This window comes from Exiguobacterium sp. SH1S1, assembly GCF_004337245.1.
GTDB lineage: Bacteria > Bacillota > Bacilli > Exiguobacteriales > Exiguobacteriaceae > Exiguobacterium > Exiguobacterium aurantiacum_A.
In genome coordinates this window covers 115,344-171,701 of record NZ_SJUZ01000004.1, presented here as the reverse complement: position 1 = coordinate 171,701, position 56,358 = coordinate 115,344, and the positions used below count along the sequence as shown (strand labels likewise).

58 protein-coding genes, 1 tRNA gene and 2 riboswitches (1 of these 61 cut by a window edge) are annotated in these 56,358 nt (G+C 52.0%); of the genes, 37 read left to right on the top strand and 22 right to left on the bottom strand.

Annotated elements, in window-relative coordinates; genetic code table 11:
• Window positions 1–119: 119 nt before the first annotated feature.
• A complete protein-coding gene (locus EVJ23_RS09830) occupies window positions 120–1,223 on the top strand; it encodes an LCP family protein (RefSeq protein ID WP_070328825.1) in 1,104 nt (367 codons plus the stop codon).
• Between the two features lie 36 nt (window positions 1,224–1,259).
• On the opposite strand, the gene EVJ23_RS09825 is transcribed toward EVJ23_RS09830, so the two are convergent.
• The gene (locus EVJ23_RS09825) at window positions 1,260–1,988 is read right to left on the bottom strand and encodes a GntR family transcriptional regulator (RefSeq protein ID WP_131456711.1); all 729 of its coding nucleotides are present in this window, start codon (window positions 1,986–1,988) and stop codon (window positions 1,260–1,262) included.
• A 95-nt stretch (window positions 1,989–2,083) separates the two neighbouring features.
• On the opposite strand from EVJ23_RS09825, the gene EVJ23_RS09820 reads away from it, so the two are divergent.
• From EVJ23_RS09820 to lysA, 10 genes are all read left to right on the top strand, one after another.
• Window positions 2,084–3,244 (top strand): alanyl-tRNA editing protein, encoded by a 1,161-nt coding sequence (locus EVJ23_RS09820; protein WP_131465762.1) that lies wholly within the window; start codon window positions 2,084–2,086, stop codon window positions 3,242–3,244.
• Window positions 3,238–3,666 (top strand): GNAT family N-acetyltransferase, encoded by a 429-nt coding sequence (locus tag EVJ23_RS09815; protein ID WP_131465760.1) that lies wholly within the window; start codon window positions 3,238–3,240, stop codon window positions 3,664–3,666. Before EVJ23_RS09820 ends, EVJ23_RS09815 begins: the two co-directional genes overlap by 7 nt.
• 77 nt (window positions 3,667–3,743) lie before the next feature.
• Window positions 3,744–3,924, top strand: a riboswitch (Lysine riboswitch).
• A gap of 114 nt (window positions 3,925–4,038) precedes the next feature.
• Window positions 4,039–5,238, top strand: a complete 1,200-nt coding sequence (locus EVJ23_RS09810; RefSeq protein ID WP_070328972.1) for an aspartate kinase — start codon at window positions 4,039–4,041, stop codon at window positions 5,236–5,238.
• A 12-nt stretch (window positions 5,239–5,250) separates the two neighbouring features.
• A complete protein-coding gene (locus tag EVJ23_RS09805; protein ID WP_131465758.1) occupies window positions 5,251–6,246 on the top strand; it encodes an aspartate-semialdehyde dehydrogenase in 996 nt (331 codons plus the stop codon).
• 12 nt (window positions 6,247–6,258) lie between these two features.
• A complete protein-coding gene (gene dapA, locus EVJ23_RS09800) occupies window positions 6,259–7,140 on the top strand; it encodes a 4-hydroxy-tetrahydrodipicolinate synthase (RefSeq protein ID WP_070328830.1) in 882 nt (293 codons plus the stop codon).
• Window positions 7,137–7,886 carry a 4-hydroxy-tetrahydrodipicolinate reductase gene (gene dapB, locus EVJ23_RS09795; protein WP_070328831.1) on the top strand — a complete coding sequence of 250 codons (750 nt, stop codon included), beginning with the start codon at window positions 7,137–7,139 and terminating at the stop codon, window positions 7,884–7,886. The genes dapA and dapB overlap by 4 nt, the downstream gene beginning before the upstream one ends.
• Window positions 7,864–8,571, top strand: coding sequence for a 2,3,4,5-tetrahydropyridine-2,6-dicarboxylate N-acetyltransferase (dapD, locus tag EVJ23_RS09790; protein WP_070328832.1), 708 nt, complete (start codon window positions 7,864–7,866; stop codon window positions 8,569–8,571). The genes dapB and dapD overlap by 23 nt, the downstream gene beginning before the upstream one ends.
• A gap of 46 nt (window positions 8,572–8,617) precedes the next feature.
• Complete coding sequence (locus EVJ23_RS09785; protein WP_071399081.1) at window positions 8,618–9,544, top strand: branched-chain amino acid transaminase; 927 nt, start codon at window positions 8,618–8,620, stop codon at window positions 9,542–9,544.
• A 13-nt stretch (window positions 9,545–9,557) separates the two neighbouring features.
• Entirely contained in the window at window positions 9,558–10,646 is a 1,089-nt protein-coding gene (gene alr / locus EVJ23_RS09780) for an alanine racemase (protein ID WP_131465756.1), read from the top strand.
• The gene (gene lysA, locus EVJ23_RS09775; RefSeq protein ID WP_236633752.1) at window positions 10,616–11,908 is read left to right on the top strand and encodes a diaminopimelate decarboxylase; all 1,293 of its coding nucleotides are present in this window, start codon (window positions 10,616–10,618) and stop codon (window positions 11,906–11,908) included. The genes alr and lysA overlap by 31 nt, the downstream gene beginning before the upstream one ends.
• Before the next feature lie 99 nt (window positions 11,909–12,007).
• On the opposite strand, the gene EVJ23_RS09770 is transcribed toward lysA, so the two are convergent.
• Window positions 12,008–12,622, bottom strand: coding sequence for a hypothetical protein (locus EVJ23_RS09770; protein ID WP_131465754.1), 615 nt, complete (start codon window positions 12,620–12,622; stop codon window positions 12,008–12,010).
• A 186-nt stretch (window positions 12,623–12,808) separates the two neighbouring features.
• Between EVJ23_RS09770 and EVJ23_RS09765 the strand changes: the two genes are divergently transcribed.
• Window positions 12,809–13,357 (top strand): nitroreductase family protein, encoded by a 549-nt coding sequence (locus EVJ23_RS09765; protein WP_131465752.1) that lies wholly within the window; start codon window positions 12,809–12,811, stop codon window positions 13,355–13,357.
• Window positions 13,358–13,785: 428 nt separating this feature from the next.
• Here EVJ23_RS09765 and EVJ23_RS09755 read toward each other — a convergent pair whose 3' ends face one another.
• The gene (locus EVJ23_RS09755) at window positions 13,786–14,322 is read right to left on the bottom strand and encodes a gamma carbonic anhydrase family protein (RefSeq protein ID WP_070328839.1); all 537 of its coding nucleotides are present in this window, start codon (window positions 14,320–14,322) and stop codon (window positions 13,786–13,788) included.
• 119 nt (window positions 14,323–14,441) lie between these two features.
• Here EVJ23_RS09755 and ade point away from each other — a divergent pair, with 119 nt between their 5' ends.
• The 3 genes from ade to EVJ23_RS09740 all read left to right on the top strand — a co-directional run bounded on the left by ade (window position 14,442) and on the right by EVJ23_RS09740 (window position 18,492).
• Window positions 14,442–16,151: an adenine deaminase gene (gene ade, locus EVJ23_RS09750; protein WP_131465750.1), complete on the top strand. Its 1,710-nt coding sequence runs from the start codon at window positions 14,442–14,444 to the stop codon at window positions 16,149–16,151.
• 117 nt (window positions 16,152–16,268) lie between these two features.
• Entirely contained in the window at window positions 16,269–16,541 is a 273-nt protein-coding gene (locus tag EVJ23_RS09745) for a hypothetical protein (RefSeq protein ID WP_070328841.1), read from the top strand.
• 69 nt (window positions 16,542–16,610) lie between these two features.
• Window positions 16,611–16,786, top strand: a riboswitch (Lysine riboswitch).
• A 113-nt stretch (window positions 16,787–16,899) separates the two neighbouring features.
• A complete protein-coding gene (locus tag EVJ23_RS09740) occupies window positions 16,900–18,492 on the top strand; it encodes a Na+/H+ antiporter NhaC family protein (RefSeq protein WP_131465748.1) in 1,593 nt (530 codons plus the stop codon).
• A gap of 110 nt (window positions 18,493–18,602) precedes the next feature.
• Here EVJ23_RS09740 and EVJ23_RS09735 read toward each other — a convergent pair whose 3' ends face one another.
• The gene (locus tag EVJ23_RS09735; protein WP_131465746.1) at window positions 18,603–20,231 is read right to left on the bottom strand and encodes a peptide ABC transporter substrate-binding protein; all 1,629 of its coding nucleotides are present in this window, start codon (window positions 20,229–20,231) and stop codon (window positions 18,603–18,605) included.
• 224 nt (window positions 20,232–20,455) lie between these two features.
• Here EVJ23_RS09735 and EVJ23_RS09730 point away from each other — a divergent pair, with 224 nt between their 5' ends.
• Window positions 20,456–21,859: a basic amino acid/polyamine antiporter gene (locus tag EVJ23_RS09730; protein ID WP_070328844.1), complete on the top strand. Its 1,404-nt coding sequence runs from the start codon at window positions 20,456–20,458 to the stop codon at window positions 21,857–21,859.
• A 42-nt stretch (window positions 21,860–21,901) separates the two neighbouring features.
• Here the strand turns inward: EVJ23_RS09730 and EVJ23_RS09725 are convergent, their stop codons facing one another.
• Window positions 21,902–23,944: an EAL domain-containing protein gene (locus EVJ23_RS09725; RefSeq protein ID WP_131465744.1), complete on the bottom strand. Its 2,043-nt coding sequence runs from the start codon at window positions 23,942–23,944 to the stop codon at window positions 21,902–21,904.
• Window positions 23,945–24,101: 157 nt separating this feature from the next.
• On the opposite strand from EVJ23_RS09725, the gene EVJ23_RS09720 reads away from it, so the two are divergent.
• From EVJ23_RS09720 to EVJ23_RS09710, 3 genes are all read left to right on the top strand, one after another.
• The gene (locus tag EVJ23_RS09720) at window positions 24,102–25,304 is read left to right on the top strand and encodes an ornithine--oxo-acid transaminase (protein ID WP_131441167.1); all 1,203 of its coding nucleotides are present in this window, start codon (window positions 24,102–24,104) and stop codon (window positions 25,302–25,304) included.
• Window positions 25,305–25,396: 92 nt separating this feature from the next.
• Entirely contained in the window at window positions 25,397–25,801 is a 405-nt protein-coding gene (crcB, locus tag EVJ23_RS09715; RefSeq protein ID WP_131441166.1) for a fluoride efflux transporter CrcB, read from the top strand.
• Window positions 25,801–26,148 (top strand): fluoride efflux transporter FluC, encoded by a 348-nt coding sequence (locus EVJ23_RS09710; protein ID WP_236633519.1) that lies wholly within the window; start codon window positions 25,801–25,803, stop codon window positions 26,146–26,148. The genes crcB and EVJ23_RS09710 overlap by 1 nt, the downstream gene beginning before the upstream one ends.
• 29 nt (window positions 26,149–26,177) lie before the next feature.
• Here the strand turns inward: EVJ23_RS09710 and yhfH are convergent, their stop codons facing one another.
• Window positions 26,178–26,339, bottom strand: coding sequence for a protein YhfH (yhfH, locus tag EVJ23_RS09705; RefSeq protein WP_016509445.1), 162 nt, complete (start codon window positions 26,337–26,339; stop codon window positions 26,178–26,180).
• A gap of 145 nt (window positions 26,340–26,484) precedes the next feature.
• Here yhfH and EVJ23_RS09700 point away from each other — a divergent pair, with 145 nt between their 5' ends.
• Window positions 26,485–26,850 (top strand): ArsR/SmtB family transcription factor, encoded by a 366-nt coding sequence (locus EVJ23_RS09700; RefSeq protein WP_131465742.1) that lies wholly within the window; start codon window positions 26,485–26,487, stop codon window positions 26,848–26,850.
• A 109-nt stretch (window positions 26,851–26,959) separates the two neighbouring features.
• Complete coding sequence (locus EVJ23_RS09695) at window positions 26,960–28,996, top strand: heavy metal translocating P-type ATPase (RefSeq protein WP_131465740.1); 2,037 nt, start codon at window positions 26,960–26,962, stop codon at window positions 28,994–28,996.
• A gap of 45 nt (window positions 28,997–29,041) precedes the next feature.
• Here EVJ23_RS09695 and EVJ23_RS09690 read toward each other — a convergent pair whose 3' ends face one another.
• Complete coding sequence (locus tag EVJ23_RS09690) at window positions 29,042–29,665, bottom strand: hypothetical protein (protein WP_236633751.1); 624 nt, start codon at window positions 29,663–29,665, stop codon at window positions 29,042–29,044.
• 168 nt (window positions 29,666–29,833) lie between these two features.
• Between EVJ23_RS09690 and EVJ23_RS09685 the strand changes: the two genes are divergently transcribed.
• Entirely contained in the window at window positions 29,834–31,903 is a 2,070-nt protein-coding gene (locus EVJ23_RS09685; RefSeq protein ID WP_131465736.1) for an alpha-amylase family protein, read from the top strand.
• Between the two features lie 43 nt (window positions 31,904–31,946).
• On the opposite strand, the gene EVJ23_RS09680 is transcribed toward EVJ23_RS09685, so the two are convergent.
• The 3 genes from EVJ23_RS09680 to EVJ23_RS09670 all read right to left on the bottom strand — a co-directional run bounded on the left by EVJ23_RS09680 (window position 31,947) and on the right by EVJ23_RS09670 (window position 36,011).
• Window positions 31,947–34,550: a putative bifunctional diguanylate cyclase/phosphodiesterase gene (locus EVJ23_RS09680; protein ID WP_236633750.1), complete on the bottom strand. Its 2,604-nt coding sequence runs from the start codon at window positions 34,548–34,550 to the stop codon at window positions 31,947–31,949.
• 100 nt (window positions 34,551–34,650) lie between these two features.
• Window positions 34,651–35,517, bottom strand: a complete 867-nt coding sequence (locus tag EVJ23_RS09675; protein WP_131465734.1) for a YitT family protein — start codon at window positions 35,515–35,517, stop codon at window positions 34,651–34,653.
• Between the two features lie 86 nt (window positions 35,518–35,603).
• Window positions 35,604–36,011 (bottom strand): YkvA family protein, encoded by a 408-nt coding sequence (locus EVJ23_RS09670; protein ID WP_070328854.1) that lies wholly within the window; start codon window positions 36,009–36,011, stop codon window positions 35,604–35,606.
• 114 nt (window positions 36,012–36,125) lie between these two features.
• Between EVJ23_RS09670 and EVJ23_RS09665 the strand changes: the two genes are divergently transcribed.
• Window positions 36,126–37,364, top strand: coding sequence for an aminopeptidase (locus EVJ23_RS09665; RefSeq protein ID WP_070328855.1), 1,239 nt, complete (start codon window positions 36,126–36,128; stop codon window positions 37,362–37,364).
• A 54-nt stretch (window positions 37,365–37,418) separates the two neighbouring features.
• Here EVJ23_RS09665 and EVJ23_RS09660 read toward each other — a convergent pair whose 3' ends face one another.
• Complete coding sequence (locus EVJ23_RS09660; RefSeq protein WP_131465732.1) at window positions 37,419–38,201, bottom strand: alpha/beta hydrolase; 783 nt, start codon at window positions 38,199–38,201, stop codon at window positions 37,419–37,421.
• 127 nt (window positions 38,202–38,328) lie between these two features.
• Here EVJ23_RS09660 and EVJ23_RS09655 point away from each other — a divergent pair, with 127 nt between their 5' ends.
• The 6 genes from EVJ23_RS09655 (at window position 38,329) to EVJ23_RS09630 (ending at window position 41,206) form a co-directional block, all read left to right on the top strand.
• Complete coding sequence (locus EVJ23_RS09655) at window positions 38,329–38,907, top strand: TetR/AcrR family transcriptional regulator (protein ID WP_131465730.1); 579 nt, start codon at window positions 38,329–38,331, stop codon at window positions 38,905–38,907.
• Window positions 38,908–38,918: 11 nt separating this feature from the next.
• The gene (locus EVJ23_RS09650; protein ID WP_236633755.1) at window positions 38,919–39,248 is read left to right on the top strand and encodes a DMT family transporter; all 330 of its coding nucleotides are present in this window, start codon (window positions 38,919–38,921) and stop codon (window positions 39,246–39,248) included.
• Complete coding sequence (locus tag EVJ23_RS09645; protein WP_070328858.1) at window positions 39,245–39,559, top strand: DMT family transporter; 315 nt, start codon at window positions 39,245–39,247, stop codon at window positions 39,557–39,559. Before EVJ23_RS09650 ends, EVJ23_RS09645 begins: the two co-directional genes overlap by 4 nt.
• 67 nt (window positions 39,560–39,626) lie before the next feature.
• Entirely contained in the window at window positions 39,627–40,184 is a 558-nt protein-coding gene (locus EVJ23_RS09640; RefSeq protein ID WP_131465726.1) for a GNAT family N-acetyltransferase, read from the top strand.
• Between the two features lie 86 nt (window positions 40,185–40,270).
• Window positions 40,271–40,343 (top strand) — tRNA-Val (locus EVJ23_RS09635).
• A 158-nt stretch (window positions 40,344–40,501) separates the two neighbouring features.
• Window positions 40,502–41,206: a DUF554 domain-containing protein gene (locus tag EVJ23_RS09630; RefSeq protein ID WP_016509421.1), complete on the top strand. Its 705-nt coding sequence runs from the start codon at window positions 40,502–40,504 to the stop codon at window positions 41,204–41,206.
• Between the two features lie 25 nt (window positions 41,207–41,231).
• Here the strand turns inward: EVJ23_RS09630 and EVJ23_RS09625 are convergent, their stop codons facing one another.
• From EVJ23_RS09625 to EVJ23_RS09610, 4 genes are all read right to left on the bottom strand, one after another.
• Window positions 41,232–41,447 carry a FeoB-associated Cys-rich membrane protein gene (locus EVJ23_RS09625; RefSeq protein WP_131465724.1) on the bottom strand — a complete coding sequence of 72 codons (216 nt, stop codon included), beginning with the start codon at window positions 41,445–41,447 and terminating at the stop codon, window positions 41,232–41,234.
• Window positions 41,448–41,462: 15 nt separating this feature from the next.
• Window positions 41,463–43,439, bottom strand: coding sequence for a ferrous iron transport protein B (gene feoB, locus EVJ23_RS09620; RefSeq protein ID WP_131465722.1), 1,977 nt, complete (start codon window positions 43,437–43,439; stop codon window positions 41,463–41,465).
• Window positions 43,436–43,654 (bottom strand): FeoA family protein, encoded by a 219-nt coding sequence (locus tag EVJ23_RS09615; RefSeq protein ID WP_236641232.1) that lies wholly within the window; start codon window positions 43,652–43,654, stop codon window positions 43,436–43,438. Before EVJ23_RS09615 ends, feoB begins: the two co-directional genes overlap by 4 nt.
• Before the next feature lie 203 nt (window positions 43,655–43,857).
• Entirely contained in the window at window positions 43,858–44,655 is a 798-nt protein-coding gene (locus EVJ23_RS09610) for a pyrroline-5-carboxylate reductase family protein (protein ID WP_236633749.1), read from the bottom strand.
• A 209-nt stretch (window positions 44,656–44,864) separates the two neighbouring features.
• On the opposite strand from EVJ23_RS09610, the gene yidD reads away from it, so the two are divergent.
• Entirely contained in the window at window positions 44,865–45,134 is a 270-nt protein-coding gene (gene yidD / locus EVJ23_RS09605; RefSeq protein ID WP_083274114.1) for a membrane protein insertion efficiency factor YidD, read from the top strand.
• A gap of 132 nt (window positions 45,135–45,266) precedes the next feature.
• A complete protein-coding gene (locus EVJ23_RS09600; RefSeq protein ID WP_131465718.1) occupies window positions 45,267–46,625 on the top strand; it encodes an alanine/glycine:cation symporter family protein in 1,359 nt (452 codons plus the stop codon).
• A gap of 19 nt (window positions 46,626–46,644) precedes the next feature.
• Here the strand turns inward: EVJ23_RS09600 and EVJ23_RS09595 are convergent, their stop codons facing one another.
• The gene (locus EVJ23_RS09595; RefSeq protein WP_131465716.1) at window positions 46,645–47,007 is read right to left on the bottom strand and encodes a potassium channel family protein; all 363 of its coding nucleotides are present in this window, start codon (window positions 47,005–47,007) and stop codon (window positions 46,645–46,647) included.
• A gap of 89 nt (window positions 47,008–47,096) precedes the next feature.
• Window positions 47,097–47,846: a sugar nucleotide-binding protein gene (locus EVJ23_RS09590; RefSeq protein ID WP_070328866.1), complete on the bottom strand. Its 750-nt coding sequence runs from the start codon at window positions 47,844–47,846 to the stop codon at window positions 47,097–47,099.
• A 101-nt stretch (window positions 47,847–47,947) separates the two neighbouring features.
• On the opposite strand from EVJ23_RS09590, the gene EVJ23_RS09585 reads away from it, so the two are divergent.
• Window positions 47,948–48,502, top strand: coding sequence for a GNAT family N-acetyltransferase (locus tag EVJ23_RS09585; protein ID WP_236633748.1), 555 nt, complete (start codon window positions 47,948–47,950; stop codon window positions 48,500–48,502).
• A gap of 105 nt (window positions 48,503–48,607) precedes the next feature.
• On the top strand, window positions 48,608–49,417 hold the full coding sequence (locus EVJ23_RS09580) for a DUF368 domain-containing protein (RefSeq protein ID WP_070328868.1): 810 nt from the start codon (window positions 48,608–48,610) through the stop codon (window positions 49,415–49,417).
• 80 nt (window positions 49,418–49,497) lie between these two features.
• Here the strand turns inward: EVJ23_RS09580 and EVJ23_RS09575 are convergent, their stop codons facing one another.
• Window positions 49,498–50,052 (bottom strand): methyltransferase family protein, encoded by a 555-nt coding sequence (locus EVJ23_RS09575; protein ID WP_016509434.1) that lies wholly within the window; start codon window positions 50,050–50,052, stop codon window positions 49,498–49,500.
• A gap of 99 nt (window positions 50,053–50,151) precedes the next feature.
• Window positions 50,152–50,997, bottom strand: a complete 846-nt coding sequence (locus EVJ23_RS09570; RefSeq protein WP_070328869.1) for an ABC transporter ATP-binding protein — start codon at window positions 50,995–50,997, stop codon at window positions 50,152–50,154.
• 190 nt (window positions 50,998–51,187) lie between these two features.
• Here EVJ23_RS09570 and EVJ23_RS09565 point away from each other — a divergent pair, with 190 nt between their 5' ends.
• The gene (locus tag EVJ23_RS09565; protein ID WP_070328870.1) at window positions 51,188–52,237 is read left to right on the top strand and encodes an NAD(P)/FAD-dependent oxidoreductase; all 1,050 of its coding nucleotides are present in this window, start codon (window positions 51,188–51,190) and stop codon (window positions 52,235–52,237) included.
• A gap of 10 nt (window positions 52,238–52,247) precedes the next feature.
• Here the strand turns inward: EVJ23_RS09565 and EVJ23_RS09560 are convergent, their stop codons facing one another.
• Entirely contained in the window at window positions 52,248–52,661 is a 414-nt protein-coding gene (locus tag EVJ23_RS09560) for a VOC family protein (protein WP_131465711.1), read from the bottom strand.
• Between the two features lie 102 nt (window positions 52,662–52,763).
• On the opposite strand from EVJ23_RS09560, the gene EVJ23_RS09555 reads away from it, so the two are divergent.
• Window positions 52,764–53,135, top strand: a complete 372-nt coding sequence (locus EVJ23_RS09555) for a hypothetical protein (RefSeq protein WP_070328872.1) — start codon at window positions 52,764–52,766, stop codon at window positions 53,133–53,135.
• Window positions 53,136–53,197: 62 nt separating this feature from the next.
• On the opposite strand, the gene EVJ23_RS09550 is transcribed toward EVJ23_RS09555, so the two are convergent.
• Window positions 53,198–54,079 (bottom strand): hypothetical protein, encoded by an 882-nt coding sequence (locus tag EVJ23_RS09550; RefSeq protein WP_131465709.1) that lies wholly within the window; start codon window positions 54,077–54,079, stop codon window positions 53,198–53,200.
• 331 nt (window positions 54,080–54,410) lie between these two features.
• Here EVJ23_RS09550 and EVJ23_RS09545 point away from each other — a divergent pair, with 331 nt between their 5' ends.
• Window positions 54,411–54,632, top strand: coding sequence for a hypothetical protein (locus EVJ23_RS09545; RefSeq protein ID WP_035385937.1), 222 nt, complete (start codon window positions 54,411–54,413; stop codon window positions 54,630–54,632).
• Between the two features lie 176 nt (window positions 54,633–54,808).
• Here the strand turns inward: EVJ23_RS09545 and EVJ23_RS09540 are convergent, their stop codons facing one another.
• Window positions 54,809–55,723, bottom strand: coding sequence for a hypothetical protein (locus EVJ23_RS09540; protein WP_070328874.1), 915 nt, complete (start codon window positions 55,721–55,723; stop codon window positions 54,809–54,811).
• A gap of 201 nt (window positions 55,724–55,924) precedes the next feature.
• Here EVJ23_RS09540 and EVJ23_RS09535 point away from each other — a divergent pair, with 201 nt between their 5' ends.
• Window positions 55,925–56,358: the 5' portion of an LCP family protein gene (locus EVJ23_RS09535; protein WP_131465707.1), read on the top strand. Its footprint extends 781 nt past the window's final position; 434 of the gene's 1,215 nt are visible here — the first part of the coding sequence; the start codon lies at window positions 55,925–55,927; its stop codon lies beyond the right edge, outside the window.

Sequence of the window (56,358 nt, the reverse complement as noted above, 5' to 3'; positions counted from 1 at the left end):
GGTTGCGATTATGGGAAATTGTATGGAAATGAGTTTGTCATCAAAACGTTTTCGACAAAACTCGAGGATTCCTCTATAATAAGTGAAGCTCGTATCATTCGACCGTGAAGGAGAAAAACATGAACTCAAGAACCCAGGCGCGTAGACGGCGTAAAGGTCCGTCTACGTTTTATAAAGTGTTCAGCTCGCTGATCCTCATTGCCGTCATCGTCGGCTCTAGCATGTATGGGGCGGCTTTTTATAAAGCGCACAACATGTTGTCCGGCACACAAGTGACGCTCGAGGACGATCCGACGATCGAACCGACCCGGTTTGATAAAGAGGACACCGAAAGTTTCCTCGTGCTCGGGACCGACCTCTCCCCGCAAAAGAAAGCGCGAGGGGAGTTCGGTCGCTCTGACGTCATGATTGTCGTCATTTTGAACAAGAAAGACAAGCAGACGACGATGCTCAGCATTCCGCGAGACTCGTACGTCAATATCGATTACACAGGATTCGATATCCCTTACGGTAAGACCGGTCTCGATCAAGACAAAATCACGCACGCCTACTATTTCGGATCAATGGACGAGTCGGATCCGAACAACGGTATGCGCATGTCGACGAATACGGTTGAAGACCTAGTCGGTGTTGAAATCGACCACGTCGTGTCGCTCAACTTCCAAGGATTCGTCGACTTCATCGATGCTGTCGGAGGCGTCGAAATCGACGTTCCGTTCTCGTCTGAACAGAAGAGTTATGACGCATCCCGTGAAGCCGTCCAAGTCGAAGCCGGCCTTCAGCAGTTGTCGGGTGAAGAAGCACTCGCTTATGTCCGAAACCGCTATGACGACCCGCGCGGGGACATCGGGCGCGGCCAACGTCAAATGGAAGTCATCAACGCCGTGCTCGAGCAGTCGCTCGGCACGTCATTGATCAACAACTATGATAAAGTGCTCAAATCGGTCGGTGACAATATGCAGACGACGCTTGGACCGAACGACTATATGCGTTTAATCGAAGACGTCGGTGCCCTTAACAACACGGTTCAATATCAATTGACCGGAGAAGGTGCGCGTGGCAATGACGGCCACTTCTATTACTTCTTGAACGAGCCGTTGCTCGACGAGGTCCGGTACCGTGTGCAACAAGCGGATTCCGGCAACGAAGTCGAAGCGATGACGGAGACGGAGCTCGAGTCTTATATGCTCGATCCGTCTGGCATCACATACGAAGCCCAATAAAAAAATGGTTTGCCCTCAGCGGGGCAAACCATTTTTTTAGGTGCGTTCCATCGCGACAGTGAACGAATACGCATCGCCGCGGAACAAAGAACGACTGTATTCGAACATGTCGCCGTTCTCGAGATACGTCCGTTGGTCGATCAATAGGACGGGCGCGTTCGGGGAGATGGTCAACAGCTTCGCTTCAACAGGTCCGGCGCTTCGGGCTTCGAGCGTCTGTGTCGCGTTTTTCAAACGCAGGCCGGACTGTTCGGCGAACTCATAAATCGAGCCGACGGCATCTGCCTCGGTCAGTTCGGGCAATAAGGCGACCGGGATATAGGCGGTCTCTAAAGCGAGCACGTCCTCGTCGGCGAGTCGGAGACGCTTCATCTCATAGACCGGCGTACTGGCTGCGACATTCAATTTCTGCGCGATTTTATTCGAGGCCGGAATCGTGTCGAATGACAATAGACGGCTGAACGGGCGCATGCCCCGGTGTTTGATTTCTTCTGAGAAACTCGTCAAACCGGACAACGCCATCGTGATTTTTTTACTGGCGACGAACGTACCACGTCCTTTTTGACGGCTCAAATAACCAGCGTTGACGAGGTTCGTGATCGCCTGGCGCACCGTCATCCGGCTGACGTTATACCGCTCCGAATATTCCCGTTCGGACGGGATCGATTCGCCGGGTTGGAGCTCGCCAGCGTCTATTTGTTGCTTTAAATAGGCTTCGATTTGATAATAAATAGGTAGCGGGGACTTTTTATCAATCTGTAACATACATATCGCTCCTGACCTAAGGGTAAGTGTTACTTATTATAGACCAAATCAGACTAGTTGTCTGAACATATCATGCAGAAAAGGTGGCGACCAATATGAACTCATGGCAATTTGAAACGACGGTGACAGCGCAGCGGGAAGATGAGCGGGGCACGTGGATCGCGCTTGCAGCAACACATTTTTACGCGGAAGGTGGCGGACAACCGGCCGATACAGGGACGATTGGCGGACAAGCCGTTTTAGATGTGCAACGTGACGACTCGACCGTGTGGCACCTCGTCAACGAGCCAATCGACGAAGCAACGGTAGTGATCGGTCAAATCGACGCAGCGACACGTCACGACCACTCGATCCAACATACGGCGCAACACGTGCTGACGGCCTTGCTTGAAGACCGATACGGTATCGAGACGCTCAGTTTTGGAATCAGTGCTGACGATTCATCGATCGAGATCGCGGCCGAATCATTCGATTGGGAGTTAATCGAAACGTTAGAACGTGACGTTCAGCAGATCATCTTCGACAACCGACCGATTCACATTTTTGAATTACAGGATGGCGAAGTCGAGCATGACCGGTTACGTAAAGCGACGGATCGCACCGGCACGATTCGGATCGTCGAAATCGATGGACTCGATTATAACGCTTGCGGAGGGACGCATGTGTCGACGACCGGCCAGCTCGGGATCATTAAAGTGACCTCGATGAAAAAAGTGCGGGGGAACGTTCGTTTGACGTATGTCGCAGGGATGCGGGCACTAACGGTCATCCAATCTTCGCGCACCGCGCTACGGGCGATCCATCAAACGTTGTCGACGACGAACGAGACGGTCGCGGCCCGTGTCGCCGAAGAGCGGACGGCGCGACTCGAACGTGAAAAAGAAGTGAAGGTGCTCGAGGCCCGGGTCGCCAAGGCGAAAGTCGCAGCATTCTTACAAGAGGACAATTACGTCATCACGCACATCGGCAAGACCGAGGCGGAGACGCTCACGACGATGATCGTCGAACGGATCGCGGCGACCGGACGGATTGCCGTCGGTGCCAATCATACCGGACAAAAACTGTTGCTCATGCATGACGGGACGCATGACATCGCCATCGGCAAGTTTTTAAAACGGACGTTAGACGACCTTGGCATCGGTCGGGGCGGTGGCAGTCATAAACAAGCCCAAGCCCGCTTCGAATCGATCGTCGACCTAGAACGGGCCACGGCAGAAGTCGTCAAACGGTTACAGGAAGGAGTGGTGTCATGTTGACGATTGAACACGGCAACGACACGTCGCTCATCGAACGAGCCCGTTCCGTACGGGAGGTTGTCTTTATCGGCGAGCAAGGGATTGACCCGGCGCTCGAATATGACGACCTCGATCCAATCTGTATCCATTTTGTCGGGATGATAGACGGGGAGCCCGTGACGACGGCACGACTGCGACCAATCGGAGACGGTGTCGGCAAAGTCGAACGGGTCGCCACGCTCGCATCGGCGAGAGGGAACGGATATGCGAAAAAGCTGATGCTCGAAATCGAGGATGTGGCGCGCGAGAGCGGGCTGCATGAGTTGAAGCTCGGCGCTCAACTGACGGCGCTCCCGTTCTATGAACGGCTCGACTATACGACGTTCGGTGACGAGTTTTTAGACGCCGATATCCCGCATCGGATGATGAAGAAGTCGTGGTGATTATTTTTAGAAAGTTTCTTTTTTTCTAAAAAAAGGTTGGCAAGCCGGGAAGCATTTGTTATAACTAAAACTAACAACTGACAGATAGAGGTTGCGAATGACATGAGTAAGCTTGATTGAAACGGACGCATTCCGGATCGAGCCGAAAGGGGAAATTCGCCGAAGTCAACGTTCGCATGCGTACGAACGAAGGCTGGGGTAGTCGTGAACAACGCCTACACTGCCATGGATGAAATGCCATGGAGCGCTATCTACGGAACGATTTTTTAATCGTTTTTCAACTGCGCGTAAAAGCGGCAGACCGTAGGGAGAGTGCTTCCTACCGGTCTGCCGCTTTTTCTGTTGGTCGACATCATGAAAGTGGGGAACCTGATGACAACCGTACTAAAATTTGGAGGAAGTTCTGTTGCCACAATCGAACAGATTCAGGCAATTTCTGAATATTTACAGACACGAGTCGTTGCTGGCGAGAAACTCGTCGTCGTCGTCTCCGCGATGGGGAAAACGACCGATTCGCTCCTGTCACTCGCAAAACAAATTACAGAGCGTCCGATGATTCGTGAGCTCGACCGCTTGCTCGCCGTCGGAGAAGAACAGACGATCAGTCTACTCAGCATCGCCTTGAACTCACGAGGCGTCGCCGCCATCTCGCTCACGGGGCAACAGGCCGGGATCGACACGATGGGCATTCACACGAAAAGTAAGATCAAAGCGATCCGGAAAGAAGTGTTGGAAGAAAGGCTCAGAACGAATGACGTCGTCATCGTCGCCGGCTTCCAAGGCGTCAACGAGTTCGGGGATGTAACGACGCTCGGACGCGGTGGTTCGGATACGACAGCCGTCGCACTTGCCGCCGTCCTCAGTAAACGTTGTGAGATTTATACGGACGTCGCCGGTGTCTATACGGCCGACCCGCGTATCCATAAAACGGCACGTCGCCTAGATACCGTCTCGTATGACGAGATGATGGAAATGAGCGCGCTCGGCTCGAAAGTGATGGAAATGCGCAGCGTCGAGCTGGCCAAAAAATATGATGTGAACATCTTTGTAGGGAAGACGCTATCGAGCGAAGGAGGAACATGGATCATGGATATGACACAGGCGATGGAACAAAAAGCGGTGACGAGCGTGAGCGTCGTGAAAAACGTGCTCAGCGTCTCGATCAAACATATTCCGCATTCAGTGGCAGGGGTTGCCGATATTTTCGAGAAGTTGTCACAGCGTCACGTCAATATCGACATGATCAGTCAGACAGCGTTCGACGGTGAAGTGTTCCTGTCGTTCACTTGTCCACTTGACGAGGAGGCGTTCCTCGAAGAAGCGCTCGCCGAACTGACGGAGGCGTTCCCGCAAATTAAAATCGACCGTCATACCGAACATGCGAAAATCTCGGTCGTCGGCATCGGCATGCGCGACGCGACCGGTGTCGCAGCCGGATTGTTCGCCACGTTCCGTGAGAGCGGGATCCCGTTCTATCAAGTCACAACTTCAGAGATCAGCATCTCTTACACGATTAACGATCAAGACGTTGAAGCGGCGGTCGCGGCCATCGCGGAGCGTTTCCATTTATAAGGGGGAGTTACCATGTACAACGTTGCCGTCATCGGTGCGACAGGCGCCGTCGGTCAAAAAATGATCGACGTGCTCACAGAATATGAGTTTCCAATCAATGAACTATTACTATATGCGTCAGCCCGCTCGGCTGGGAAAACAGTCGAAGTGAACGGTCGCGACATCGTCATCCGTGAACTGTCGGACGCGATTTACGCAGACGCGATCGACATCGCCTTGTTCTCGGCCGGTGGTAGCATCAGTGAACAGTATGCACCGCGTCTGAGTGAACAAGGGGTCATCGTCATCGATAACTCGAGCGCGTTCCGGATGCAAGCAGGAATCCCGCTCGTCGTACCAGAAGTGAACCGAGTCGAACTGGGCCCGGACAAGATGCTCATCGCCAATCCGAACTGCTCGACGATCCAATCGGTCGTCGCCCTCGCACCGCTCGCAGAAGTGTATGGATTGACGCGTGTCGCCTATACGTCTTACCAAGCCGTCTCCGGTTCGGGACAAAAAGGCATCGAAGATCTCGAACGGGGCGCCCGCGGTGAAGAGCCGCAAAACTACCCGTATCCGATCTACGATAACGTGCTGCCGCATATTGATGTCTTCCTCGAGAACGGCTACACGAAAGAAGAACAAAAGATGATCGACGAGACACGCAAAATTTTGAACGCACCAGAATTAGGTGTGACGGCGACGTGTGTCCGCGTCCCGGTCCGTAACAGCCACGCCGTCTCGATCACGGTCACGCTCGATCGCGAAGCGACGCTCGCGGAAGTGAAGGCGGTCCTCAGTGACGCGCCAGGCGTCGTCCTCATGGACAACCCGAGCGAACTCGTCTACCCGACGCCGCTCGATGCGAACGGGACGGACGAAGTGTACGTCGGTCGCGTCCGCCGCGACGAGTCGCAACCGAACACGTTCCATCTCTGGTGTGTCGCCGATAACGTTCGCAAAGGGGCGGCGGCGAACGCCGTTCAAATCGCCCAGTGCATGATCGGGCAAGTCGCTACGAAATAAGGGGGAAATCATATGTTCACAGGAGTCGCTACAGCACTCGCTACACCGTTCCAAACGGACGGTCAGTTAAATCTCACAGCGTGGGAAGCATTGATTGAAGATCAAATCAAAGAAGGCGTCAGCGGTCTTGTCATCGGGGGGACGACAGGCGAAGGGATGACGATCACGGACGAAGAGTTCGAGACGCTCCTCACGAAGGCGATCGAAGTCGCCGCCGGTCGTGCCGTCATCATCGCCGGGACAGGGTCGAACAATACGGCGTTAAGTATCACCAAGACGAAACGGGCGGCAGAGCTTGGTGCCGAGATGGCGATGGTCGTCACGCCTTACTATAATAAGTCGACCCAAGCGGGGCTGATCGCCCACTTCACGGCGATCGCCGACGCGTCACCGATTCCACTCATGCTCTACAACGTCCCGTCACGGACAGGCGTCGCGCTCGATCCGGCAACGGTCGGTGAACTCGCCGAACACCCACAGATCGCTGCGTTGAAAGAAGCGAGCGGGGACATCTCGGTGATGGCGCAAATGATGGCCCACTTGCCGGAAGGTTTCCCGGTCTACTGCGGAAATGACGACCAAATCCTGCCGTACATGGCATGGGGCGCCCAAGGTGTCGTCTCGGTGCTCTCGAACGTGTATCCGGGAGCGACGGTCGCGCTCGCCGAAGCGCTTCTCGCCGGAGATTTAGAGACGGCCCGCACATGGCAGATCCGCTTGCTTCCGGTCATCGATGAACTGTTCGCCGAAGTGAACCCGATCCCGGTCAAGGCGGCGTTGAACGCCCGCGGCTTCGAATTTGGCTCGCCGCGCCTCCCGCTCGTTCCGATGAGCGCGACGGCCGAGGCACGTCTGTTGTCGGCGATGGAGCAGTTTAATGAGGTGAGACAGTGAACTTGTTAATTCACGGATACGGCGCGATGGGGCAGATCGTTGAAGAAGTCGCGCTCGCTCAAAACTTGAACGTCGCGGCCATCGTCTCACCGGCGGGCGGCGATCATCCCGTTTCACTGAAAGAAGTTGACGCCGCGATCGACGTCGTCATCGACTTCTCGAACCCGGCGCTGCTAGATGACGTGCTCGCGTTCGGGAAAGACAAGCAAATCCCGCTCGTCATCGCGACGACGGGCTTCTCGGAAGCGGAACTGGCAAAGATCGAGGACGCATCGAAACAGATCCCGATCTTCCAGTCGTATAACACGTCTTACGGGATTGCACTGTTGAAGCAGTTGCTTGACCAGCTCGTGCCGCTCACGCTTGGTTATGATATCGAAGTGATCGAAGCGCATCACCGTAAAAAAGTCGACGCGCCGAGCGGGACGGCTGAACTGCTCGCCCGTGCCATCGAGGCGAAGCGGGACGTGACGCCGGTGTACGAACGTGCGTCACGCCGTGAGGCGAGAGGTGCCGACGAACTTGGCATGCACTCGGTCCGCGGCGGTACGATCTTCGGTGAGCATACGGTGCTCTTCGCCGGAGACGATGAAATGCTTGAATTAAAACATACGGCCCTGTCGAAACGCGTCTTCGCGAACGGGGCACTCGCCGCGGCGGCGACAATTCTCGACCGCCCAGCCGGATTATACAATTTAACGAACCTATACGAGGAGGCCACTCATGTTACTCACAAACGCTTATGAAATCGCACAATACATTAAAGATGCCAAGAAAGAAACGCCAGTCAAATTGTACGTCAACGGTCAGTTGGCAGGTCTAACAATCGAAGAAGCAAAAGCATTCGGAACGGACGAGTCGAAACTATTCCTCACGACGGCTGAACGTGCGGCCGCTTTCCTTGAAGCGAACGCGTCAGTCATCACCGACTCGCACCTCGAGTTCGACCGCCGCAACAGCGCCGTGCCGATGCTTGACACGACGAAGTTGAACGCCCGCATCGAACCAGGTTCGTTCATCCGTGACCACGTTCAAATCGGCAACAACGTCGTCGTCATGATGGGGGCGGTCATCAATATCGGCGCCGTCATCGGTGACGGGTCGATGGTCGACATGAACGCCGTCATCGGCGCCCGCGGCACACTCGGTAAAAACGTCCACCTTGGCGCTGGCGCAGTCGTCGCAGGTGTCCTCGAGCCGCCTTCAAAAGATCCGGTCATCATCGAAGACGGGGTCATGATCGGTGCAAACGCGGTCATCTTAGAAGGTGTCCGTGTCGGCGAGAATGCGGTCGTCGCAGCAGGCAGTGTCGTCACAGTCGACGTCCCGGCAGGAAGTGTCGTCGCCGGCACGCCAGCCCGTGTCATCAAGCAAAAAGATGAAAAAACAGCAGAAAAAACACAACTAGTGGATGACTTACGCTCCCTGTAACGTATAATAGACAGAAAATATCAAAAGTGAATGGGAGAGTTGAACAATGGAACAATATGGACAATGGATGTGGAAAGACGGGGCTTGGATCGAGCCGAGTGACGCGAACACGAGTATCATGACGCACGCGATCCACTACGGTAGCGGGTTCTTCGAAGGAATTCGGGCGTATCACACAGAGGAAGGTCCAGCCATCTTCCGACTCCGTGAACACTTGGAGCGACTCGTTCGTTCGTGTGCTTACTATCACGTCGAACTACCGTACACGGTCGACGAGCTCGAACAAGCGACGATCGAATTGATCGAACGCAACGGCTTTGAAGCGTGTTACATCCGTCCATTCGTTTTCCTCGGCACACCTTGGCAGGCACTCATGCCGACGCAGGAAACGAAAGTACACGTTGCCATCTCATGCTGGCCGCTCGGCGAATATTTCAGCAAGACGGTCGGTATCCGGGCGAAAGTCGCGTCATACCGCCGCGTCTCGTCGACGATGATGCCGATGCAAGCGAAAGCGGCAGCCAACTATATGAATTCGCAACTCCTTAAAGGAGAAGCGGTCCGAGACGGGTATGACGAAGCGATTGCCCTCGACATGAACGGAAACGTCAGCGAGGCGAGCGTCGCCAACATCTTCCTCGTCAAAGGCAATAAAATTTTCACACCGTCACTCGACTGTTCTGTCCTCGACGGCATCACGCGTCAAACGGTCATCGATCTTGCCCGTGAAGAAGGGTTCGAGGTCATCGAGCGCCATATCGGACGTGACGAATTGTATGTAGCAGATGAGATCTTCTTGACGGGTACAGCAGCTGAAGTGACGAGTGTCATCGAAGTCGACAATATCTCGATCGGCGGCGGGGTCCAGACGGTCGCAACGACTATGCTCGCCCGTTACCGCGAGACCGTGACGGGACTGATCCCGGCACATCGCGATTGGATCACGTTCGTCAAAGAAGCAGTCAAAGAATAAGGGAGCAATGTGTATGGGAGTCACAATTGACTTAAACGCGATTCGCGAGAACAAACGTCGGATCGAGGCACTCGGCCGACCGGTGTTTGCCGTCGTGAAAAACAACGCCTATAACTTAGGGATGGAGCCAGTTGTGACGACACTGTACGCAGAGGGGGTGCGTCACTTCATGGTGACGACGCTCGAGGAAGCGACAGAAGTGCGGAGTCATGCGGAAGAGGCGCGTGTCTTGGTCATGAACCCGGTCTATGATTGGGCAGCGGTCCATGCCCATCGCCTCGATGTAGCAATCGGTTCGTACGATTGGCTCGTCTCACAACGCCATGAGCTCGACGGCGTCCGTCTTCATTTGAAGCTCGACGTCGGCATGAACCGGTTCGGTGCGAAGACGTTCGAAGAAGCGCTCGCCATCTTAGCGTTCTGCCAAGATGAAAAGCTCAATCTCGTCGGTTTATGCACACACTTTCCGCTCGCCGACGCCGATAACGCCGAAATCGAGCACAGCGTCCATGTCGAACGGTTTGCCGACTGGTCGACGCGTCTGATCGAACGGCATTCGTTTGAAGTCGTCCATGCCGCCAACAGCGCGGCGACGCTTCAAGCCGATCCGCGTCTCGGGCACTGCACGCACGTCCGGGTCGGAATCTTTCTCTACGGCTACTCATCGGTCGAGGCGGTCGATTGGCTCGTCCCGGCGTTTCATTGGGAGACGGAAGTCGTTGCCGTGCACGACATCGAGGCCGGCGCACACGTCGGCTACGGGACGGGCTACACGGCACCGTCGAAAGAGCGGATCGCCGTATTGTCAGTCGGATATGGTGATGGCTTGATGCGGGCCCGCCGGCATTTGCCGGTCCACATTAATGGACGGGCGTTCCCGTTCGTCAGCAATATTTTCATGAGCCACAGCTTCCTCCGTGTCGACGAGACGGTTCAAATCGGTGACCGGGTCGAGCTGTACGGTAATGAGACGAAGATCGATGACGTGACCCGGACCGGGCACGCCAACAACTCGGAACAACTATGCGCACGCTCATGGCGTGTCCCGCATCGCTTTGAAGGAGGCATTTTATGTACACCAGCAACCAATCCGTTTGTATGATCGAGGGCGTATCCGTCCAAGAACTTCAAGCGACGTACGGGACACCGCTCTATATCATGAGCGAGCCAGAACTTGAAACTCGGCTCGGGCTCGTCCGGAGCGCATTTTTAGATAAGTATCCGAACACGTACGCGCTCTATGCGTCAAAGGCGATGTCGATCGCGGCCGTGTATGAGAAAGTCATGACGGCGGGCTTGAGCATCGACGTCGTCTCACGCGGTGAGATGTTCGTCGCGCTCCATGCCGGTGTCCCGGCTGACCGGATTCACGTTCACGGGTCAAATAAGACGGTGCAAGACATCTCGTTCGCGCTCGAGAACGGCATCACCCATTTCACGATCGACAACATGCGTGAGATCGGTCTGCTCTCGGGTCTCGCCGTAAAGCATGATGTCGACGTCGACGTCTTGCTCCGCATCGTCCCGCAAGTCGTCGGAGGCGCCCACGAGGCGATCCAGACGGGTGGGGTCGATACGAAGTTCGGTTTCCCGACGCATGACGACACGTATCTCGAAGCGGTTCGGGAAACACTCGCGACGGAACGTCTTCATCTGAAAGGGATCCATTGTCACGTCGGGTCACAGATTCAAGAACCGACGCTGTTCATCAATACGGTCAAGACGATGGTCAACTTCATCGAGACGATTCGTCGGGAGACCGGCTTTACGGCTGATGTGTTGAACATCGGCGGTGGCTTCGGCGTCGCCTATCTCGAGACGGACGACCCGCTCGACTTTGCCGCTACGATGACGCAAGTGATGGATACGCTCGTTTCAGAAGTGGAGCGATTCGGTCTACCGCTCCCGAAAATCGGCATCGAGCCGGGACGTTGGCTCGTCGCCAACGCCGGTGCGACGCTGTATGAAGTCGGGACGGTCAAAGACGTGAGCGGTGTCCGCACATACGTCTCGGTCGACGGCGGCATGACAGACAACATCCGCCCTGCCCTCTATGATGCCGAATATGACGTCATTGCGGCGACGCGGATGGATGAAGCGAAGACGCTTGAAGCGAAGATCGTCGGGGCATGCTGCGAGTCGGGAGACATCATCTCGAACCGTTCGCTCATCCCGCCGGTCGAAGCCGGGGATCTTCTCCTCGTCAAAGCGACAGGCGCCTATAACTTCTCGATGGCGAGCAACTATAACCAAATGCTCCGCCCGGCCGTCGTGTTCGTGAAAGACGGGACACATCGTCTCGTCGTCCGCAGACAGACACTCGAAGACTTGGTCGCGTGTGAAGTGATTGGACAATCGACATAATTTTGTAGGTAGATAAAGAAAAGGGGTTCAGTCATAAACACGACTGAACCCCTTTTCGTATGAACGACCGATGCGACTTTATCGAGTCGATCTATCAGGTTAATCTAGTTGTGCGTTGACTTCCGCTTCATAACGATCAACGAGCTCGTTGTTGTCGTCTGTCTGGTACTTCTTTTCCAACTCAAGTTTCAACTTTAGCCAAATCGTATTCTTTTCATAAAGGTCTCGATCGAACTGATGATTTAGTTGTTGCAGCGACAAGCCGAGGGCGCTCGCGTAGGCGAGATGACTCGGTAAATCACTCCGGTCCGGTCCTTGTTGAATGTAACGGTCAATTTCTTCTTCCGTTACGTGAATGTTGTACTGCTCTTTTGCGACCATTTTCCATGCGATGTCATGCTTCATCGCTTCCGTTGAGAGCGTGATGACTTGTTCATCCGTCAAGTCGGTTTCATAATACAGTTTCTCTTGGGACAATGTCCGAATTACCCACTTTCGAAGCGGTTCCTCAACGTCGAACTGGTTTGCTTCGATGATGACGTCGTCAAACAGTGCTTTATAATCTTCGAACGCGAAGTTGTCTACGATTTGGCGTTGTTCTTCTTCGCTCTTCATGTCAATCGTCAAAGGTGACGATGTCGCGGATTGACATGCTGTTGTAAAGATGACGAACGAGAGCGTACATAATAGAAACGATTTGAAACGTGGGGGCACGGTGATCCTCTCCTTATTTGTATCGTCTTCAAACGGAGTGCAAGTTTCAATCAAAAGAACAGTCTAGTCATTTCTATATACGGGACGATGAGCTACCAAGTTCCCATGCTTTTCGGTCAAATTGCTACACGTGAGAACCGTTTTCACTTATGATGAAAAAGACTACATCAGGGGAAGTGATTTCTAATGGAGAAGACAGTCGGACAACAGTTGATCGAGTCGCGGCGGACGATTCGGATGTTTGTAGAGGAACCGCTTGATACGGCATTGCTGTATCAGTTGCTGACATCGGCCCACCAAGCGCCGTTTCATAACAAAGTCGAGCCGTGGAATCTTTATTTGTTCAATGGAGACGGGAAAGGCGTGTTGTTAGACGCGCTCGAACCGGCGTTTCAAAACGGTCCTGAGGCCAAGCGAGAGAAGATTACCGGACGAATCCGCAACGCGGCGGCGTGTGTGTACGTGACGACGAAGCCGTTTGAGACGGAGAAAGGGCAAAAGGATGCACTGCTCGCGACGGCGACGTTCATCCAGAACTTCCATTTGCTCTGTGCCGAGCAAAACATCGGGCTCGTCTGGCGGACGGGCGGTATCTTCGAAGACGCTCGTCTGCAGGAGATGATCGGGGCGGACGGGGAGACGTTCGTCGGTCTGCTCCAACTCGGACGATTTGAAGACGTTCCGCCGACGAAGGCGCGGCAGTCGCTTGATGCGTGTTTGACGATCTTCGAGTGAACATGAAAAAGCTCGAGCACGGCGTGGCCGCACTCGAGCTGGATGTATAAACAGGCTGAGACGTTTAAAAACGTCTCAGTTTATTTTTTGAGCTTGCCAGCAAGCCAGTTTTGAATGACATTCGTCGGAATCATGGTAATTATTTTCCCCCAGTTTGAGTTTCTTCTTCTATGTCATTATCCGATTGCATCCGTTCCCAAACCTCTCGATGTGTACCTTTTAGCGTATCATCGAACGAATCATCGATGTGAAGGCAATAGCTCGGGTTAATGGACGAGGCGTACAGGTCTAACATGAGTTGTGCATGGTTTGGATACATACAATTGGCCCCTTTCAACACGTCGGCTTGACTACATCCTCAGTATACAAGGGAAACATGAAGAAAAATCGGGGTAATCGTTAACAATTTATGAATCTTGTAAACGCTTTCACAAACTTTGTGTCGGTGTTAACGGTTCACACGTGTTCAAATACTGCTCGGCCCGCTTCGCATACTTGTTGACGGTCCGTTCCATGATGAAGCGGTCTTCGTCATTGAGCGGACGGACGACTTTGGCTGGTACGCCCATGACCATGACACCTTCCGGAATTTGCATATTCGGTGTGACGAGGGCGCCGGCGGCAACGAACGAGCCTTTCCCGACTTTCGCACCGTCAAGCACGGTCGCATGCATCCCGATGAGACAGCCTTCCTCGATCTCACACCCGTGAATCATCGCCATGTGACCGATCGAGACACGGTCATGGATGATTGTCGGTGATCCTTCGTATTGATGGATCATCGACCCGTCTTGAATATTGACGTAAGCGCCGATCTGGATCGGACCCTCGTCTCCACGGATGACGGTGTTGAACCAGACGCCGGAATGGGCTCCGATCGTGACGTCACCGATGACGTGGGCGCCAGGCGCGACGAATACCGTCTCGTCGACTTGTGGGATCAGGTCTCCTAATTTGTATTGCATATGTGTAACCCCTTTCAATTAGATATGCTTTCATTGTCGCACAACTACAAAAAGAAATTGCACCCGAAAGATTATTCTTGATAAGATAGGTAAAATACGTTGCAAAAGGAGACAGACAGATGGAAAAACAATATTTGATCGACATTGCCGCCAAGAAAAAGAAAGCGGCGGTCGTCTTTAAGGACGTAGCGGTCATCGACGTCTATAGCCGCGAGACGATTCGCACCGATGTCGCCATCGACTCGGGCTATATCGTCGCCATCGGGGAAGGTTACGAAGGGGAGACGGAATATCATGACCCGTCTTGGACGCTCGCTCCGTCATTCATCGACTCACACGTTCACATCGAGTCGTCGATGGTACCTCCGCATGAGTTTGCGAAAGCAGTCCTGCCGCTCGGTGTGACGACGGTCATCGCCGACCCACATGAGATCGCGAACGTCAACGGTGCGCTCGGGATCGAGTATATGCTTGCCGATGCGAACGGGTTGCCGCTCGACGTCCGGATGATGCTCCCGAGCTGCGTCCCGGCGACGCCGTTCGAACACGCGGGCGCCAAACTGTACGCTGAAGACCTTGCGCCATTTTTAGGAGACCCAGGGGTGCACGGTCTCGGGGAAGTGATGGATTATCCATCGGTCGAAGCCGGAAGCGAGGACATGCTCCAAAAAATCGCACAAACGGAACTCGCGGGAAAAGTCGTCGATGGTCACGCGTCAGGCCTCAATCCTGATCAGTTGAACGTGTACCGGACAGCCGGCATCATGACCGACCACGAATGTACGACGGCAGAAGAGGCGATCGAGCGGGTCCGTCGTGGCTTTTACGTCCAGATTCGCGAAGGTTCGGTCGCGCGAAACGTCGAAAAAGTGAGTCGGGCCATCACCGAAAGTAACGCCCACCGCTTCTTGTTCTGTACGGACGACAAGCACCTCGATGATCTCGTGGCAGAAGGTGGTATCGACTATAACATCCGCATGGCAATCCGTCAGGGCGTCAAGCCGGAGACAGCATACGCCATCGCCAGCCTTCATGCGGCCGAAGCATACGGCTTGAAAGACGTCGGTGCGATCGCGCCGGGCAAGAAAGCGAACTTTGTTATCTTGTCAGACGTCGAATCGGTTAACATCGAAACCGTCTACGTCGATGGTGAAGTAGTCGCTCGAGCGGGGAAAGCCACGTTCGAGGCCGAAGGGATTGAAGTGCCGAAGCCGATGAAAGGTGAGCTCAAACTCCCGGACCTGACAACTGACTCGTTCCGCTTGCCGATCAAGGAAGAAGCGGTCGACGTCATTCAAGTGTTGCCGAACAGCCTGTTGACGAAGCACGTCCGCCACGTGTTCAATCCGGATGAATCGGGCGCTGATCTTAACGAGGACATCGTGACGCTCGCCGTCATCGAGCGGCATCACGGGACGGGCCATATGGCGCTCGCACCGGTGACGGGCTTTGGACTCAAACGTGGTGCGCTCGCAGCGACTGTCGCCCACGACAGCCATAACCTTGTCATCGCCGGTGTCAGCCCGGAAGACATGTTACTGGCTGCAGAGACGCTCGAGAAGGTCGGTGGCGGTGTCGTCGCCGTCTCGGAAGGGAAAGTGCTTGCCGTCTTGCCGCTCGAGATTGGGGGGCTCATGACGAGGCGTCCGTATCATGAAGTCGCAGACGTGCTCGAACAGCTGAACGACGCACTTGACGTCGTCGGGGCTCACCGTCACTTCAACCCGTATTTGACGATGTCGTTCCTGGCACTTCCCGTCATTCCCGACTTGAAGTTGACGGACATGGGACTGTTTGATGTGACGACGTTCTCATTTATCGAAAATTGACTCGGTCTAACGTATGATTTTCGTAAAGACCAACCCGAAACGATTGAATGCGTGCGCTTAAGTTGATATAGTTACAACAAGTTTCATCGGTACAAATTGAAAGGGGGGATATAACAGATGGAACAAGTTGCTTACAACCGGTCGTATGATGAACATGAGGATTTGATCAATTCTGTGTATCGTGCCTTCAAGGACCGATGTGAAGAATTGCCTAGCGAGACGCAGACGAAGCGACGGTTGCGCCGTTTGATTTTATTGACGATCAAAGATCATACGTCATCGCATGCCGAACGGTTCGTGCTTTATCATTTCTTTAGTGATTTCTTTAAAGCCGTTGAGTCAAACGACCAAGCCGCGCTCGCTGTATTAAAACAAATCGTCCGTGACTAAAAAAACTATTGATATGTTACTGTAACCTATGATAATTTAGACGTAACTTTAAATGAATATTCGTGCTATCGATGAGGTAGAGGTGCGATGCTGATGAGTAAGTAGTCCGAGGATGACAACGGTGAAGACTACAGAAAGGCAGAATCGCCGAAGTGTAAAGTCATGTCTCTGACTTTATGCTGGGCTGACGGGAAACACCCGTCAGACTGCCATACATATATTACGTATGGAGCGCTCCAAGTCGGCTAAGAAAGACGGAACATCCAGCGAGGGTGTCGGCTTTGTTGCCGATGCCCTCGCTTTGCGTTTTTTTAAGCATTGGGGGGCCTCATCTCAAACAGAAGAGGAGGAAATCAGCATGGTAGATTATTCAACATCGGTACTTTCGTTAGTACCGGCACTACTCGCCATCATTATGGCGATCACAACTAGGAAAGTCATTCCGTCACTCGGTGTCGGGATCATCGCAGGGGTCTTGCTCCTTCATAGCTTCAATCCGCTTGAATCGATTCAGTACTTATGGTCGAACGTCATCGCCTTGTTCTGGGCAGATGGTGCCATAAACGAATGGAACGTGCTCTTGATCGCGTTCTTGCTCTTGCTTGGTATTTTATCGTCGATCATCCAAACATCGGGCGGCGCTCGCGCGTTCGGTGAATGGGCGGCTTCTAACGTCAAAACGGCGCGCGGCGCGCGCCTCGTCTCGTTCGGTCTTGGAATCTTGATTTTCATCGACGACTATTTCAACAGTCTCGCTGTCGGGAACATTAGCCGACCGCTGACGGATCGCAAGAAAGTATCGCGCGCTAAACTCGCGTATACGATCGACTCGACGGCGGCTCCAGTCTGTGTCATCAGCCCACTTTCGAGCTGGGGTGCCTACATCATCGCCATCATCGCTGGTATTTTAACGAAGTACTCAATCGACAGCTACTCGTCGTTCTCGGCGTTCATTCAAATCATCCCGATGAACTTCTATGCCATCTTCGCACTCATGTTGACGGGGTACGTCGCTTTCACAGGGCTTGCCATCGGACCGATGCGGACGCACGAGCTACGTGCGCTTAAAGGCGAGCTCTACGATGTGTCGAAAGGTGCACCGATGGGAATGAGTGAAGACATTAAAGAGCATGATGGTGGGAAAGTCCGCGACTTGATCGTCCCGATCATCGTCTTGATCATCGCGACCGTCTCGGCCATGCTTTACACAGGTGGCCAAGCGCTTGCTGCTGACGGTCAAAGCTTCTCGCTGCTCGGAGCGTTCGAATCGACGGACGTGACGCGTTCACTCGTTGCCGGCGCGGTCATCAGTTTGATCGTGGCGTTCTTGCTTCTCATCGGTCGCAACATTCCAGCTGTAGACTACGGTCATGCAGCGTGGGCCGGTATCCGGGCCATGTGGCCAGCCGTACTCATCTTGCTGTTCGCTTGGACGATCATTGCCGTCATCGGGGATATGAGAACTGGTGATTACTTGGCAAGCTTCGTCACAGATACGATCGCGGCGTCATACTTGCCGCTCATCTTGTTCGCGATCGCCGGTCTCATGGCGTTCTCAACAGGTACGAGCTGGGGGACGTTCGGTCTCATGCTACCAATTGGTGCTGATTTGATCATGGCGGTCGACCCAGAGCTGTTGCTCCCGACACTTGCCGCTGTGCTCGCAGGTGCCGTGTTCGGTGACCACTGTTCACCGATCTCGGATACGACGATCCTCAGTTCGACGGGTGCCGGGTCGCACCACATCGACCACGTGTTGACACAACTCCCGTACGCGTTAATCGCGGCAGGAGTGTCGGCGGTCGGTTACTTGGTGCTCGGAATCACAAGCTCGATGTGGATTGGATTCTTCGCGGCGTTCGCGACGTTCGTCGTCGCTCTCGTGATTGCTCAAATCATCTCGAAGCGCGGCCAAGTGCCGGCAGAGATGCGTGCTGAGCGTGAAGCGTAAACAGCTCGTCTAACAATCCGAAAAGATGTGTGTCACGAATCGCGTGACACACATCTTTTTTGTATGGAATGTAAAAACAAATCCTGCCGCTATGCGACAGGATTTGTTTTTTAGTTAACGTCCAACCACTTGAAGCTAGCGTCAGCTCCGAACGGATGGCGGTACATGTTTTGAATGTTTGAGCGCTCGAGGTAAGCTTCACCTTTTTGGTAGATCGGTGCGATCGCGAAGTCGTCTTCGAGCAAGATGCGTTCAGCTTCTTGCATCGTCTCCCAACGCTTCATTTGATCAGCTTCTTTCTTCGCGCTTTGGATTAACTGATCGTACTCATCGTTCGAGTACGCCATCCGGTTGAACGGACCGTCTGTGATCCACATGTCGAGGTACGTCATTGGATCCTGATAGTCAGGGCCCCAGCCGGCAGCAGAGATATCATAGTCGCCTGCACCTTCAAGCTCGAGGAAGTTTTTGAACGGCTGTTGTTTGATGTTAAGCGTGAGTCCAGGCAAGTTCTTCTCGAGTTCACCTTTGATGTACTCGTTGACTTTCTTGAACGCTTCTTCATCACGTGAGAGGAATTCGAGTTCGATCGTCTCGACGCCGAGCTCGGCAAGTCCTTTATCCCAGGCAGCTTTCGCTTCGTCGACGTTGTAGCTTTGAAGATCAGGATACTTCTCGCGGAAGTCAGCTCCGTCTTCCGTGAACGTGAAGTCCTTAGCGACGATGAAGTTGGCCGGCTGTGAACCGTCTGTCAAGATGACGTCAGTTACGCCTTGCTTGTCGAAACCTTTCGCCAACGCTTCACGAATATTCACGTTTTGGAGTGCTTCATTCTTTTGGTTGAAACGAAGGAAGTTGATCCGTGCGTCAGCACGTGTTTTAAACTCTTCTGCTTCTTGGAATTGTGGAACGAATTCAGAAGACAAGAGCGTATAGTCGACTTCACCTGACTCGAACAAGTTGACACCGGTCGCGACTTCTTTGACGACTTTGACGTTAATCGTGTCCATCTTGACATTTTCAGCATCCCAGTAATCTGGATTCTTTTTATAAACCCAACCTTCGTTGTCTTGCCAGCTATCAAGTACGTAAGGGCCGTTGTAGAGCGTTTTATCGACGGCTGTCGCGAACGACTCGCCTTGTTCTTCGACGAACTCTTGTTTTTGCGGCATGTACGTCGGGAATCCTGTCAACCCGAGGAAGTATGGAGCCGGTGCTTCCAATTGAACTTCAAGCGTCTTCTCATCGACTGCTTTCGCACCGAGTGAATCGAGTTCAGCTTCGCCGCCGAGGATTTTGTTGGCATTCTTCAAGTCTTGAAGGATGTATGCGTACTCGGCACCCGTTTCAGGGTTGAGGGCACGTTTCCACGAGTAAACAAAGTCTTCAGCCGTTACTGGTGAGCCGTCTGACCAGTTGGCGTCACGTAATTTAAATGTGTATGTAAGACCGTCTTCCGAAATCTCGACGTCCTCAGCAATACCTGGTACTGGTTGGTTGTTTTCATCAAGACGATACAGTCCCTCGAAGACGTTGTTCGTCACGATGATCGATGTCGAGTCGGTCGTGAGTGTCGGGTCAAGCTGTGGCAAATCAGTTGCCGAAACGAGCGTGACTTCCTTTTTCGCGTCACTTGATGACGATCCGTCCGTCGAATCTGTTGCCTCTTCTCCACCGCCACACGCTGCTGTAGCAAGCAAAGCGACACCCGATAAAGCTAACCATTTTTTATTCCGCATTGTCTTACCTCCCGAAAATTCTGATTGTTTCGAATATATTGCAATTAAACTACAAACAGAATGAATGCGCAATAAAATTTTTTAAATTATTCGAAAATACAAACATTACTGAAATACCTATCTAAACGTTCCTTTATTCAGTAGAATGAGAAAATCATCGAATGTTTATACATTATGTGTGTATAGTTATTCGATAAAAGTGAACTAATGTTGGAGGGTTTTGAATGAAGTCACAATCAGCCGGAATCGGCTTTTTCGGGCTTGCCGCCATGGTCGTCGGGACGATGATTGGCGGAGGAGCTTTTAACTTGCCAGGCGCGATGGCCCAAGGTGCCGGGGTCGGGTCAGTGATGATCGGTTGGACGATCACAGGGGTCGGTATGATTATGCTGGCGTTCGTATTCCAATTTTTGGCGGATTCACGTCCTGAACTTGAGGGTGGGATTTATGCCTACGCTAAAGAAGGGTTTGGGAAGTTCGTCGGCTTCAATAGCGGCTGGGGTTATTGGATGTCCGCTTGGATCGGGACAGTAGCGAACATCACGCTGATCTTTAGCACGCTCAGTTACTTTTTCCCGATTTTTTCAGCAGAGCATCGATCGTTCCGGTTAGTGATGAGCGCGTTCTTCATTTGGGGGCTGTTCTGGCTCATCTCTCGAGGGATGAAGGAGGCGGCGCTCTTGAACATCGTCACGACGATCGCGAAGCTCGTCCCGATCTTCTTGTTCATCGTGCTCATTTTGTTTGCGTTCCAGATTGAGACGTTCCAAATCGATGTTTGGGGCGAGTCTGGTTTCAGTTGGTCGCACGTGTTTCCCCAAGTGAAATCGACGATGCTCGTGACGCTTTGGGCGTTTGTCGGCATTGAAGGCGCGGTCGTCTTATCGTCACGGGCGCGCAATAAGCGCGATGTCGGGCGGGCGACGGTGATCGGCCTCATCGGGACGCTGTTGATTTACATGATGATTTCAATCTTCTCCTTCGGCGTCATGACGCAAGAACAACTCACGGCGCTCCCGGAACCGTCGATGGCGTACGTGCTCGAAGCGGTTGTCGGTCCGGTCGGTGCGACGATTATCAATATCGGTCTGCTCGTGTCGCTCGCTGGGGCGTTGCTCGGGTGGACGATATTGGCGACGGAGATCTCCTACGTGGCGAGCCGGGACGGTGTGTTCCCGAAATTGTTCAATCGACTCAATCGAAATGATACGCCGGTGAGCGCCTTGTTCATCACGCAAGCGTTCACGCAAGCAGTCACGGTCATCGCCTTGTTCTCGGAACAGACGTACTTGGTGCTCTCGAGCATCGCCGGTATCGCCGCGCTCGTGCCTTACTTATTCTCGGCCTTGTTCGGCTGGAAAGAGGCACGGCGGACTGGTGTTCGGAAAATGGTCCTCGTTTCGAGTGTCGCCTCGCTCTACGCGGCATGGTTACTCTACGCATCCGGGATTGAATACATGCTCATCGCAATGATTTTGTATGCGCCGGGAATCTTCGTTTTCATGCTCGCAGAACGGGAGCAAGGACGGAAGTTCCTAAGCGGGATCCAGTATGCGATTGCGACTGTCATCATCCTCGCGGCGACTTATGGTGTGTACGGACTATGGACGGCTGCGATTAGCCTCTAATCAAAAGAAGCACCGGTCGTCGAGATGACGACCGGTGCTTCTTTATGTCTCGTTATTCGTGAGCAACCGGACGACTTGGTCGGGTGGCATTGGTTTGGCATATAAAAATCCTTGGAACGAGTCGCAATCGGTCTCTTTTAAATGGTCGAGCATGATTTGGTCTTCGACGCCTTCGGCGACGACGTGAAGGTTCAAACTCTTGCCGAGGTGGACGATGACGTCGAGCAAGTGAGACTTCGACGTCAACCAGTCGTCGAGGAACACTTTGTCGATCTTCAGCTCGTCGACCGGGAACGATTTCAAGTATTGAAGCGACGAGAAGCCGGTTCCAAAGTCGTCGATCGACAGGCGGTAATCGAGCCGTTTGATTTGATTCATCCGAGCGATGGTTTCTTCCGTCTGTTGCATGACGAGACTTTCTGTGATCTCGAGAATGACGTCGGACGGGTTCAAATCGAGTTGTTGCTTGATGTTTCGGAGCGTGTTGATGAAACTCTCGCTGCGGAACTGGTTCGGCGAAATATTGACCGCCATCGATAGAGGATGATTGACGAGCGGTTGCCACGCCTTCAGTTGCTTGGTGGCCTCAAGAATGACCCAGTTGTTGATCGGGACGATCAGCGCCATCTCTTCAGCGAGCGGGATGAACTCCGAAGGCGGGATTTGCCCGAGTTGGTCGTGATGCCAGCGCAGTAACGCCTCAAATCCAATCAGCTTATCCGTTTTCAAGTCGAACTTCGGTTGGTATTCGAGATAAAAATGTTTTTCTTCGAGCGCTTGGTACAGCGCTTTTTCGATATGGACTTGTCTTGAGAACGCATCGTCCATGTCTTTCGTGACGAATTGGATCGTCCCGACACCGATGCGCTTGCCTTTGAACAAAGCGCTCTCGGCCCGGGTGTACAGCTCGTCCAACGAATTAGTGGCCGATGGGTAGAACACGCAACCGATCGAGATCGATAACATGATCGAATGGTGGTAAATCCGGAACGGTCGTTGCAGTTCGTGTTGCAGTTGACGAAGCAGCTGGAACACTTCTTCTTTTGATTGTTCAAAGAAAAGAATACCGTACAAGCCGCCCGAAGGATGGAACATGACACTCGACTGGGGCAGGAAGCGTTCAGCCCGGTCTTTAATTTGGAGCAACAGTTCATTGCCGACGCGTGAACCGAACGACTCGTTGATAATTTTGAACCGATCGATATCGAAGAGGGCGACGTGCAATAACCCGTTATGTTCTTTCACGTCAGTAAGTGAATGCGCATATTGGCGCAAGAGCCCTTTTTTATTTAACAGCCCGGTCAAATCGTTGTGATAGGCGAGGTAGTTCACTTCTTGTTCGAGACGTTTTTTATCAGACACGTCGAAACCAAACGCCGTGTACTGGGCGATTTCGCCGTCTTCACTTAAAATCGGTACAATCGTCAAGTTGAGCCAGCAGATGTTCGTCACATGTCGTTGCGATCGAACCGGCATCTCGCCGTTCCAAATTTGATCGGTCGTGAGCGCTTGACGTACCACACCCGCAATCGGATCATCTTCAAAGGATGGGTGAATGAGCTCGAACCAGTTACGACCGATGAATTGTTGGTCAGGTGCCCCGATCAAGTCGCACAACAGCGGATTGATCTCGGTGATCTCGCCACGAGCGTTGGCTGCCAAATAATAAGTCGAATGCTCGATCATCGCTTGGAAGTGGTGGAGCAGGTTGAACTGCTCGGTGCTGATGAGCGGACCGAAGCCTTTCGGTAGGAAGGCTAAAAAATAGCCGTTGACGTCGTTGATCGAAAAAGTTTGTAAGTAAGCGGTCGCATAGACGACCGAGCCGTTTTTATGTTTAAACGCCGTCAACGCCGTCGTCGAGAATGGATATTGAAGGAGCAATGGTGACCACGTTTCAAGCGCCTGCTCTAAATGTTGGACGACGGGTAATGCGTGGTGAAGTACCTCGTCACGCTCCCAACCGAACAGCGTCTCCGCTTGTTCGTTCCAAAGAAGGACGGTGCCGTCAAAATCGATGTAACAGCATGGGATCGATAGGGCATCGATGAACGTATCAATCGGCAAATCACGCAATGAAGTCACACAAATTCCTCCAATCTACATCAAATAAGTCATACTATACGTTCAGTGTACCTTATTTTCCCAACCCAAGGAACGGGCAAGTTCGTCGTTGTCAAAAGAAAGACGGTCATCATATACTGAAGGTGTAAGGTAGTTCTTTTCATAAGGGGGAAATCAAATGTCAAAAACACAAGAAGTGATTGAATTGACAGAGAAATTCGGGGCGCACAATTATCATCCGCTTCCAATCGTCATCTCGGAGGCGAAGGGGATTTGGGTGACGGATCCGGAAGGAAATCGTTACATGGATATGTTGAGTGCGTATTCGGCTGTCAACCAGGGGCATTGTCATCCGAAAATCATTCAAGCGTTAAAAGATCAGGCCGACAAGATCACGTTGACGTCACGTGCTTTCTACAACGATCAGCTCGGTCGCTTCTACAAAAAAGTGGCAGCGCTTACAAATAAAGAAATGGTGTTACCGATGAACACCGGTGCCGAAGCGGTCGAGACCGCGGTCAAGGCATCACGACGCTGGGCCTATGAGGTCAAACAAATTCCGGGGCAAGCCGAGATTATCGTCTGCACCGGCAACTTCCATGGACGGACGATGGCGGCTGTGTCGATGTCGACAGAAGCGGACTATCAGCGCGGTTTCGGACCGCTCCTCCCAGGCTTCAAAGTCGTGCCGTACGGAGACATCGACGCGTTCGAGGCGGCGATCACGGAGAACACGGCGGCGTTCATCGTTGAACCGATTCAAGGGGAAGCGGGTATCATCATCCCGCCGGCGGGTTACTTGAAGCGGGCGGCTGAATTGTGTAAGGCGAACAACGTGTTGTTCATCGCAGATGAGATTCAGTCAGGTCTTGGCCGCTCTGGAAAATGGTTCGCAATCGAATGGGAAGGCGTCGATCCCGATATGTATATCCTCGGAAAAGCACTCGGTGGCGGTGTCTTCCCGGTATCGTGCGTGGCTGCTAACGAAAGCGTCCTCCAAGTGTTCAATCCAGGATCGCACGGGTCGACGTTCGGGGGGAACCCGCTCGCGGCGGCGGTATCAATCGCTGCGCTCGAGGTGCTTGAAGAAGAACAGCTTCCGGAGCGTTCGCTCGAACTCGGGACGTACTTTATGGACCGTTTAAAGTCAATCGACAACCCACGCATTAAAGAAGTCCGGGGCCGCGGCCTATTCATCGGGATCGAGTTGACGGAAGCGGCTCGTCCTTATTGTGAGGCGCTTAAAGAGCGGGGCTTGCTCTGCAAGGAGACGCACGAGACGGTCATTCGACTCGCGCCACCGCTTGTCATTACGAAAGAAGAACTCGATGAGGCGTTCACGGCAATCGAGGCTGTATTCGCACCGACTCCTATTTCATAATGCGGGAGGGCTTGTTATAATTTGAGAAGAAATGCAGACACCTGCCGGGCGATGTTTTCGCGGCAGGTGTCTTTTCGTAAGGAGGAACGGTCGTGCTCTACGTTTACGTTGGTTTAGCAGGAGCGCTTGGAGCGCTAGCAAGGTATGGGGTCGGTATAGGGATGCATACGTTGTGGACAGGTACATTTCCGCTAGGGACGCTCACCGTCAACTTGATCGGCAGTTTTCTACTCGGTTGGCTCACCCATTACTTGTTTCAGACCGGAAAGTTTTCACCGATGGTCATTACGGCGGTCGGTACAGGGTTTATCGGTTCGTTCACGACGTTCTCGACGTTCAGTGTCGAGACGATTGTGATGATCGAGTCAGGGAACCTGGTCGGAGCGCTCACCTATGTGACACTGAGCATCGTCCTCGGTCTGTTCAGCTCGTGGTTAGGCTATAAACTAGGAAGAAGACGATTCCGGCGTTTTGTGAAGCGAGAGGGGGAGGCGTGATGACTGTTTTGACAGTGATGATCGGTGCCTTTTTCGGGGCGATGGCCCGCTTCGGGATTGGTCAGCTCGTTAAAGTATGGACGACATCGGTCTTTCCTTGGGCGACTTTGTTCGTGAACGTGACCGGATCGTTTTGGCTCGGATATTTGTATGCGGCCCCTGTACCTTCGGTGGTGGGATTCGGAATCGGCGTCGGCTTCCTCGGTTCGTTCACGACGTTCTCGACGTTCAAACTTGAAGTGATGCGGTTCGTGACGAAAGATTGGGTTCGCTTTGGTTTATACTTACTGGCGACGTATGTCTTCGGTTTAATTGCCGCCTACCTCGGCTACCAATTTGGACAATAAACAATCCCTCGGAAACTCCGAGGGATTGTTTATTGTTCAGCGAGTTGAAGCTTTTCAGCACATGATGCGCATGTGTTTTCATAAGACTCACACTGCTCATCCATATGTTGTCCGCATTCTTGACACGTCTTATCTGGTAATTTCCGATAAAATTCGACTGACGATTCGAGTCGGCTTGCCCATTCATTCATATAAAGCGCCTCCTTTAAGTATGCGTGCGTTTGTTAAGTTGTATTCATTGTATTATAACAGTTGTGTTTAAGTCAATTATAATCTATAACAGATTTTTCTGTTTGGATTTGCTAAAATGAAATTATACGAAATGAGGTGACACGGATGAAGGCACCACAATGCGAAACAATCGCCATCCAAAGTGAAGATGTGGCTGTATTGCAACAGGCACTTGTGCGATTGGAAGCTAACCGAGTCAGTCGGTTGTTTAAGGCGTTCGCTGATCCGACGAGACTGAAAGTGCTGTACGTCTTGACGCTCGAGCAAGAATTATGTGTCTGTGACGTCGCCGCCGTGATCGGACACTCGAACGCGACCGCGTCTCATCATTTACGGACGCTCCTCGATCAAGGGCTCGTAAAATATCGTAAAGATGGGAAAGTTGTTTATTACTCATTAGATGATGAGCACGTTCGCCTTCTCGTCGAAATCGCGATGGCGCACAGTGCCGAACAGCAATCAGGTCTTTGAGAAGTGTCTACTGCGACAACACAGTAGACACTTTTTTATATTGTATTCTCTTCCAATCAGCGTTACGATATATTCAAATAAACGTTTGAATGAAGTGGGAGGAAGAGCGATGGAATCACGTGACGTCTTACCAGTCGAAGGTATAACTTGTACAAATTGTGCGGCGAAGATCGAGAAAAGCGTCTCGGAGCAGACCGGTGTCGCATCCTGTCAAATCGACTTTGCGACGAGCCGGATGATCATCGAATGGATTGATCCGTCCGAGCGTGAAACAGCGCTCCGTTCAATTGAAGAGACGATGGGGCGGATTGAACCGGGCGCGCATTTCGTGAAAACTGATCAAATCGAGCAAGCATCGAACCACCTGTTGTGGCGCTTTGGTATCGCCCTCAGCCTGCTTGTGCTCGCTCTCTTGACTGAATCACTGCCGTTATACGTTGTTGCTTATGCGGTCGCCGGCTATGATGTCGTCTATGCGGCAGCACGAAACGTATGGCATCGCGAATGGTTCGATGAGAAGTTTTTAATGACGATTGCGACGATTGGAGCGTTCGCAATTCGAGAATATCCGGAAGCGGTCGCCGTCATGCTATTTTATCAACTCGGCGAATACTTCCAAGGACGAGCCGTCCACGCGTCGCGTCGGTCGATCCAGTCATTATTGAATATGAAACCGACGATGGCACGTGTGCTCGGTCCGGACGGTGAGTTCGAACGGCGTCCTGAAGATGTGGCAATCGGCTCGGTCATCATCGTCCGTGCCGGAGAACAAGTTCCGATGGACGGGAGCGTCGTGATCGGCTCGAGTTCACTCGATACGGCATCATTGACGGGCGAATCGGTTCCCCGTCAAGTCGGACCGCACGATGAAGTGCTCGCCGGAATGGTCAATTTAGAAGGGCGGCTTGAAGTGCGCGTCATACGATCTGCGACGGAGTCGAGCTTGCAAAAAATGATTGCGCTTGTCGAACAGGCAAGCTCGAACAAAGCGAAGACAGAGCAGATGATCACACGCTTAGCCAGAGTGTATACGCCGATTGTCGTCGTTTTAGCAGCAATCGTTGCGTTCATTCCACCTCTTTTCGTTGGGAATTTAGAGGAGTGGGTGTATCGCGCCTTAATTTTCCTCGTCATCAGTTGCCCGTGCGCACTCGTCATTTCAATTCCGTTAGGTTATTTCGGCGGGATCGGGGCTGGTTCTAAACGAGGGATTTTGGTCAAAGGCGGCGAGTATTTAGACGTGCTCGCCGAAGTGAAGACGGTCATCTTTGACAAGACGGGAACGCTCACGACCGGTCGCTTTGAAGTGACGGACGTGACGACGAACGGAGACGTGACAGAAGCGGAGTTGTTAACGCTCGCTGCCCGTGTTGAGATGGCATCGACGCATCCGTTGGCAAAAGCAATCGTCGCGAAGGCGAGCAAGACGACCGCGTTTGCGAATATTACCGAAGACCCGGGCTACGGTCTGACAGCGACAGATAGCACGGATACAATCTATGTCGGAAGTGCTCGTTTCATGAGGAAGTTAGGACATTCGATTCAAGATGAACAAATGGGCACAAGCGTCCACGTCATGAGAAATGACCGCTGGCTCGGGCGGATTGAACTGATGGATACGGTGAAAGAGGATGCCGCAGCAGCCATTGCCGCGCTAAAACGTCTCGGCTATCGGACGGTCATGTTGACAGGGGACCGGGATGAAGTTGCGACGTCGGTCGGTTTGAAAATCGGAATCGATGAAGTGAAAAGTGAGTTACTTCCCCATCAGAAAGTCGAGGAAGTGGAGAAGTTGGCCGCACGAGGGAAAGTCGCGTTCGTAGGTGACGGTTTGAACGATGCGGCAGCGCTGGCCCGTGCGGACGTCGGACTCGTCATGGGTGGAATCGGGAGCGATGCCGCAGTGACGGCGGCAGACCTCGTGCTCATGAATGACGCACCGAGCGATGTCGTTGCGGCGATTGAGCTAAGTCAGCGGACGAAGCGGATCGTGTGGCAAAATATTATCCTCGCATTCGGGATGAAGGCGCTGTTCCTCCTGCTCGGCGTGCTCGGACTCGCATCGATGTGGGAAGCTGTGTTCGCAGACGTCGGCGTCGCGTTGCTCGCGATCGGCAACGCGACTCGCTTGATCCGTTCCAACTAAAAAAACTTCAAGCGAGCTTGAAGTTTGATGAATGCTTGAGACCGATCAGTTGTGATCGGTCTTTTTTTGACGTGTTTTGAAAATCATGAACATGAGGATGATGAGGACCGCTACGAGTAAGAAAACGATTGAGTACAGTGCTTGAATGACGATATCGATTTGATTTTGAGTGGATACGAGCTCTTTCCGGATATCGTTGTATTGCATCTGTTTCAAAGCTCTTAAATCTTCTAGTATCGTCTGCCGTTGATCGGTCATCGACTTGGCCGTCACCGTCGCCTGTTCGATGTCACCGCTCTCGTACATGACGAGGACGCGGTCGGCTTCTTGTTCCCAAATGCCGTCCCGATGCAGTAAGTCGAGGAATGAACTTGGCGTTCTCGGATCATTCTTGATAGATTCCTTCAACTCTTTCGTACGTTGGGACATGCTGTAATAGGCTTCTAAAAAGCGGCGGTCTTCATAGGCGAGGAGACCGCGGATAGCGTTGGCGCGTTCGATATTGTAGTACATGATTTCTTCAATTGCTTCATATGAATCGAACCGTTGCTCGTGAATGGTATCGATCTGGTCAGTCGTATTTCGCAGTTGAACGATGAAACTGGCGATGACGAGGACGATTAATACGGACAATGAGGCGAGCAGCAGCAGCCACTTTCGTTGGGACATGTTCATCCCTCCTTTATGAAGACAATCGTACAATATTTTTCGGGTTTCAGCATAAAATATTTTTTTGGGAAAGGAAAAACCGGGTAAAGAGTTAAATATATAATATGACGTTTCTTGTTATCGCTTACAATAGACGATGGAATGATTTCATTCATAAGGAGAGTAAATATGCCAGAGAACTCGTCGTTAAAAAAGTTACATCAGGTCTTAAAAACAAACCGGACCAATCTTCAATATGAAATCCCGACCTTGTGGAACCGGATGCGATTTCCGGCAGAACCCGTGCGCGACGGTGTCGAACGGGTGAACCCGTACGACTTTTTAATCGATACGATTGAACGAGGCATTCTTCCGCACGCTGTCAACGGGCGTGATTATCGTCAGTCGGTCGCACAAGCGGACGGGCACCTCGAGACAGGGGGAGACTGGATTAAGCGCTCCTCGGTCTACTCGATGCAAGTCCGGACCTCGACGTCGTGGGACCATGACGGGTCAGGCTACGTCGAGATGGACAACTCTCAAGGCATGAAAGATACCGGCACGTTCGTGAAAACGCTGGCTCTGTTGCCGCACTTGTTATACATGGGGATCGACACGTTATTTTTATTGCCGATCTCGCAGCACAGTCATAAAAATAAGAAAGGTGAGTTCGGTTCCCCATACGCTGTCCAAGATTTCTTTGCCATCGACGAAGAACTAAAAGAGACATTGACAGGGGACGGGTTGACGGTCGAGGAAGAGTTCGCCGCTTTCGTCGAGGCGTGTCATATGGTGGGCATTCGTGTCGTCATCGATGTCATTCCTCGCACGTGCGCCCGCGATAACCGTCTCATTTTAGAAAATCCGGAATGGTTCTACTGGATTCCGGTTGCGGAACTCGATTACTATCACCCGCCTCACGTCCCGGGAATCGGAGAAAACGTGAAGCCTGAGTATGCATTCCTGCCGATGATCTATGGATCTGAGGACGTTTGGCACCATCTCCGCCGCTTCTCGATGGCGCCTAATCTTGTCGATGCTGCCAAGTGGGAGACGGTGAAAGCCTACTTGGTCGAACATCCGGACGAAAACTTACTTGCCGTCATCGAGCGTGAGTTCGGTTTGACGACCGCTCCGGCGTTCTCGGATTGTATCAACGATCCGCAACCGCCGTGGTCGGACGTCACATACTTCCGCCTGTTCCTCGATCACCCGACAGCAGCTGCACCTTATGTCGGCGAGGCGAGTCTGGCACCGTATATTTTGTTCGACTCGATCAAGTCGAACCAGTTCCGGGGTGACGAGATCAACGAGCCGCTTTGGGTGATGTTAGCCGACATCATCCCGCATTATCAACGCGAATATGGGATTGACGGTGCCCGAATCGACATGGGACACGCTTTGCCAGTCGATCTCGCCCAGCGCATCTTGACAGAGCCGCGTCAACTCGATTCGAACTTCAGTTTCATCGCCGAAGAACTGATCGAAGTCGGGGCTTGGTCGGCGCGTGACGCCGGCTACAATATGATCATCGGATACGGATTCTATAAAGAGCCGCGTTTTGACACGCATGACACCCATCAATTCATCTACGACTCACGTTTCTTGCCGTTGCCGGTATTTGCGGCTGGTGAGACAGCCGATACACGCCGGATTGCGACACGAGACGGTGGACGCCAGGCGAGTCGCTTGCTCACCGTACTGAACGGCTTCATGCCGAACGGGGTGCCATTGACGAACTCGGGGCTTGAACTGTATGAGACGCAGCCGATGAATACCGGTCTCGATTGCCGACCGGAAGAGGCGTATCAGTTGTTCCCGACCGATCCATATTTCGGGAAACTTGCTTTCTTCGACGCGTATCAGTTCCATTGGGATCATCCCGAGCGGACTGAAATGGTTGAACTCATGCATCAAGTGGCGGAAGTTCGCCGCCGTTGGCTCGATGTTCTCGTCGACCCGAGTCACTTTGAACCGCTCACGATGATGGATATGGGGGCGCCGTTCATCGGTCTAGCTTGGTTACGGGCAGATACGAACGAGACGTTGCTCATCATCGCCAACACGAATATGCAAGAGCACCTGCAAGGGAAGGTGCCGCTCGATGGGGTGCGTCGCCGGAACTGGAACGCGAGTCGTTTCGCCGAGATGGTGTACTCACCGAACTCATGGCCGTACGCCGAGCATTCGTTCGACGACAACTGGGACCTTTGGGTCAATTTGATGCCAGGCGAAGTCAAAATCTATGAAATGAAATAAGCAACGCCTCGGATCCGTAAGTGGATCCGAGGCGTTTGTCTGTTCAAGCGTTTTGTTTCATGTAATAGATGACGAACTCGTCGAGCGGCATCGGTTTCGCGTAACGATACCCTTGCATCGAATTGCAACCGATCCGCCGAAGGAACGTCTCTTGGTATTCGGTCTCGACGCCTTCAGCGACGAGAGCCATCCCAAGTTGTCGTGCCATGGCGACGATGGTCGCGGTCACGGTTTGATACTCGCGATTTTCTTCTAGCTGCATCGTGAACTCCCGCGGGATCTTTAACTCGTCAATCGGATAGCGGACGAGATAGGCGAGTGAGCTGTAGCCGGTCCCGAAATCGTCGATCGATAGTTTGATGCCGAGTGCCTTCAACTCGAGAATTCGATTTAAGACGCGGTCCGACTGGTGCGCCGCGACCGTTTCGGTCAACTCGAAGTTCAAGCGGCTCGGTTCGATCGGGAAGCGTTCGAACAACGTCGTCAAATAATCGATCAAGTGTTCATCGAACAATTGCCGGACCGACAAGTTGACCGATAGTTTCGGCAAATCGATGTCGCCTTGTTCAAACGCATACATCAGTTGGAACGTCTCATGAATCATCCAACGACCGAGGTCATGAATATGACCGGTCTCTTCGGCAATCGGAATGAATTCGCTCGGCGGGATGAACTTGCCGTCGCGTTGCCAACGCATGAGTGCCTCGGCGCCGATGATCGCCTTCGTCGAGGCATCGACCTGTGGCTGGAGATAAAGTGAGATTTCACCTTTCTCGAGTGCCATATCAAGTCCTTCCATCAACAATTTTCGTTCTTCCTTGTCGACGCGAAGCGCAGGAGCGAAGATGACGGTCTCATCGCGTCCTTTGTCTTTTGCCTTATACATGGCCAAATCAGCGTTCGATAAGAGGTGCTTCAGCGTCGTGCCGTGCTCCGGATAACGGACGATTCCGATTGAAGCATGAATTTCGACGAGGTTCCCGGCCATGAAATAAGGAGGACGATAAACGAGACGACGTAAACGTTCAACGAGAATTTCATCATCATTGTGTTCGGCGACGACGATGAATTCATCGCCTCCAAGTCGTCCGGCATATTCGTTTGGCAACAAGGCGCTGCGTAGACGTTTACCGATGTGCTGCAGCAACTGATCACCCATATGATGGCCGAACTGGTCATTGATTTCTTTGAACCCGTCGAGGTCGGAGAACATGAGTGTGAACGGTCGGCCGTCCGCAATCAGGCGCTCGATCTGTTCTTGCAGCGCGTAACGGTTATGCAGCCCGGTCAAGCTATCGTGGTTAGCCTGATACAGGATCTGTTCTTGCTGGACGATCATTTGCGTGATGTCTTTGACGATGGCATAGATGCCTTCGACTTCCCCATCAATGATCATCGGGATGTTCATCAATTGCCAAACGCGTGCCGAACCATCTTCTGTCACGACATTGACGTCTAATGTTTGCGGCCGTCCGTTCGTAAGGTCACGTAACACGTTCGTATAGGCGGATCGATCCGTTTGTTCGATGATGTCTAAAATATTTGATCCGATGAGCGTCTCGGTGTCATGACCGAGGACAGAGCTCCCTGCTTCGTTGACGGACAACACTTCGCCGTCAAGGTCGAACAAAAAGATGGGCTCTGCGTGATACGCGAACAGCGAGCGGTACTGTTGTTCACGGAGTTCGAGCTCGTGGGCTTTCGTCGTGACCGCGACTTCGAGGTCTGTATTGACGGTATGTAAGCGATGGCTAATGAGTGCGTTCTGTTTGGCGACAACGAATTGACGGATGAGCAGTAGCAACACCGCGTTCGCAATCATCGAGTCGACGATCGAGGTGCCGAGCAGTCGATCCGAGGCGAGCATGTACAGCATGACAATCGTACTGTAGATGACGTAATCAAACACAGAATCATGGGCGAGGACGTCTTCTGTCGATTCATCGAACAAATAACTGATTGAAATGATGAGAATGCTGATGACTTGAAGCAAATGGAGAAGCTCATGGCCGATACCGGTTAACAACTGCAGCTCATTGATGATCGAGGCGGTTGTAAAACCGAGAATCCCGATGAGGAGCATCACGCGGAAGCCTTGCCCGGATGTCACGATGCGATTCAAATATAAGAAACCGAGCACCATGTAAAGGCTGATGAGCACTATCTGTTCTTCAAAGCCGTTCAAACTCGTGACATACTGGCCGCCGTTCTTTGTGTAAAAGAAGATATGCAACGCACCGACAATCAAAAAGCTGAGCAGTGCGAACACATCAAACGTACGCAACTTCAACGTTCTAATTTCAATCGATTGGGTGATGACGATGAGGGCCATGATCAAATAAAAGAAGTTTTGAATGAACAGCATCATATCAATTGGCATCGCCGTGGTAAAGCGGTGTCCCACCAAATAAGCGATGAAACAGACGTTGCCAGCGCTAATGAGAAGATAGATATAGCGGCGCATCCCGTGATGGCGCAATATGGCACTCCCGCTTACCACGGTGGCGACGAGTGCGATGATCATAAAGTAGACGAACAAGCTCGTCTCCCTTAACGCATAAGGGCTGAATAAGATAACGAATAGACCGATAAAAAACGTCCCGACGAGAAGAGCGGGGACTGATTGGCGCAAAGTGTGGCTAGACAACTTATGCACCTCCTTCTGTATATGTCTCTGAGGCTCATCCTTATTATCGGACCGTTCGGGTATTTATTACACAAAAAAATCGACAGCACGATGCTGTCGATTAAAGTGTATACGAATGTTCTTTAAAGTTACCGACAATCGAGTCGATTTCTGAGACAGTGACGAACGCCTCGGAATCAATGTCTGAGACGATTTGACGCAACTTTGGAATCTCATTGTTTTGAACGACGACGTATAGCATTTTTTTCGCGTCGTTCGAATAGCCGCCGGTCGCGTCCATGATGGTGACCCCACGCTTCAAGTTTTGTTTGATGACCAAGTTGATCTCGTCCGCTTTTTTACAGATGATGAAACACTGTTTTTGGGCGGAGAAGAAGCGATGGATCGTCAACAGCGTCCGCGACCGGACAAAACTGAGGACGAGTGCGTACATGACCGCTTTAATATCGAACGTGATGAACACGAGAATGTAGACGATGATATCTTGGGTCAAAAAGATTTTCGGGAGCGATAAGTTGCGGTTGTTCATGAAGATGACTTTCCCCAAAATATCGAGCCCGCCTGTCGATGCCCCGGCAAATAACAAAAGTGCCAAACCGAGTCCTGAGACGATACCGCTGAAGACGGACGCGACGAGCGGATCGTCGAGTGGCGTCGGTGGAATGAGGACAGGCAGCGCATCGATTAAAATCGATGACAATATGACGACGAGTCCTGTCATGAGAATAAATCGTCTCCCGAGATATTTGATCCCGATGATGAAGAGCGGGATGTTTAGCACCAACTGGGTGAGTCCGATCGGTGTGCCGAACAGCTCGTTGACGATGAGCGTGATTCCGACAATCCCGCCGGATCCGATTTCATTCGGTTTGAGTAACAGACCGACAAAGATAGATTGTAGGATTGTTCCGGCGATGATAAAAAGGATAGTCTCGATAGCGATCCGTTTACGTGATTTTGCGTACATATGAGTGGCTAAGGCGCCATACGCCTCCTTTGAATGAACTCATGCAAGCGTACTCCGATGACGCCGGAATTTCAAGTCTTGAAAGATTATAACTCGTTATGGAAGCGGTCGATATCACTCGCTAGCTGTTCGTGGACGTAGTCGATGACTTGAGCGTCGTCAAACAGTCCGAGCGGGGCGTCGTCCGGAATCGCGTCGAACGGTGAGACGAAATAGAGAACGGCCGCGACGAGAGCGTGTTGCTTGTCGGGCTGCATCTCGAACTGGGCGTTGTAGACGGCACGTAGCATGTTGAGCAGTTGTTTCATTTGGAAGTATAGTGTGAGCTCCTCTTCCCGTTCGATGTCGCTGATTTCGTTTGAGGCGACGTCGACCGTGACTTTTGCTAGGGCGAGTTCTCCTTGGACTAATAAGTCACCTAGCTTTTCGTTCTCGGTGAATTCGGTTTGGGCGTTGTTTAAAAAGTGTGAATAAGTCGTTTTCCAATCTGACATGTTTTTCTCCTCCTTCTCTCTACAACTACTAATATGCCCGTTTTTGCGATTTGGTTGCAACTTTTCCGAAAATTTAAGAAAATAGAAATAAGTGAAAAAGGAGGAACTGTACATATGTCTACTGTAACTTTACCGACCGAGGCAGAATTTGCCCGCTATGCCGAGCTTGCTGTCAAAAAAGGTGTCAACATTCAACCGGGTCAACAGCTCGAAGTCCGAGCCGATATTAGCCAAGCACCGCTCGTCCGCCAAATCGTGAAAGCGGCCTACGCGGCCGGGGCGAAACAAGTGTACGTCAACTGGAGCGATGAAGAGACGACGAAAGTGCGTTACTTCAACGCACCGACTGAAGCGTTCAAGGAGTTCCCAGAGTGGCTCAAAGCACGATTCGAGCAACTCGCGGAAGAGAAGACGGCATTCTTGTCGATCGTCAGCGACGATCCCGACGCGCTGAACGGTGTCGAATCATCACGCATCGCCGACTCGAACCGGGCGTCTGGTGTCGCGCTCGCGAAATGGCGTAAGTATGTCATGAGTGATAATGTCAGCTGGTCAATCGTGGCCGGTGCATCTGAAGCATGGGCGAAAAAAGTATTCCCAGACCGTGAAGATGCGGTTCCAGCCCTGTGGAGAGCGATTTTCGCAGCGACACGAATGGACCAAGACGATGTCGTTGCCGCCTGGGACGAGCACGATCAAGCGTTGCGCTCACGGGCGCAGCTGTTGACGGACAAGAAATACGCGAAACTTCACTACAAAGCACCAGGCACGGAATTGACGATCGGTCTTCCGAAGAAGCACGTCTTCCTCGGTGGTGGCGGTCCGAACATGGACGGCGTCGACTTCATCGCCAACATGCCGACGGAGGAAGTGTTCACGCTCGCCGATAAAGATGCGGTCGAAGGACACGTGTCGAGCACGAAGCCGCTCAGCTACAGCGGGAACTTGATCGACGGGTTCACGCTTTGGTTCGAAGGTGGAAAAGTCGTAAAAGCGGAAGCGAAACAAGGGCAGGCAGCACTCGATGAACTGTTGAACCTTGATGAAGGGGCACGCCGCATCGGAGAAGTCGCGCTCGTGCCGGACGATTCGCCGATCTCGAACTCGGGACTCCTCTTCTACAACACGTTGTTCGATGAGAACGCATCGTGCCACTTGGCGCTCGGTCGTGCCTACTCGACATGCCTTGAAGGCGGACCGACGATGTCGCCCGAAGAACTCGCTGAGAATGGCGCGAACGATTCGATGACACACGTCGACTTCATGATCGGTTCGGCCGAAATGAATATCGACGGTGAGCTCGAGGACGGAACACGCGAAGCGATCATGCGTGATGGGAACTGGGTCATCTAATAGAAAAAGATAGTTGAAAAGACGCAAAGGCGACCGCCTTTGCGTCTTTTCATGTCATGAGAGTTCATACAGAAATGCGAGCGCGTTCGGCAACCGACGCCGCCATGCAATCTCGTTGTGGACCGCCTCGGGCTCGACTTCGTAGCGGAAGGCGACGCCGGTCCGAGCGATCGTTTCGACGAGTCTCGCATTCGTGTATAAGTAGTCCTCGGGCGTGATCGGTCCGCTCGTCTCGTTCGTGCCGATATCCATATAGAGTCGGGCAGACAGGTCAGTTTGTTTCAGTTCGCGAATGAGCGAGTCGAGGTTGGACCAGGCGGCCGTCGACAGCGAACCGACACGACGGATTGCCGGATACGTCGCCATCATGTAGAGCGAGATGACGCCGCCCATCGAGCTGCCCATCACGCCGACGTCATCCGGGTCGGTCGCGTAGCGTGCGTCAATCCACGGCTTCAGCTCCTGCATGAGCCAGTCGGCATAGAGGCGCCCCTTGCCGCCGAGTGTCGGCCGAGTCTTAGCGAGCTCTGGCCCGATGCGTTTATAAAGCATCTCGTCTTCATAAAACGAATACTCGTCATAGCGGTCAAGCCAATCGGGGGCGCTCGCGATGGCGACAACCATGAGCGGCAGTTGCAAATCGTCGAGATGGCGGTCAATCGCCCAACCTTCCCCGATTGTCGCGGTCTTGCCGTCGAAGACGTTTTGGCCGTCATGCATATAGAGCACGGGCAACGCCTCGTCGGTACGAGCGAAGTCGGGACGGTAGACGCGGACGATTCGTTTTCGGCCGCGCATCGTCTCGGTCGGCAAGGTGAAACTAAACTGTTCGATCATACAATCATTCCTTCCTCTGACAATCTCTTCTCATTTTGGCGTTGTCCGTACAAAAACTCAATCCGGAAATTTGACTACCTACCGTTCGTTAGGTAAAGTAAGGGGAGATGAAAGGGGTAGATCGCATATGACCACGAAACAGCGCATTGAACAAGCTGCCAGACGCCGGTTCGCGCTTGAAGGATATGAAGGATTATCTTTGGCGGCGCTCGCCGAAGATGTCGGGATTAAGAAGGCGTCTTTATATGCGCACATCGACGGAAAAGAACAGCTGTTCAAACAAGTCGTCGAACAGATGGCCGAGCGTTACCAGCGAGCTTGGGAACAAGCACGGGACGAGTCAAATGAGGCGGCACCGCTCGAACGGATCGAGGCAATCGTTGAAGCGTTGATTCATTTCTTCGAAGAAGAAGAGACGTGGATGTTGACGAAACGAATGCTGCTCGTACCGCCTCCTGAGCTGCGCGTCTTCATCGAGACGACGATCGGGTCGGTCGAGACCGAGCTCCAGGCGTTTGAGAAAGAGCAATTCCGTTTGGCGATGGAGCGTGGCGATTTACCGGAACAATCGCTCGACGACGTATATGACGCGTACTATTGCTTTTTGGACGGGGCGTTGCTTTCACTCTTTTCGTTTGCAACGAATCGAGCGCAACGACAGCATGCAGCATTTAAAATTTTCAAGAGAGGAGTCGGGTGGACATGAAAAAGGAACAAATGGCTTGGTTGTGGCTCGTGTTCGCCGGACTTCTTGAAATTGTTTGGGCGACGACGATGAAATTGTCGAACGGGTTTACCGTGTTAGGACCGACCGTCGTGACCATCGTGTTATTGATTGTCAGTTTTGGCTTGTTGGCGATGTCGTTCCGTGTGTTGCCAGCTGGCACCGGGTACGCCGTTTTTACGGGTATCGGTGCTGTCGGGACGGTCATCGTTGGAAATATTTTGTTTGATGAGACGATGACGGGAATGAAGATGTTGTTTATCGCGACGCTCCTCATCGGGGTGGTCGGTTTGAAGCAAGTGACAGGAGGTGAGTCGGCATGAGTTGGACATTTTTAATAGGGGCTGGGCTCGCTGAGATGCTTGCTGTTTTCTTCATGGGAAAATCAAAAGGCTATCAGATTTTAAAATGGTCGCTTCTTTCGATCACGACGTTCGCACTAAGTTTTTATTTGTTGTCACGTTCCCTCGAGACGCTGCCGCTCGGACTCGCTTACTCGATTTGGGTCGGGATCGGCGCGGCGGGTGGAGTGATTCTCGGTATGTTGTACTTGAACGAGTCGAGGGATCGCTGGCGTATCTTCTTTTTAATTCTCATTATCGGGAGCGTTATCGGATTGAAAGTCGTGGCGTGAATAGGATTGAAACGAGATGAAAACGGGAATCGAATAGTTCAGACTGTGAACGAAAGGGGCGGGAAAGATGAATCTTGTCGAGTTGCAATCAGAACGTCTACGGCTTGAACATTACACGATCTCCGATTTCTATTTCGTAAAATCGCTACTCCAAGATCCGCGAGTGATGCGTTTCATCAGTCCGGACGGCAAGCCATATACGGATGAACAGACAATCGAATGGTTCGAGAGACAATTGGTCCGCTATACAACGGGCCGACAGACCGGACTCCTCAAACTGATGACACATCACAGCGATGAGCCGATCGGCCATGCCGGGACGCTCTTGCATGAACTTGATGGCAACATCGAGCTCGAGGTCGGTTATTGGCTGGCACCAAAGCACTGGCACATGGGCTACGGCCGGGAAGCGGCCGCGCGTCTCATGCGGCATGCGTTCGAGGAAGGCGAGAAAGACATCATCTCGCTCATTCACCCGGACAACGTGCCGTCACAACGAGTCGCGAAAGCGAACGGATTGCATTGGGACCGTGACACCGAACACGGAGGCATGATTGTGTCCGTGTATGCCGGCGATTTGGAACGTCTATGCCGTCACATGAAGCGGGAAGAAATGACGCGGTGAAAAAAATAAAAAAAGTTTTAAAAAACAGTTGCCAAGGCATTAGTTTCTTGATATATTAATAGTGTCCTAAAGAGAGGACACGACCTGATTCTGTAGCTCAGCTGGGAGAGCGCTACCTTGACAGGGTAGAGGTCGCTGGTTCGAGCCCAGTCAGAATCACTTGGGTGCCAAACCCGATGCGAAACCCATAGGAACGTGGGTTTCCGCGCAGCCACTTCTTACGAGAAGTGGCTTTTTTTGTGTATTCTTTTAATTGACAGCCCACATAAACAGTTGGTATATTCCTCTCAATACATACAGAAACGGGGAATTATACGATGGTATTAACCGGAACAATCGTCAATGCGGCCTTGATCGTGGTCGGCACATTACTCGGGTTGTTGTTTCACCGAATCCCCGAGCGGATGAAAGAGACGGTCACGGCTGCCATCGGTCTCGCCGTCGTCGTGCTTGGCGTGCAGATGGGCATGAAGAGTGAGAACTTTTTAATCGTCATCGGCAGTCTCGTTATCGGAGCCGCACTTGGCGAATGGTGGAAGCTCGACGAGAAGTTGAACGAGATCGGCTATCAGTTGGAACGGCGTCTCGGTGGAAAAAGTAAGTCGAGCATCGCGGAAGGCTTCATCACGGCGACGCTCATCTTTGTAATCGGGGCGATGGCCGTCATCGGGGCGCTCGACAGCGGCCTGCGCGGGGACCATGACGTCCTCTATACAAAAGGGTTGATTGACGGTTTCACGGCGCTTGTGCTCAGTTCGACGCTCGGCATCGGCGTCATGTTCTCGGCCGTACCGGTCTTGTTGTACCAAGGAGCGATCGCGTTGCTCGCCATCCAGATCATGAAGTTTATTCCGGAGTCGCTCATGGATGACTTTATTTTGGAGATGACGGCGACCGGCGGCGTCATGATCGTCGCCATCGGGTTGAACCTGGTCGGGATCACCCGGATTCGTGTCGCCAACTTGCTGCCCGGTATTTTGATGGTCGCGATCATTGTCACCACGTTACATATCTTCCAATGAAAAACGGACTAGCGAAAAAAATGCGCTAGTCCGTTTTTTTGTGGGCCGTGACTGGTTGATCAGGATGTAGTGCTTCCGCAATGATTTGATCCCAGTCTGCGGCGTCACAGGATGTCGTACAAGTCGGTGCGATTTCGCACGTGGCGCATTTACCGGCTTTTGCTTTACGGGTGTAGCGATGGAGCGAATAAGCGGCGTACCCGAATACGGCAAGACCGATCAGTAAATCAAATAAGAACATATGATTTCCTCCTTGTTAAGACAATCCGAACAGACGACCGATTTGATAGATCATCAGTGATACGACGTACGCAACACCAAGCCCATAAAGGCTAGCGACCCACGTCAACTTGGCACTTCCCACCTCGCGCCGAATGACGGCGACGGTCGCTAGACAAGGGACGTACAAGAGGACGAACGCCATGAAGCTATATGCGCTCAACGGCGTAAACACGGGAAGCAACGAAGCAGACAAGTCAGATTCGCTGACCGCATAAATGATCGCCATCGTCGATACGACGACTTCTTTCGCCAAAAAACCTGTGATGAGCGAAGCACCGGCCTGCCACGTCCCGAAACCGAGTGGAACCAACAACGTCGCAACGACCCCGCCGACCATAGCGAGAAAACTCTCATTCATCGGGACGTCCATTCCGGCTGGACCGGAATAGGCGAGTAACCAAATGAAGACGGAACCGCCAAAGATGAACGTACCTGCTTTTCGGACGAACCCTTTCGCTTTTTGCCACGTGCTACGCCAAAGCGTCAACCCTTGGGGGACACGATATGGAGGCTGTTCGACGATAAAGAGGCTGTTCCGATCTTCCGCCGCCAATACGGACGTGAATATTTTCGCGGCAATCAACGCCAGGACGATCCCGAGCATATAGAGCGATAAGACGACGAGCGCTTGGTTTGATGCGAAAAAACTGGCAGCGAAGACGGCATAAATCGGTAGACGCGCCGAGCACGACATGAACGGCGAAATAAAAATCGTGACGAGCCGCTCCCGCTCTTCCTCGACCGTCCGTGCCGCCATAATACCTGGGACGTTACAACCAAATCCAATGATCATCGGAATGAAACTTTTCCCGTTCAGTCCGACGAGTTGCATGAATCGGTCCATGACAATGGCGACACGCGCCATATAGCCAGAGTCCTCTAAAAACGAGATAAAGAAAAAGAGCACGAAAATCTGAGGGACGAAGACGAGGACACCGCCGACACCGGCAATCACCCCATCAATCAGCAACGCCTGGATGAAAGAAGAGGTCCCGAGCAGTTGTAACAACGAGCTCGTTCCGGACGTGACCGGACCCGACAGAAATCCATCCAACAGATCAGACAACGGGGCACCGATCCAGTTGAACGTGATGTGGAACAAGGTATAAAGTACTGTAAAGAAAATAGGTAAGCCCCAGATCGGATGTGTCACGACGGCATCGATGCGGTCGGTGACCGTGGCTTGTTGTGCGCCTTGCTGATCGACGACGTGATGGCGAACGTCTTTCGTCCAGTCGCGTCTGCGTTCTGTAATGTGGGCGTGGGCGAAGCGTCCGAGTTTCACTTCTAACGCTTTACGAATTTCATGTACGGTTCGCGACGACGATTCGAGCTGTTCTGAAATGACGCGATTTCCGGCCAAGTATTGAATGGCGACCCAGCGATCGCGCTCACTCAGTCCCGTCGCTTCAAGAATTTGTTGAATCGCCAGTTCGGTCTCTTCCCCGTAATCGAGTACGAACGGTTCGCGAGGGGTCGTTCGCAGGGAGGATAGGAGGACTTCACAGCCGGCGCCTGTGCGCGCTGTGATCGGAAACACGTCCACGTCCAAACGTTCTTTCAAGCGCTCTAAATTGATGTGGATGCCCCGTCCTTTGGCGACATCGACCATGTTCAGACCGATTTGAAGCGGACGGCCCATTTCGAGCAATTGGAGCGTTAATTGTAAGTTACGTTCGAACTGCGAGGCATCGATGATATTGATCATCCCATCGAACGGTTCCTGAAACAGGAATCGCGAGACGATTGCTTCGTCAGCCGATAGCGGGTCTAAATCATAGACACCGGGCAAGTCGATCAACTGTCCGATGTTTCCATGCAGCTGCCCGATTTTCTGTTCGATCGTGACACCTGCCCAGTTACCGACGTGGGCGAAGGAACCGGTCAATCGGTTAAATAGAGACGTTTTTCCGGTGTTCGGGTTTCCGATTAAGGCAATCCGTTGCGTCATGGGACGATCACCCCAATCTGTTCAGCGTCACAGCGACGGATGGCAATCATTTGTTGATGTTCGATTTGTTCAATCGTGAGCGGTCCGGAAAAGATGGCCCGGCGCTTGATTCGGACGGAGCAACCTTCATAAAATCCTAAGGCGATCATGCGACGCCGCAAGCGGTCATCAATTCTCGTTAAATCGGATATGAGCACTGGTTGATGTAGCGGCATAGCAAGTAATGAACTCATTAAGATCTCTCCATTTTAGTCAAATGATAATTCTTCTCATTTGGTAGCATAACACGTTCTTTACTATCGGGAAGCAGGATTATTTGTGGATTTTATGACTTCTAAAAAATAGTAGTGCGAGAATTAAAAAAACCGCCCGATGTAAGTCGGAATAAAATCCGGCTTGCATCGGGCGGTTCAAGTACTTACGTTCTTTCAATCGTTGCGTCGATAGGATCATGATTTTCTTTCGCGCTCTCGCGGAGCGCGGACGACATCACGTCAGACAAGTCACGTGAGCGGAGCACGCCGACACCGCGATCGGTCGGTCCATCAGGTGCGGCGACGTCTGCGATCAGCTCGTCGGTCGGACGTGTCTCATGCAACAATAACTCGGCTGATCCTTTCATCGCTTGAGCGACGATTTGGCGGGCCGTGTCTTCATCAAACCCGGCTTCTGTCAGCACCGGGGTCATCGAACCGACGATCTCGTAAAAGAACGCAGGACTGCATCCGGCCGCCGCCATGAAAGCCGACATCGTTTTCGCGTCCGTTACGGCCGTCCGACCGACACGGTTGAACAGTGCCGTCGCCGTCTCGCGGTCGGTCGCATCTGTCTCAGGTCCGAACCAGAGTCCGGTCATCCCGGTTTGATGGGCGACCGGGGTGTTCGGCATCGCGCAGATGGCTGGGATGCCGGCTACTTCTTCAAGCTCGCTCGGCTCGATATGCGCCGCAACGGATACGAGCAGTGGTGTTTTCCACGTCTGTGATTGAGCGTAAGCTAAGACGCCGTCTGGTTGCATCGCGAGCACGACGATTGTATAAGCGTTGACGTCTTCTGTTTCGACGATCTGTACGCCGAGTTCATCTTGCAGCTGCTCTAGACGTGCAAGGTCGCTCCGGTTCGTCATCGTAATCTGTTCAGGGGAGAGCCCGGAAGCGATCCAGCCTCGGACGAGTGCCTCGCTCATCGATCCTGCTCCTACCATTAATATGTTCATTTCCGTCACCTCTTCATTCATTTGATTCGGTCGTATATATGTTGCCTATCATAACAAATGTTCGAACAATTATCGCCTGCCACGCTTGAATTGTAAAAGAAAGGAAAAAAACTCGTCGTTTTGTAACGAGAATCGACGAAGCGCTGCAGATGACAATTCACGCAGTCCGGGCTATCATTGCAGTAATCTGACTGAGCGAGGCGATTGAAATGAAACGAGTATTAGTACGTGGGATTCAAGGGTACCAACGCTTTATTTCTCCTTTAAAGCCCCCGACGTGCCGATTTTATCCGAGCTGTTCGCACTACGGGATTGAGGCGATTGAGAAGCATGGCGCTGTCAAAGGCGGGTATTTGACGACGCGGCGCCTGTTGCGGTGCCAACCGTTTCATTCGGGCGGACTTGACTATGTGCCGGACGATTTTGATTGGAAAGCCCCTCTGCAACGCGAAAAGCCACCGTCACAGCGAGACGTCTAACCGACGGCTCGCTGTTTTAGATACAGGGCGTTTATCCCCTTCTTTGTTTTAGCACAATACTTTTGACAACGTTCCGAGTATTCTGAAAAAATAGAGGTGTATTTATTACATAAGGGGAGAGGGGATTACAGCATGAGTCAATCGTTCAGCGAACTAATCGGTACGATTTCAGACTTTGTGTGGGGACCGCCGCTGTTAATTTTGCTTGTGGGGACAGGCGTTTATTTGACGGTGCGTCTCGGGGGACTCCAAATCACGAAGTTGCCTTACGCGTTGAAACTCGCATTCTCTAAAAATCAAGATAAGACGTCACGAGGAGATATTAGCCACTTCCAAGCGCTCATGACAGCGCTCGCGGCGACCGTCGGTACGGGGAATATCGTCGGTGTCGCGACTGCGGTCGTCCTCGGGGGACCAGGCGCGATCGTTTGGATGTGGGTATCGGGCTTCTTCGGGATGGCAACAAAGTACGCCGAGGCCGTGCTCGCCGTCAAGTACCGGGTGACGGACGAACGTGGTCAAATGGCCGGAGGACCGATGTATTATTTGGAACGGGGCTTGAAGCAACGCTGGCTCGCAGTCGCGTTTGCAGCGTTCGCCTCACTGGCCGCGTTCGGGATCGGGAACGGGGTTCAAACGAATTCGGTCGCGTTAGCGCTCAACTCGACGTTCGACGTTCCGCTTTACGTGTCGGGTATCTTGATGATGATTTTCACGGGCGCCGTCATTCTCGGTGGTGTCAAATCGATCGGTCGTGTCGTCAGTTACTTCGTCCCGGTCATGATCGTCTTTTACTTAGGGAGCGGTCTCTTGATCATGATCATGAACTACACACTCATCCCCGATGCGATCGCGCTCATCTTTAGCAGCACGTTCAGTGCCGAAGCGATTGGCGGCGGGGCCATCGGGGCAGCCATCCGGTACGGGGTTGCGCGCGGAGTCTTCTCGAACGAAGCTGGTCTTGGCTCGGCTCCGATCGCTGCGGCCGCGGCCAAGACGGACATGCCAGGTCGTCAAGGCCTCGTCTCGATGACGCAGGTGTTTCTTGATACGTTGATCGTCTGTTCGGTCACCGGGATCACGCTCGTCATGGGCGGTCAAATCGGATCGGGACTTGAAGGGGTCGAGTTGACGACGGCGACGTTCGAACAGTTCCTCGGGCCGTTCGGCAGTTATGTCGTCACAATCGGTCTCGTCATGTTCGCTTACTCGACGGTGCTCGGTTGGTCGTATTATGGTGAGCGATCGATTCATTACTTATTCGGTCAAAAATCAATCATCCCATATCGGATCGCATTCGTACTCGTCGCTGGACTCGGGGCGATGACGACGAACTTGAACATGGTGTGGGCACTGTCTGACGTCTTCAACGGCTTGATGGCCATCCCGAACTTGATCGGGCTCTTGTTCTTGTCGGGCGTCGTCATCGCTGAGACGAAGCGCTTTAATCAGCAATTGGCAATCGAGAATCGAAGTCGAAAAGCATCATAACGAACGAACGCCGCTATCCTTAATCGGATGGCGGCATTTTACGTTTGTTCTTGATCTCCTCAAGTCGTGCTTGCTGCAAATGATTGAATACTTGGGTGATGAACCCGACCATGATGCCGACGCCGGTGATGACGTAACCGATCGTGAACACTTTGCCGATATCGGTCGTCGGGACGAAATCACCGTAGCCGATCGTCGTGAGCGTGATGACGCTGAAATAGAGGGCGTCTAACCAACGCATATCTTCAAAACGGGAGTAAAACAGCGTACCTGACAAAATCGTGAGGAATGCTAGACTGAACAGAACTTGAAATTCAGGCTCTTTCAACCCACGCCATATTCCACGAAACATGCGACGAAACGTCAAAATGAATGAGAGCATACGGCCCCCTCCCTTCCTATGTAAGTTTGTTCGGTAGAAGCGAGGTAACATCCTTTATAACCATAAAATGAGTCGACGAATTCGTCGACTCATTTTGTATGAAGTGTCAATCGTTTCGTGATCGGTTGGATCGTGATGTTCATGTCGACCATCCGATTGTCGCGTTTTGGTTCATCCGTTCGCTCGACGCGCCACGCGAGGTCATGCAACTCGTTTAACGAAGTGGCGATGTCATAGAACGACAGGCTCGGATTGCCGTTCAATTGATATAGACCCGGACCGCGCTTCGTCAATATCTCGAACAATGCGTCAGCCGTGTCTTCTAAAAAGGAGCAGGATGGATACCAGTGTGCGCTCGCATTGATGACACCGTGCTGGTTCATTTCATTCGTAAAATAGTCCATCATATTATTCGAACCGGCAGCTTCGCCGATTTGCCAGCCGAGTCGGACGATTTGTGCACCAGGGTTGGTCCGGGCGATTGCTTCTTCGCAGGCGCGTTTGTAGGTGCCGTACTCGTCCGTTGCGTCAGGTGGTGTGTCCGGCGTGATTGGACCAGTCACATTGTCTGAGAATACCGAGACCGTGCTCGTAAACAAGAACGGGATGTTGTATTCTCCGCAAAGGCGGGCCAACGTTTCCGCCCATTCAACCGATCCCATACCGATATGAAGAAAATAATGAGGACGCACCGATTCGATAAATTCACGCATCGCCGCCTCGTCTGACGTCGAAACTTTTGACCTGTCCCAAGCGACAGGTTCGATCCCATGTCGTTGTATTGTTTTGGCGACGACCGGTGCGACTGTACCGTTCATGCCCGTTAAAATAGCTTTCATTACAAATTCCTCCCTTCTGTTTCTATCATCCCACACTTCTAGATGTGACAAACCACCAGTTTCTAGCTTTGTGCTAAACTGATTGATGGAGGAGATAAATGATGAACATTCGACACGCACAGTCAAACGAAAGTGGAGCAATCGCACCGCTCGTTTACTCAGCGATTCATGATATCGCCTATTCATTGACGGGGACGGCAGACCAAAAGCAAGTGCTTGAGCGCTTAGCGATGTGGATCGGTCGGCCGAACAACCGGTTAAGTTATGAAAACATTTGGGTGGCAGACATAGACGGCGTCATCGCAGGCGTTATTATCGCCTATGAGGGCAAGCGCGCGATTGAGTTGGATGAGCCGATTAAGCAATGGCTCATCGAACATGGGCAGCCTGGACATCTTGACGTGGAGACGGAAGGAGACGTTTTGTATATCGATTCCGTGGCCGTCGACTCAGAATTTGGAGGACGCGGAATCGGCACGAAATTGATCCAGCGAGTGGTCGAACATGCTCGCGAAACAAACATCCCGGCCGTCACACTCAACGTCGACCAGGGCAATCCGGCAGCGGCTCGTCTGTACGAACGTCTTGGATTCCGCAAACATAAAGAGATTGAGATTTCAGGAGACCGTTTCGATTATATGATGCTCGACTTGTGAAACATGGACCGAAGTCCGAGTCTCAGTCTCGAAACCGATGCAAAACCCGAGCTTCTCGGATATACTAAGTGCTTGAAACGAATCAGATATAAAAGGAGATCGATTATGGAGTGGAAAAATATCCTGCGCGGTATCGCGATGGGGACGAGTGACTTGATTCCTGGCGTCAGCGGGGGGACAATCGCAGTCATTTTAGGGATTTACGATCGATTGATCGAAGCGATCAGCGGTGTGTTCAGTCGGCAGTGGAAAAAGCATATTGGGTTTCTAATTCCGTTAGCAATCGGAATGGGAACCGCGATTTTAGGACTGAGCCGTCTAATTGAATTTTTATTGTTAGAATACTATGCACCGACACAGTTCTTTTTCATCGGCTTGATTCTTGGGATTATCCCACTGTTGATGTTTGAATTTAAATCGCGTGCGACGATGCGCCCCGTGCACATCGTGGCGATGGTGATCGGAGCGATTCTAGTAGCAAGTATGGCAATCATCAAACCGGCCGACACAGCCATTATTACTGAACTGTCGACCGGCACGGCGCTGTTGTTGTTCTTCTCGGGTTGGCTCGGCAGTATGGCGATGTTGCTCCCGGGGATCAGCGGCTCGTTCGTCTTGCTCTTGATCGGCGTGTACCCGACGGTCATCAGCGCCTTGTCGAACTTGAACGTGCTCATTATCGGGATCGTCGGACTCGGTGTAGCCGTCGGATTCATCGTCAGCAGTAAAGTGATCCGTTATTTGCTCGGGAATTTCCCGGGCATGACGTTCTCGGTCATCTTAGGACTCGTCATCGGGTCCCTCGCCGTCGTCTTCCCGGGTCTTCCGGAGACGGCGACGATGTGGGTCTTGAGCGTTGTTTCGTTCGTTGCCGGTTTTTTGATCGTCCGACTGCTCGGCCGATTTTCCGTATAAAAAATGCGATCCTGTCATTTGCTGACAGGATCGCATTTTTGTTGGGTCGAGGTTATCAATTCGTGTTTTTCGACGCTTGTTCAATAAATGAACGGAATCAATCGTTTTCGTGATTTCGCCCAAGTTTGATAGGCGCTGCCGAAGTGTGACGTCAACATCTGTTCTTCGATATGGATGCGCCAAAGCAAGGCGATCCCCATGGCGAACGTACCGACGAGCGCGACGCCCCAATGACTGAAATAGAGCGAAAATCCGAACGTGATAAATAATAGCCCGGTATAGAGCGGATGGCGCAAAAAGCGGTACGGTCCAGAGCTGACGATCTCATCAGCAGGACGGACGACGACGTGACGAGTGAATTGATGACGCAAATGCGCGATTCCCCAGTAACGAAGTGAAACACCGGCTATGTAACACCCGAGCCCGAGCCAACGGACTAGGAGCGGTTGGCGTGTTTCAGTGAAAATAGATAAACCGATCGAGACGGCGAACACGGTGACCATAATGAGTGAGACGATGTAAAAGCTCATGTGCTCACTGTTGCCATCGGTCGGTTCATCACGATTACGGTATCGCCTCATCTCATACAGCCATGCGGTCGAGACGAGAATGAACAAACCATCGAGCCAATCCATAGCGTTTCCCCCTTTCTTCAATATGTTCCACTCATTACCCGCCTCTTCCTGCTGAAAAACGCCTCGCAATGTGCGAGGCGCTCCGTTCGCTTCATCATACTAACGAGAACTAGCAACGAGATCAGCACTCGAAGGGTCGAGCGCTTCACGTTGAATCTCATCTTTTATAAGTTGGTAGGTGAGGCACATCGGTTTTTCGGTCCGTGGGTCTCGTCCGATGATGGCATCGATATGAAAGACTTGTCTAAGGACGAGCGGACAAATGACTTCCTCGGCGGAGCCCGTCGCGAGCACTTCTCCGTCTTTCATGGCGACGATATGGTCGGCAAACCGGGCGGCCTGATTCAAGTCGTGGAGGACCATGACGATCGTCCGGCCCTGCTCGCGGTTCAACGTCTCGAGTAGTTCGAGCACTTCGAGCTGATGCGCGAGATCGAGATACGTCGTCGGCTCATCTAAAAATATCAAGTCCGTCTCTTGGGCCAGTGCCATCGCGATCCACACCCGTTGGCGTTGTCCGCCTGAAAGGGCGTCGACGCTTCGATCTTTGAACTCGAGCGTACCGGTCACGTCAAGCGCCCAATCAATCACTTCATGGTCATGTTTCGATAAACGACCAAACCCGGATTGATAAGGAAAGCGACCGTACGAGACGAGTTCTCCCACGGTCAAGCCGCCAGCGCCTTCAGGCGTTTGCGACAAAATCGCCATCTTTTGGGCGATTTCTTTCGTATTGCATTTGGCGATGTCCGCTCCGTCTAAATGGACCGAACCGTTAGACGGGGACAGAATCCGAGTCATGGCTTTCAAGAGTGTCGATTTCCCACAACCGTTCGGGCCGATGATGGTTGTGATTTGACGGTCCGGGATCGATAAACTCAATTGCTTCACAATTGTTTTGCCGCCGTAACCGACCTCGATGTCTGCCGTATGGATCCGTGACATGTGGATTCCCCTCTCCTCGTAACAGTAGTTTTGATAATGATTCTCAATGTAACGTCAACTATAGCAGTCTGAATGAAAAGCTGTCAACGAATGTTTTGATATCAAAATAGATTGTCTGAACTAAAATTTCGATGTATATTAAATGAGAATGATAATCAGTGACGGTAAATGTTTAAGGAGGATGGAGCGGATGAGCGAACAGGACGTGTACGACGTAACAATCATTGGTGGCGGTCCGGCGGGATTGTATGCCGCTTTTTATAGCGGGTTGCGCGGGATGAAGACGAAGTTGATCGAATTTCAACCGCATCTCGGTGGTAAGATCCATGTCTATCCGGAGAAGATGATTTGGGATATCGGTGGCGTCACCCCGACGACGGGTGCCCGCCTCATCGAACAATTGATCGAGCAAGGTCTCACGTTCGATCCGACCGTCGTGCTCGGCGAGAAAGTAGAATCGATGGCGAAAGATCATACTGGTCATTTCGTGCTCGATACGACGAACGGCCGGCACGTGTCAAAGACGGTCATCGTCGCGACGGGGAGCGGTATTTTACAACCTCAAAAAATTGAGATCAGCGGGGCGGAGCGGTTCGAAGTCTCGAACCTTCATTATACGGTTAAGTCGTTGATGCGTTTTAAAGGGAAGACGGTATTGATTTCCGGTGGCGGCAACAGCGCCATCGATTGGGCGAACGAACTTGAGCCGATTGCGGAGCGCGTGATTTTGACGTATCGAAAAGAAGCGCTCAAAGGGCATGAATCGCAAGTCGACAAGCTCCTCTGTGGCCGAGTCGACTGTCGACTTCATACAACGATCGAGGACTTGATTTCCAATGATGGCACGACGATCCATGCCGTCAAGCTCATCGATTGCGGGACCGGGGCAAGTGAATTGGTCGAGGTCGATGAAGTGGTCATCAACCACGGCTACGAACAGGACTCGGCTCTCCTCAACGACAGCGAATTAAAAGTCGAGATGGTGGATGGGTTCTATGTGAACGGGAACGCGAGCAGCGAATCGTCAGTACCTGGACTTTATGCGGCGGGCGATATTTTGACGCATGAAGGCAAGGTGCATCTGATTGCGGGAGCGTTCCAAGATGCGGCTAACGCGGTCAACCGGGCCAAGACGTTCATCGATCCGGACGCGACGAAGTCGGCGATGGTGTCGTCGCACAACGAACGGTTGAAAGCGAAAAATCGTGATATTATCGAGCGGACAATAATGAAGCAGTGAGGGATGTCCCTCACTGCTTCATTGCCGGATAATCACATAGTTCGACGATGACCCCGCCCGAGTGGCGTGGGTCCATATAGATGAGGCGTCGGCCTTTTGCCGTCGTTCGGAGCGTATCTTCTAAAAACGTGATGCCGTCGCGTTTCAAAGCGGCAATCGATGCTTCTAAATCATCGACCCGATAGGCGATGTGGTGAACGCCTTTGCCGCGTGCTTTCATGAATCGGGCGATCGGGCTCGTCGAACTTGTCGGCAAGAGCAACTCGATCACGTCTTCACCGACGTGAATCACGGCGAGCTCGGTTTCGACACCGGCTGCCGTATTCGTATAACGGTCGACAAGTTTTCCTTGTAACACGTTCGTGTAAAACGAGATCGCTTCGTCTAAGTCGCGAACAGCGATCCCGATGTGGTCAATTTGCATACTAATCCCTCCTCTTGCTCTAGTTTGCCGAAACTTGAACAAAATGTCACTTCACAACGTTTTAGCAAAATCCGATATAGTAGAAGAGGGAGGGACGGCGACATGAACGGAAAGATCACTCTTGGATTGATCAGCGCGTTCGCGCTGGTATCATTTGTGTTTGGACTCTCACTTGCGACATTTGTCGATTATCAGATCAATGAGGAGCAAGTCGTTCTCGAACGACTGACGACCCACAAAAAAATCGGCCCGGCAGAAATCCTTTCGACCGAAGTGGATTTTCATTTGAACGGTTCGAATTATGCGCTTCGCTTCACGGATGAACCTCACATCACGTATTGGTTCAGTGTCGCGGACCGTGAAATTCAATTCGATCGGATTGAATCGTTGGACCGACGTGATATCGGGCTTCGAACCGTGCTGTTCGAAGAGATGCCACCCTTAGCAATCGAATCGGCAAACGCTGCTGAATGAAGAAAAGACGCCAAACGAACGAATCCTTTCCGTGAAAAGGACGTGACGTTTAGCGTCTTTTTCTAATTGAGTGGAAACGATGGCGCGGAAGGCGCCACTTCTTTAATCATCGTGTAGGTTCCTGCTTGGGTTGGCGATCCGCCTTGTCGGATCAAAGCGTATCGTAGCTCTGGTTGGAGCGAAGTCAACGTGACCCGAATCTGTTCAAGCGACCTGAACCGGAAATAAAATTCTTGCTGAATAAAAGACACGGCCTCTTGAATCAATTCATCGCTACCTGACACGTGGAGTTCATATACGTCCAGTCGTCCAGATCCAATTCTTGATCGCATGATGCCGACGATTTTCCCTTTCAATTTAAGGGAATGGAAGACTTCCTGACGACGTTCATGCTCGAGCAGTCGTGATGCAGTCAGCGGCAACACATCAGTCAGCATATGCGCATATTGATTTCGGTAGGCGAGCCAGCTAGAGTGTGTCGCAAAATAATCAACGTGAAGCGACCAGTTCTCGTATGTATATTTTTGGAAAGGGATGAGCGGCAATGTGTAAGTGACAGTCTCGTGATATGGATCAAAACCGAGCACTTCAAACATTCGACGCTTATCTTGGTCGTGGTCTTGTTTGACGTGTAACAGCAACGTTGTGTCATGTATACTGTTTCGACGTATCTCACGGATCAGTCGGTCGAGCAAACCTCGGAAGACATAGCGGTCCCGATACGCCTCGTGCGTGAGCCGGATCATCTGATCCGTTGCATAATCGCTATAGTCGGAGGCGATTGCTGCGACGGGAACATCTCCTTGCCAGGCCGCATGGACATATTGGTGTGGTCGGATGGCGAGGATGTGAGGCGACTCGCCCGGGTTGTACAATTGGTGAAGCAGTGAACGTTTTTTAGGTTGGATTTGGCGACACTCCGCGAATATAAGCGTCCGTTTCATGAGGAATCCTTCTTTCTTCTAAAATAATCACTACCCTTAAATTGTAAGGGCTACCAATTGAAAAATGTCGTGTTCATTTTATGAACATTCATCATGTTTGATTACTGTTTTGACACGTGGAAAGTCAGATTTTTAAAGGGGAATGGTGAGGGAAATGGCTTTGGAATGAGCATTTTATCGAAGTGTGATCCGTGTCGGAACGAGGAAGTTTAGAGCAACGAAGGGGCTGTGAGATTTGTTAAACTTTTCCGGTGGGAAGAGGAGAAACGAATGGGTCGAAGCGAGAGAGACGTGCTATACTGTCAGTGAGAAAAAACGACAGGAGTATGATATGCGATACGTAATAAGTTTATGGTTGGCGCTGCTATTGGTCGGTGTCCCGGCCACGGCTCTTGCCGAGACTGAACCGATTGTAGTCCATGACAATGTCATCGTTGAAGAACAGGTCGAGTTATACGAAGGCTTCCGGTCACCAAATGAGATGGTGTTTATTTTCGTTTTAATTGTTCTGTTGTCAGTGATCGGGTTGGGCATTATTAACGCGATTGAATAACGTGAAAACGTTCACAAAACTGCAATAACTATCCCGGAAGCGGTTTCAAATATCTTTTATACTAGGTATGTAGGAAGGAAGTTCTGCACCAACTTCCACTCCTCTTTTCAGATGAACACCCCTCGTTCATATCATGTTTTGGAGTCAACCGACGCCGTCGGTTGACTCCCTTTTTTTTAAAATTGGATGCGTTTCTCTTTGGCTAGCCGGCGAAGTCGTTTCGTTTCATCAGAATGTCCGCGGCTCTCGAGCATATTGACATACACTTTGAACGGTTCTGAACGGTGTGAGAAGAAGGGGATGTACTCAGAAAACAACTTCCGTTCAGCTTCTGACAATTGTCCGCGCTCAACGAGGAGTTCGAGTTCAAGCATTTTAAGTGCTTGATAGTCCTCAAGTGCACTGTCATCGGACGGGGCTTTGGCAAGTGTCCGTTCACAAAGTGTGATGATGCGTTGATGGAATAAATTCCATTCAAACGAAGTGTAGGGTTGCTCAAGAAGTGTAGAGAGTAAGTCGACCCGTGTCGAATCAACATCTTTTGGGACGTGGAGCGCCGTGTACAAAGAACGATCGATCCACACGTCGGAGGTGGGGGCGTCGAGTTGATAGTAATGAATCAATTGAGTGAGCATCGTGGTTTGCGAGAGTTTCAGCAGTCGAAACGGGTCACTTGTTGAAAATAGGGGCTCTTCCCCTGCCGAAGAGGACAAGAGTAAAAACATTTCCTCATACATCGTCCGTGCCTCTGCTTCATCTTCGGCGTAATACGATAAGTCACGAATGATTTTCTTGGCGTGTATATACCAATTCTTTTGATCGCGTTCGCTCATGATTTGATTTGGCAGCAAGTAGAGGTGATCGTAAGCCAATTCCACGAAGCGTTCAGCGAGGATTACTGTCTGCGAGAGCGAATGTCGCTCGTCTGACGATTTTTGTTCTTTGTAACGAGTGAACTGACTAATCATGTAATCCATATCTTTTTCTTCGATAACGGCTTTAGGGGTGTTTCGGTACATTTCGACGACTAAATCGCGAAGAGTCGTCTCTCCGTACTGTTCAAGTAACATGCGGAGCTTCCCGATGCGCATTAGCTCTCCCTCCCTTCAAAGGACATCGAACGGGCTGCCATGTCTCGTTTATAGGCAGACACCGATTATTATTCCTTTCCCGCTTTTCATTTAAAACAATCCTCGCGTCTCATGCTTAAGACGGATTTTTGCGCTAACCGTTGTCAGAATAGAGTTTGTCGATGATAATGTAGGAAAATCTAAACTATAGAGGTACATCATATGAATGACGATCAACAACTCTCACGTGTCGAACGACGCAGACGTGAATTAGAACGCGAGCGGCTAGAAGAACTGTCTCGCGATGAACAAGTGAATCCGGGTGAGGCGGAAGACGAAGTGATTCGCCCTTCACCAGAGTCGAAGCAAGCGGAAGGACAAGACCATCCATTTTTAGATCGTTCCGATGAAAAACGGACCGAGACGAACAATAATCGAAAACGGAAGGTTCAGGCACCTAAACTGAAGATGCCGTTCGGGAAAAAAGCGAAGCGCCAAAAGCGTGAGGACAAGCGAGAACCTCGCTCTCATGACACGAAAGAGCGTGTTCCGAAGCAGCAAAGCAGCGTACCGCCGAAACAAAAGCCGCAAAAAGACAAGCGCAAGCGCCGAAGTTGGAAAGGAAAGCTCTTGCTCGTCTTGTTGCTCCTCGTGAT

Excerpts from the sequence above, each read along its gene's own strand:
- EVJ23_RS09830 (WP_070328825.1), top strand. The coding sequence starts at position 120 with ATGAACTCAAGAACCCAGGCGCGTAGACGGCGTAAAGGTCCGTCTACG.
- EVJ23_RS09825 (WP_131456711.1), bottom strand. The coding sequence starts at position 1,988 with ATGTTACAGATTGATAAAAAGTCCCCGCTACCTATTTATTATCAAATC.
- EVJ23_RS09820 (WP_131465762.1), top strand. The coding sequence starts at position 2,084 with ATGAACTCATGGCAATTTGAAACGACGGTGACAGCGCAGCGGGAAGAT.
- EVJ23_RS09815 (WP_131465760.1), top strand. The coding sequence starts at position 3,238 with ATGTTGACGATTGAACACGGCAACGACACGTCGCTCATCGAACGAGCC.
- EVJ23_RS09810 (WP_070328972.1), top strand. The coding sequence starts at position 4,039 with ATGACAACCGTACTAAAATTTGGAGGAAGTTCTGTTGCCACAATCGAA.
- EVJ23_RS09805 (WP_131465758.1), top strand. The coding sequence starts at position 5,251 with ATGTACAACGTTGCCGTCATCGGTGCGACAGGCGCCGTCGGTCAAAAA.
- dapA (WP_070328830.1), top strand. The coding sequence starts at position 6,259 with ATGTTCACAGGAGTCGCTACAGCACTCGCTACACCGTTCCAAACGGAC.
- dapD (WP_070328832.1), top strand. The coding sequence starts at position 7,864 with ATGTTACTCACAAACGCTTATGAAATCGCACAATACATTAAAGATGCC.
- EVJ23_RS09785 (WP_071399081.1), top strand. The coding sequence starts at position 8,618 with ATGGAACAATATGGACAATGGATGTGGAAAGACGGGGCTTGGATCGAG.
- alr (WP_131465756.1), top strand. The coding sequence starts at position 9,558 with ATGGGAGTCACAATTGACTTAAACGCGATTCGCGAGAACAAACGTCGG.
- lysA (WP_236633752.1), top strand. The coding sequence starts at position 10,616 with ATGTACACCAGCAACCAATCCGTTTGTATGATCGAGGGCGTATCCGTC.
- EVJ23_RS09765 (WP_131465752.1), top strand. The coding sequence starts at position 12,809 with ATGGAGAAGACAGTCGGACAACAGTTGATCGAGTCGCGGCGGACGATT.
- EVJ23_RS09755 (WP_070328839.1), bottom strand. The coding sequence starts at position 14,322 with ATGCAATACAAATTAGGAGACCTGATCCCACAAGTCGACGAGACGGTA.
- ade (WP_131465750.1), top strand. The coding sequence starts at position 14,442 with ATGGAAAAACAATATTTGATCGACATTGCCGCCAAGAAAAAGAAAGCG.
- EVJ23_RS09745 (WP_070328841.1), top strand. The coding sequence starts at position 16,269 with ATGGAACAAGTTGCTTACAACCGGTCGTATGATGAACATGAGGATTTG.
- EVJ23_RS09740 (WP_131465748.1), top strand. The coding sequence starts at position 16,900 with ATGGTAGATTATTCAACATCGGTACTTTCGTTAGTACCGGCACTACTC.
- EVJ23_RS09735 (WP_131465746.1), bottom strand. The coding sequence starts at position 20,231 with ATGCGGAATAAAAAATGGTTAGCTTTATCGGGTGTCGCTTTGCTTGCT.
- EVJ23_RS09730 (WP_070328844.1), top strand. The coding sequence starts at position 20,456 with ATGAAGTCACAATCAGCCGGAATCGGCTTTTTCGGGCTTGCCGCCATG.
- EVJ23_RS09720 (WP_131441167.1), top strand. The coding sequence starts at position 24,102 with ATGTCAAAAACACAAGAAGTGATTGAATTGACAGAGAAATTCGGGGCG.
- EVJ23_RS09710 (WP_236633519.1), top strand. The coding sequence starts at position 25,801 with ATGACTGTTTTGACAGTGATGATCGGTGCCTTTTTCGGGGCGATGGCC.
- yhfH (WP_016509445.1), bottom strand. The coding sequence starts at position 26,339 with ATGAATGAATGGGCAAGCCGACTCGAATCGTCAGTCGAATTTTATCGG.
- EVJ23_RS09700 (WP_131465742.1), top strand. The coding sequence starts at position 26,485 with ATGAAGGCACCACAATGCGAAACAATCGCCATCCAAAGTGAAGATGTG.
- EVJ23_RS09695 (WP_131465740.1), top strand. The coding sequence starts at position 26,960 with ATGGAATCACGTGACGTCTTACCAGTCGAAGGTATAACTTGTACAAAT.
- EVJ23_RS09690 (WP_236633751.1), bottom strand. The coding sequence starts at position 29,665 with ATGTCCCAACGAAAGTGGCTGCTGCTGCTCGCCTCATTGTCCGTATTA.
- EVJ23_RS09685 (WP_131465736.1), top strand. The coding sequence starts at position 29,834 with ATGCCAGAGAACTCGTCGTTAAAAAAGTTACATCAGGTCTTAAAAACA.
- EVJ23_RS09675 (WP_131465734.1), bottom strand. The coding sequence starts at position 35,517 with ATGTACGCAAAATCACGTAAACGGATCGCTATCGAGACTATCCTTTTT.
- EVJ23_RS09670 (WP_070328854.1), bottom strand. The coding sequence starts at position 36,011 with ATGTCAGATTGGAAAACGACTTATTCACACTTTTTAAACAACGCCCAA.
- EVJ23_RS09665 (WP_070328855.1), top strand. The coding sequence starts at position 36,126 with ATGTCTACTGTAACTTTACCGACCGAGGCAGAATTTGCCCGCTATGCC.
- EVJ23_RS09660 (WP_131465732.1), bottom strand. The coding sequence starts at position 38,201 with ATGATCGAACAGTTTAGTTTCACCTTGCCGACCGAGACGATGCGCGGC.
- EVJ23_RS09655 (WP_131465730.1), top strand. The coding sequence starts at position 38,329 with ATGACCACGAAACAGCGCATTGAACAAGCTGCCAGACGCCGGTTCGCG.
- EVJ23_RS09650 (WP_236633755.1), top strand. The coding sequence starts at position 38,919 with ATGGCTTGGTTGTGGCTCGTGTTCGCCGGACTTCTTGAAATTGTTTGG.
- EVJ23_RS09645 (WP_070328858.1), top strand. The coding sequence starts at position 39,245 with ATGAGTTGGACATTTTTAATAGGGGCTGGGCTCGCTGAGATGCTTGCT.
- EVJ23_RS09640 (WP_131465726.1), top strand. The coding sequence starts at position 39,627 with ATGAATCTTGTCGAGTTGCAATCAGAACGTCTACGGCTTGAACATTAC.
- EVJ23_RS09630 (WP_016509421.1), top strand. The coding sequence starts at position 40,502 with ATGGTATTAACCGGAACAATCGTCAATGCGGCCTTGATCGTGGTCGGC.
- EVJ23_RS09625 (WP_131465724.1), bottom strand. The coding sequence starts at position 41,447 with ATGTTCTTATTTGATTTACTGATCGGTCTTGCCGTATTCGGGTACGCC.
- feoB (WP_131465722.1), bottom strand. The coding sequence starts at position 43,439 with ATGACGCAACGGATTGCCTTAATCGGAAACCCGAACACCGGAAAAACG.
- EVJ23_RS09615 (WP_236641232.1), bottom strand. The coding sequence starts at position 43,654 with ATGCCGCTACATCAACCAGTGCTCATATCCGATTTAACGAGAATTGAT.
- EVJ23_RS09610 (WP_236633749.1), bottom strand. The coding sequence starts at position 44,655 with ATGAACATATTAATGGTAGGAGCAGGATCGATGAGCGAGGCACTCGTC.
- yidD (WP_083274114.1), top strand. The coding sequence starts at position 44,865 with ATGAAACGAGTATTAGTACGTGGGATTCAAGGGTACCAACGCTTTATT.
- EVJ23_RS09600 (WP_131465718.1), top strand. The coding sequence starts at position 45,267 with ATGAGTCAATCGTTCAGCGAACTAATCGGTACGATTTCAGACTTTGTG.
- EVJ23_RS09595 (WP_131465716.1), bottom strand. The coding sequence starts at position 47,007 with ATGCTCTCATTCATTTTGACGTTTCGTCGCATGTTTCGTGGAATATGG.
- EVJ23_RS09590 (WP_070328866.1), bottom strand. The coding sequence starts at position 47,846 with ATGAAAGCTATTTTAACGGGCATGAACGGTACAGTCGCACCGGTCGTC.
- EVJ23_RS09585 (WP_236633748.1), top strand. The coding sequence starts at position 47,948 with ATGAACATTCGACACGCACAGTCAAACGAAAGTGGAGCAATCGCACCG.
- EVJ23_RS09580 (WP_070328868.1), top strand. The coding sequence starts at position 48,608 with ATGGAGTGGAAAAATATCCTGCGCGGTATCGCGATGGGGACGAGTGAC.
- EVJ23_RS09575 (WP_016509434.1), bottom strand. The coding sequence starts at position 50,052 with ATGGATTGGCTCGATGGTTTGTTCATTCTCGTCTCGACCGCATGGCTG.
- EVJ23_RS09570 (WP_070328869.1), bottom strand. The coding sequence starts at position 50,997 with ATGTCACGGATCCATACGGCAGACATCGAGGTCGGTTACGGCGGCAAA.
- EVJ23_RS09565 (WP_070328870.1), top strand. The coding sequence starts at position 51,188 with ATGAGCGAACAGGACGTGTACGACGTAACAATCATTGGTGGCGGTCCG.
- EVJ23_RS09560 (WP_131465711.1), bottom strand. The coding sequence starts at position 52,661 with ATGCAAATTGACCACATCGGGATCGCTGTTCGCGACTTAGACGAAGCG.
- EVJ23_RS09555 (WP_070328872.1), top strand. The coding sequence starts at position 52,764 with ATGAACGGAAAGATCACTCTTGGATTGATCAGCGCGTTCGCGCTGGTA.
- EVJ23_RS09550 (WP_131465709.1), bottom strand. The coding sequence starts at position 54,079 with ATGAAACGGACGCTTATATTCGCGGAGTGTCGCCAAATCCAACCTAAA.
- EVJ23_RS09545 (WP_035385937.1), top strand. The coding sequence starts at position 54,411 with ATGCGATACGTAATAAGTTTATGGTTGGCGCTGCTATTGGTCGGTGTC.
- EVJ23_RS09540 (WP_070328874.1), bottom strand. The coding sequence starts at position 55,723 with ATGCGCATCGGGAAGCTCCGCATGTTACTTGAACAGTACGGAGAGACG.